The sequence below is a fragment of the Cellulophaga baltica 18 genome (assembly GCF_000468615.2).
Taxonomy (GTDB): Bacteria; Bacteroidota; Bacteroidia; order Flavobacteriales; family Flavobacteriaceae; genus Cellulophaga; species Cellulophaga baltica.
The window spans coordinates 2,537,543-2,595,213 of record NZ_CP009976.1 but is presented as its reverse complement, the minus strand read 5'-3'; the positions used below and the strand labels follow the sequence as shown (position 1 = coordinate 2,595,213).

The 57,671-nt window shown below is 34.1% G+C and carries 54 protein-coding genes (2 of these 54 running past the window's edge); 34 read left to right on the top strand and 20 right to left on the bottom strand.

The window, feature by feature from the left end; translation table 11 throughout:
• Together M666_RS10990 and M666_RS10985 are read right to left on the bottom strand one after the other, a co-directional pair.
• Positions 1–232, bottom strand: partial view of a M48 family metallopeptidase gene (locus M666_RS10990; RefSeq protein WP_024480034.1) — the beginning only. The gene continues 536 nt to the left of window position 1, outside the view; the window shows 232 of its 768 coding nt (coding positions 1–232); its start codon is at positions 230–232; the stop codon falls past the left edge of the window.
• Between the two features lie 60 nt (positions 233–292).
• Entirely contained in the window at positions 293–1,750 is a 1,458-nt protein-coding gene (locus tag M666_RS10985; RefSeq protein ID WP_029445889.1) for an aminoacyl-histidine dipeptidase, read from the bottom strand.
• Between the two features lie 78 nt (positions 1,751–1,828).
• On the opposite strand from M666_RS10985, the gene M666_RS10980 reads away from it, so the two are divergent.
• The 3 genes from M666_RS10980 to M666_RS10970 all read left to right on the top strand — a co-directional run bounded on the left by M666_RS10980 (position 1,829) and on the right by M666_RS10970 (position 7,383).
• A complete protein-coding gene (locus tag M666_RS10980) occupies positions 1,829–2,896 on the top strand; it encodes a DUF3810 domain-containing protein (RefSeq protein ID WP_029445888.1) in 1,068 nt (355 codons plus the stop codon).
• Positions 2,897–3,038: 142 nt separating this feature from the next.
• The gene (locus M666_RS10975; protein ID WP_029445887.1) at positions 3,039–5,987 is read left to right on the top strand and encodes an amidohydrolase family protein; all 2,949 of its coding nucleotides are present in this window, start codon (positions 3,039–3,041) and stop codon (positions 5,985–5,987) included.
• A 100-nt stretch (positions 5,988–6,087) separates the two neighbouring features.
• A complete protein-coding gene (locus tag M666_RS10970) occupies positions 6,088–7,383 on the top strand; it encodes an amidohydrolase family protein (protein WP_024480030.1) in 1,296 nt (431 codons plus the stop codon).
• Between the two features lie 58 nt (positions 7,384–7,441).
• Here M666_RS10970 and M666_RS10965 read toward each other — a convergent pair whose 3' ends face one another.
• The 8 genes from M666_RS10965 to M666_RS20545 form a co-directional block, all read right to left on the bottom strand.
• Positions 7,442–8,632: a molybdopterin molybdotransferase MoeA gene (locus M666_RS10965; RefSeq protein ID WP_025614573.1), complete on the bottom strand. Its 1,191-nt coding sequence runs from the start codon at positions 8,630–8,632 to the stop codon at positions 7,442–7,444.
• The gene (locus M666_RS10960) at positions 8,629–9,405 is read right to left on the bottom strand and encodes a sulfite exporter TauE/SafE family protein (RefSeq protein ID WP_029445886.1); all 777 of its coding nucleotides are present in this window, start codon (positions 9,403–9,405) and stop codon (positions 8,629–8,631) included. The genes M666_RS10965 and M666_RS10960 overlap by 4 nt, the downstream gene beginning before the upstream one ends.
• On the bottom strand, positions 9,392–10,462 hold the full coding sequence (locus M666_RS10955) for a HesA/MoeB/ThiF family protein (RefSeq protein ID WP_029445885.1): 1,071 nt from the start codon (positions 10,460–10,462) through the stop codon (positions 9,392–9,394). Before M666_RS10955 ends, M666_RS10960 begins: the two co-directional genes overlap by 14 nt.
• A complete protein-coding gene (gene mobA / locus M666_RS10950; RefSeq protein ID WP_029445884.1) occupies positions 10,462–11,055 on the bottom strand; it encodes a molybdenum cofactor guanylyltransferase in 594 nt (197 codons plus the stop codon). The genes M666_RS10955 and mobA overlap by 1 nt, the downstream gene beginning before the upstream one ends.
• Positions 11,039–11,512: a cyclic pyranopterin monophosphate synthase MoaC gene (moaC, locus tag M666_RS10945; protein WP_024480025.1), complete on the bottom strand. Its 474-nt coding sequence runs from the start codon at positions 11,510–11,512 to the stop codon at positions 11,039–11,041. The genes mobA and moaC overlap by 17 nt, the downstream gene beginning before the upstream one ends.
• On the bottom strand, positions 11,512–12,495 hold the full coding sequence (gene moaA, locus M666_RS10940) for a GTP 3',8-cyclase MoaA (protein ID WP_081688227.1): 984 nt from the start codon (positions 12,493–12,495) through the stop codon (positions 11,512–11,514). Before moaA ends, moaC begins: the two co-directional genes overlap by 1 nt.
• 76 nt (positions 12,496–12,571) lie before the next feature.
• Complete coding sequence (locus M666_RS10935) at positions 12,572–12,814, bottom strand: MoaD/ThiS family protein (RefSeq protein WP_029445882.1); 243 nt, start codon at positions 12,812–12,814, stop codon at positions 12,572–12,574.
• Positions 12,815–12,887: 73 nt separating this feature from the next.
• Complete coding sequence (locus tag M666_RS20545; protein ID WP_029445881.1) at positions 12,888–13,700, bottom strand: DUF6503 family protein; 813 nt, start codon at positions 13,698–13,700, stop codon at positions 12,888–12,890.
• A 146-nt stretch (positions 13,701–13,846) separates the two neighbouring features.
• Between M666_RS20545 and M666_RS10925 the strand changes: the two genes are divergently transcribed.
• The 19 genes from M666_RS10925 (at position 13,847) to M666_RS10835 (ending at position 35,160) form a co-directional block, all read left to right on the top strand.
• Positions 13,847–14,656, top strand: coding sequence for a TrmH family RNA methyltransferase (locus M666_RS10925; protein WP_029445880.1), 810 nt, complete (start codon positions 13,847–13,849; stop codon positions 14,654–14,656).
• A gap of 28 nt (positions 14,657–14,684) precedes the next feature.
• Positions 14,685–15,917 (top strand): M48 family metallopeptidase, encoded by a 1,233-nt coding sequence (locus tag M666_RS10920; RefSeq protein WP_029445879.1) that lies wholly within the window; start codon positions 14,685–14,687, stop codon positions 15,915–15,917.
• 44 nt (positions 15,918–15,961) lie between these two features.
• Complete coding sequence (locus tag M666_RS10915; protein WP_024480019.1) at positions 15,962–18,166, top strand: RelA/SpoT family protein; 2,205 nt, start codon at positions 15,962–15,964, stop codon at positions 18,164–18,166.
• 43 nt (positions 18,167–18,209) lie between these two features.
• Positions 18,210–18,677, top strand: coding sequence for a Fur family transcriptional regulator (locus M666_RS10910; protein WP_024480018.1), 468 nt, complete (start codon positions 18,210–18,212; stop codon positions 18,675–18,677).
• A gap of 12 nt (positions 18,678–18,689) precedes the next feature.
• Positions 18,690–19,961 carry an adenylosuccinate synthase gene (locus M666_RS10905; RefSeq protein WP_024480017.1) on the top strand — a complete coding sequence of 424 codons (1,272 nt, stop codon included), beginning with the start codon at positions 18,690–18,692 and terminating at the stop codon, positions 19,959–19,961.
• A gap of 127 nt (positions 19,962–20,088) precedes the next feature.
• The gene (locus M666_RS10900) at positions 20,089–20,628 is read left to right on the top strand and encodes a hypothetical protein (RefSeq protein WP_029445878.1); all 540 of its coding nucleotides are present in this window, start codon (positions 20,089–20,091) and stop codon (positions 20,626–20,628) included.
• Positions 20,629–20,768: 140 nt separating this feature from the next.
• Entirely contained in the window at positions 20,769–22,571 is a 1,803-nt protein-coding gene (locus M666_RS10895) for an OstA-like protein (RefSeq protein WP_082007906.1), read from the top strand.
• Positions 22,572–22,575: 4 nt separating this feature from the next.
• Complete coding sequence (locus M666_RS10890) at positions 22,576–23,751, top strand: aspartate aminotransferase family protein (protein WP_029445876.1); 1,176 nt, start codon at positions 22,576–22,578, stop codon at positions 23,749–23,751.
• 100 nt (positions 23,752–23,851) lie between these two features.
• Positions 23,852–25,252 carry a tetratricopeptide repeat protein gene (locus M666_RS10885; protein ID WP_029445875.1) on the top strand — a complete coding sequence of 467 codons (1,401 nt, stop codon included), beginning with the start codon at positions 23,852–23,854 and terminating at the stop codon, positions 25,250–25,252.
• A gap of 26 nt (positions 25,253–25,278) precedes the next feature.
• Positions 25,279–26,196 (top strand): polyprenyl-phosphate transporter, encoded by a 918-nt coding sequence (locus M666_RS10880; protein WP_024480012.1) that lies wholly within the window; start codon positions 25,279–25,281, stop codon positions 26,194–26,196.
• 11 nt (positions 26,197–26,207) lie between these two features.
• A complete protein-coding gene (locus M666_RS10875) occupies positions 26,208–27,218 on the top strand; it encodes a DUF368 domain-containing protein (RefSeq protein WP_029445874.1) in 1,011 nt (336 codons plus the stop codon).
• The gene (locus M666_RS10870; protein WP_029445873.1) at positions 27,199–27,948 is read left to right on the top strand and encodes a shikimate dehydrogenase family protein; all 750 of its coding nucleotides are present in this window, start codon (positions 27,199–27,201) and stop codon (positions 27,946–27,948) included. Before M666_RS10875 ends, M666_RS10870 begins: the two co-directional genes overlap by 20 nt.
• 132 nt (positions 27,949–28,080) lie before the next feature.
• A complete protein-coding gene (locus M666_RS10865) occupies positions 28,081–30,120 on the top strand; it encodes a DUF349 domain-containing protein (RefSeq protein ID WP_025614557.1) in 2,040 nt (679 codons plus the stop codon).
• A gap of 16 nt (positions 30,121–30,136) precedes the next feature.
• Positions 30,137–30,625 (top strand): P-loop nucleotide/nucleoside kinase family protein, encoded by a 489-nt coding sequence (locus M666_RS10860; protein WP_029445872.1) that lies wholly within the window; start codon positions 30,137–30,139, stop codon positions 30,623–30,625.
• Between the two features lie 110 nt (positions 30,626–30,735).
• Positions 30,736–32,061: a carboxypeptidase-like regulatory domain-containing protein gene (locus tag M666_RS10855; RefSeq protein ID WP_029445871.1), complete on the top strand. Its 1,326-nt coding sequence runs from the start codon at positions 30,736–30,738 to the stop codon at positions 32,059–32,061.
• Positions 32,062–32,222: 161 nt separating this feature from the next.
• Positions 32,223–33,434: a sensor histidine kinase gene (locus M666_RS10850; RefSeq protein WP_029445870.1), complete on the top strand. Its 1,212-nt coding sequence runs from the start codon at positions 32,223–32,225 to the stop codon at positions 33,432–33,434.
• Positions 33,435–33,497: 63 nt separating this feature from the next.
• Positions 33,498–34,109, top strand: coding sequence for an FMN-binding negative transcriptional regulator (locus M666_RS10845; protein WP_029445869.1), 612 nt, complete (start codon positions 33,498–33,500; stop codon positions 34,107–34,109).
• A 9-nt stretch (positions 34,110–34,118) separates the two neighbouring features.
• Positions 34,119–34,568, top strand: a complete 450-nt coding sequence (locus tag M666_RS10840; RefSeq protein WP_029445868.1) for a SecDF P1 head subdomain-containing protein — start codon at positions 34,119–34,121, stop codon at positions 34,566–34,568.
• A gap of 172 nt (positions 34,569–34,740) precedes the next feature.
• Positions 34,741–35,160 carry a DUF2141 domain-containing protein gene (locus M666_RS10835; RefSeq protein ID WP_029445867.1) on the top strand — a complete coding sequence of 140 codons (420 nt, stop codon included), beginning with the start codon at positions 34,741–34,743 and terminating at the stop codon, positions 35,158–35,160.
• 58 nt (positions 35,161–35,218) lie between these two features.
• Here the strand turns inward: M666_RS10835 and M666_RS10830 are convergent, their stop codons facing one another.
• Positions 35,219–35,698, bottom strand: coding sequence for a Dps family protein (locus tag M666_RS10830; RefSeq protein WP_024480002.1), 480 nt, complete (start codon positions 35,696–35,698; stop codon positions 35,219–35,221).
• A gap of 103 nt (positions 35,699–35,801) precedes the next feature.
• Here M666_RS10830 and M666_RS10825 point away from each other — a divergent pair, with 103 nt between their 5' ends.
• A complete protein-coding gene (locus M666_RS10825; RefSeq protein WP_024480001.1) occupies positions 35,802–36,743 on the top strand; it encodes a LysR substrate-binding domain-containing protein in 942 nt (313 codons plus the stop codon).
• A 50-nt stretch (positions 36,744–36,793) separates the two neighbouring features.
• On the opposite strand, the gene M666_RS10820 is transcribed toward M666_RS10825, so the two are convergent.
• Complete coding sequence (locus M666_RS10820; protein WP_024480000.1) at positions 36,794–36,988, bottom strand: hypothetical protein; 195 nt, start codon at positions 36,986–36,988, stop codon at positions 36,794–36,796.
• 142 nt (positions 36,989–37,130) lie between these two features.
• Between M666_RS10820 and M666_RS10815 the strand changes: the two genes are divergently transcribed.
• Positions 37,131–38,402 carry a D-alanyl-D-alanine carboxypeptidase/D-alanyl-D-alanine-endopeptidase gene (locus M666_RS10815; protein WP_029445866.1) on the top strand — a complete coding sequence of 424 codons (1,272 nt, stop codon included), beginning with the start codon at positions 37,131–37,133 and terminating at the stop codon, positions 38,400–38,402.
• A gap of 7 nt (positions 38,403–38,409) precedes the next feature.
• On the opposite strand, the gene M666_RS10810 is transcribed toward M666_RS10815, so the two are convergent.
• From M666_RS10810 to M666_RS10790, 5 genes are all read right to left on the bottom strand, one after another.
• Positions 38,410–38,991, bottom strand: a complete 582-nt coding sequence (locus tag M666_RS10810; protein WP_029445865.1) for an NUDIX domain-containing protein — start codon at positions 38,989–38,991, stop codon at positions 38,410–38,412.
• Positions 38,992–39,008: 17 nt separating this feature from the next.
• The gene (locus M666_RS10805) at positions 39,009–39,800 is read right to left on the bottom strand and encodes a TIGR00266 family protein (RefSeq protein WP_029445864.1); all 792 of its coding nucleotides are present in this window, start codon (positions 39,798–39,800) and stop codon (positions 39,009–39,011) included.
• Between the two features lie 63 nt (positions 39,801–39,863).
• A complete protein-coding gene (locus M666_RS10800; protein ID WP_029445863.1) occupies positions 39,864–40,346 on the bottom strand; it encodes a hypothetical protein in 483 nt (160 codons plus the stop codon).
• Between the two features lie 100 nt (positions 40,347–40,446).
• Positions 40,447–41,352, bottom strand: coding sequence for a DUF6268 family outer membrane beta-barrel protein (locus tag M666_RS10795; protein WP_151198045.1), 906 nt, complete (start codon positions 41,350–41,352; stop codon positions 40,447–40,449).
• A 178-nt stretch (positions 41,353–41,530) separates the two neighbouring features.
• A complete protein-coding gene (locus tag M666_RS10790) occupies positions 41,531–41,989 on the bottom strand; it encodes a DUF4442 domain-containing protein (RefSeq protein ID WP_024479995.1) in 459 nt (152 codons plus the stop codon).
• A 134-nt stretch (positions 41,990–42,123) separates the two neighbouring features.
• Here M666_RS10790 and M666_RS10785 point away from each other — a divergent pair, with 134 nt between their 5' ends.
• The 6 genes from M666_RS10785 to M666_RS10760 all read left to right on the top strand — a co-directional run bounded on the left by M666_RS10785 (position 42,124) and on the right by M666_RS10760 (position 47,969).
• Positions 42,124–42,606, top strand: coding sequence for a DUF4870 domain-containing protein (locus M666_RS10785; RefSeq protein ID WP_024479994.1), 483 nt, complete (start codon positions 42,124–42,126; stop codon positions 42,604–42,606).
• A 183-nt stretch (positions 42,607–42,789) separates the two neighbouring features.
• Positions 42,790–43,125: a PadR family transcriptional regulator gene (locus tag M666_RS10780; protein WP_024479993.1), complete on the top strand. Its 336-nt coding sequence runs from the start codon at positions 42,790–42,792 to the stop codon at positions 43,123–43,125.
• A gap of 2 nt (positions 43,126–43,127) precedes the next feature.
• Entirely contained in the window at positions 43,128–44,909 is a 1,782-nt protein-coding gene (locus M666_RS10775; protein ID WP_029445861.1) for a PspC domain-containing protein, read from the top strand.
• A 153-nt stretch (positions 44,910–45,062) separates the two neighbouring features.
• Entirely contained in the window at positions 45,063–45,797 is a 735-nt protein-coding gene (locus tag M666_RS10770; RefSeq protein ID WP_029445860.1) for a head GIN domain-containing protein, read from the top strand.
• A gap of 97 nt (positions 45,798–45,894) precedes the next feature.
• Complete coding sequence (locus M666_RS10765; protein WP_029445859.1) at positions 45,895–46,908, top strand: dipeptide epimerase; 1,014 nt, start codon at positions 45,895–45,897, stop codon at positions 46,906–46,908.
• On the top strand, positions 46,905–47,969 hold the full coding sequence (locus tag M666_RS10760; RefSeq protein WP_029445858.1) for an aminotransferase class I/II-fold pyridoxal phosphate-dependent enzyme: 1,065 nt from the start codon (positions 46,905–46,907) through the stop codon (positions 47,967–47,969). Before M666_RS10765 ends, M666_RS10760 begins: the two co-directional genes overlap by 4 nt.
• A 12-nt stretch (positions 47,970–47,981) precedes the next feature.
• Here M666_RS10760 and M666_RS10755 read toward each other — a convergent pair whose 3' ends face one another.
• Entirely contained in the window at positions 47,982–48,731 is a 750-nt protein-coding gene (locus M666_RS10755) for a DeoR/GlpR family DNA-binding transcription regulator (RefSeq protein ID WP_024479988.1), read from the bottom strand.
• 167 nt (positions 48,732–48,898) lie between these two features.
• On the opposite strand from M666_RS10755, the gene M666_RS10750 reads away from it, so the two are divergent.
• The 3 genes from M666_RS10750 to M666_RS10740 all read left to right on the top strand — a co-directional run bounded on the left by M666_RS10750 (position 48,899) and on the right by M666_RS10740 (position 54,092).
• Positions 48,899–51,952, top strand: a complete 3,054-nt coding sequence (locus M666_RS10750; RefSeq protein WP_029445857.1) for a SusC/RagA family TonB-linked outer membrane protein — start codon at positions 48,899–48,901, stop codon at positions 51,950–51,952.
• A gap of 10 nt (positions 51,953–51,962) precedes the next feature.
• The gene (locus M666_RS10745) at positions 51,963–53,459 is read left to right on the top strand and encodes a SusD/RagB family nutrient-binding outer membrane lipoprotein (RefSeq protein ID WP_029445856.1); all 1,497 of its coding nucleotides are present in this window, start codon (positions 51,963–51,965) and stop codon (positions 53,457–53,459) included.
• A 186-nt stretch (positions 53,460–53,645) separates the two neighbouring features.
• Positions 53,646–54,092, top strand: a complete 447-nt coding sequence (locus M666_RS10740; RefSeq protein WP_029445855.1) for a hypothetical protein — start codon at positions 53,646–53,648, stop codon at positions 54,090–54,092.
• 79 nt (positions 54,093–54,171) lie between these two features.
• Here M666_RS10740 and trxB read toward each other — a convergent pair whose 3' ends face one another.
• Both trxB and M666_RS10730 read right to left on the bottom strand, forming a co-directional pair.
• Complete coding sequence (gene trxB, locus M666_RS10735) at positions 54,172–55,137, bottom strand: thioredoxin-disulfide reductase (RefSeq protein WP_024479985.1); 966 nt, start codon at positions 55,135–55,137, stop codon at positions 54,172–54,174.
• Between the two features lie 127 nt (positions 55,138–55,264).
• Positions 55,265–56,395: a formylglycine-generating enzyme family protein gene (locus tag M666_RS10730; RefSeq protein WP_029445854.1), complete on the bottom strand. Its 1,131-nt coding sequence runs from the start codon at positions 56,393–56,395 to the stop codon at positions 55,265–55,267.
• 155 nt (positions 56,396–56,550) lie between these two features.
• On the opposite strand from M666_RS10730, the gene M666_RS10725 reads away from it, so the two are divergent.
• Positions 56,551–57,671: the beginning of a PEP/pyruvate-binding domain-containing protein gene (locus M666_RS10725; RefSeq protein ID WP_029445853.1), read on the top strand. 1,783 nt of this gene lie beyond the right edge of the window; the window shows 1,121 of its 2,904 coding nt (coding positions 1–1,121); it begins with the start codon at positions 56,551–56,553; its stop codon lies off the right edge, out of view.

The window sequence follows — 57,671 nt, the reverse complement described above, 5'->3', positions numbered from 1 at the left end:
AATTAGCCAAACGATCCGCATAAGGATCACCCGCTTCTCCAACAGGATTGTTTTCATCCATCCATACTACAGATTCCAATGACAATTTAGCCATATCTTCATCTGTTAAAGATGCTGCAGCGACCATTTTCTTCCCTGCATCAACATTTCCTTTTTTTAACATTTTGCCAAATTGCGCCTGCAAACTAATCGTTCCTAAGGCAAAAACGGCCATTAAAATACTTGTTTTCATTATTTATGGTTTAATTATTTAAGTTTCAAATTTAATTTTAAAAGTACACATATGGTTTATTTACTCCGGAATATTTTTAAGAATATCTAACGTAAACTTCCAAAACTTCTGTACAGATGAGATACTAACACGTTCATCAGGAGAATGCGCTCCTTTAATAGTTGGACCATAACTAATCATATCTAGGTCTGGGTAATTCTGTCCTAAAATACCACATTCTAAGCCAGCATGACAAGCAACCACTTTTGGTTCTTCTTTAAACACCTTCTTATACTGTGCTTTTAACACCTCTAAAATTGCTGAATTAGGGTTGGGGTTCCATCCTGGATAATCACCACTCAAGGTAACTTTACAGTCCGCTAGTTCAAAAGCAGACTGCAATGCGTTTGCTAAATCTAATTTAGAGGAATTAACAGAAGAACGCGTTAAACAACCAATATGTATTTTTCCACTTTCTACTAGTACACGAGCCACATTATTAGACGTTTCTACCAAATCATCAATAGCGGCACTCATAGTATATACTCCATTATGGGCGGTATACAAAGCTTTTAAAAGCTTAGATTGCGTTTTAAAATTCATAACCGATTTCGGTTTTTTAGCTTCCGATAAACTAATTACCATATCAGGCTCCGTTACGCATAGTTCTTCTTTAATTGTGTTTGACCATCGTTCAAAATCTTTCTCAAAATCTTTAATACGTGTTTTCTTCACACTTACAACAGCCACACTCTCTCTTGGAATAGCATTACGTAAACTACCTCCATTAATACTAGAGATTCTAAGTTTATACTTGTCTGCTCCTAAGAATAAGATGCGATTCATGATTTTATTAGCGTTTCCTAGACCTTTATGGATATCCATTCCGCTATGACCTCCTGTTAACCCTTTAACGTTCAGTTCAAAAGATACTGTAGCCATTGGCGTAGAACGTTCTTTATACTTGCGTTTAGCCGTTATATCAATACCTCCCGCACAACCAATGTCTATTTCATCATCTTCCTCGGTATCTAAATTAAGTAAAATAGCTCCTTTTAGAACTCCGCCTTTTAGCCCCATAGCACCCGTCATACCTGTTTCTTCGTCAATAGTAAAAAGAGCCTCTAACGCAGGGTGATCTATAGTAGTACTTTCTAATAGCGCCATAATAGTAGCTACTCCCATACCATTATCGGCGCCTAAGGTGGTACCTTTAGCTTTCACCCAATCATCGGCTATAACCATTTCTATACCTTGGGTATCAAAATCAAAAACAGTATCGTTATTTTTTTGATGCACCATATCTAAATGAGACTGAAGCGTCACCATTTTACGTTTTTCAAAACCTTTGGTTGCTGGCTTTCTGATAATAACGTTCCCTACTTCATCTTTAAAAGTTTCAAAACCTAGACTCTTTCCGAAATCTAACATAAACGCAATAACCCGGTCTTCTTTTTTAGAAGGTCTTGGTACGGCATTTAAATCTGCAAATTTATTCCAAACAGCTTTTGGCTCTAATTGTCTTATCTCTTTACTCATATTTATTTTATCTTCTTCAAAAATACGGATACTTAAAGAATACCTTATTTTTGAATGTATAAATTTTTAACAACCTGAATGAATAATAGACTTAAAAACGTAATTGCCTTATCCTTACCTCTGCAAATTTTCTTAGTGCAATGGCTTAGCAACTACCCTGAGTATATTGAAACTTACTTTAGCACAGGAATCTACCCCTATACTTCTACGTTTTTCAGATTGATTTTAGGATGGGTTCCGTTCTCCGTTGGCGATATCATATATGCCTTTTTAATTATTTATGCCATTAGATACCTTGTTGTTAAAAGAAAATACATTTGGTCTCATAAATTAGTATTTTTAAGAAATATAGCTATGGTACTCGCTGTAGCCTATTTTACATTTAATCTCTCTTGGGGTTTAAACTACCACAGAGAACCTATTTCAAAAAAACTAGCCCTTACCGAAAAATGCACCAAAGAAGAATTGGTGTCTTTTGTTGATGCTTTGATTCTAAAAACAAATCAAACTCAAATGCGTATTATGGGCGACTCTTCTAAAATGGTTATCAATACCTATACTAATAAGGAGTTGTTTACCAAAACTATTCAGGGCTATACCCAACTAGAAAAAACACATCCTTTCTTATCCTATACCCAACACAGCATCAAAGAATCTTTATTTAGCTATCCATTAAGCTATATGGGCTATGGTGGCTATTTAAATCCGTTTACCAATGAAGCACAAGTAAACGGACTCATTCCATCCTTCCGATTTCCAGTCGTAAGTGGTCATGAGATTGGCCATCAATTAGGATATTCGGCAGAAAACGAAACAAATCTAATAGGCTACATTGTCACCTTAAACAACGAAGATATTCAATTCAAATATTCGGCATACGCTTACGCCCTTAGTTATTGCTTAAGTAATATTAAAGAAAATGATCCTGAGCTTTTCACCACCTTAATTGCTAAAGTTAATGGTGGCGTAATACAAAATTATGAAGCCATGAATGCCTTTTGGTTGGGGTATGAAAACATCACCGAACCTGTTTTCAAAGCCATTTTTAATTCTTTTCTTAAAGCAAACAAACAAAATGATGGAATTAAAAGTTACAGCAAAGTGGTCTATTTAATGGTAAGTTATCATCAAAAATACCCCCTTTAAAATACCTATCTCAAAAATTAGTTCGCATTTTTTAGCAAGTACTTATAACGTTCCCAATAATCTGTTAAAAATAATCCAAACACCTGTGTAGGTTATCAATTTAACTTATTTTTAAGAAGACTAATTAACTAAAACTACATATATGAAAATGCGATTACTCGTGCTCACCTTCCTATGGTGCAGCAGTTATTTATTTGCGCAAGATTATTTTCCGAAAAATGATGGCGTAAAATCTAAAAACAACAACTACACAGCTTTTACCAATGCTAAAATTTATGTGACCCCATCGCAAATTATTGAGAATGGGACCCTTTTAATTCAGAATGGCAAGGTAGTACAAGCCGGAAAAACGGTATCCATCCCAAAAAACGCAGTGACTATTGATGTAAGTGGTAAATCTATCTACCCCTCTTTTATTGATGTATATTCAGATTTTGGTATCGAAAAACCTAAAAGACCAAGCAGACGTGGACGTACGGCAGAATACGAACCTTCAAGAGAAGGCTTTTATTGGAATGATCATATTATGCCAGAAACTAACAGCATCTCTGCTTTTAAGTACGATAGCAAAAAAGCAAAAGGCCTATTAGAGGCTGGTTTTGGCGTTGTCAACTCACACCTTCAAGATGGTATTGCTAGAGGTACTGGAGTATTAATTGCCCTTAACACGGAAGGTACCGATGCTAACCGCGTACTAGATGATAGATCTGCTCAGTATTTTTCTTTTGAGCGTAGTGTGATAAAAAATCAATCATACCCAACTTCCTTAATGGGAACTACGGCTTTATTACGCCAAATGTATAGTGATATGAATTGGTATGCTCAAGGAAAATCTGATACCAAAGATCGTTCTTTAGAGGCCTTGATTGCTAATAAAAATCTAGTACAAATTTTTGAAGCGAAAGACAGGGGTAATGATTTACTAGCCGATCAAATTGGCGATGCAAATGGCATACAATATGCTATAGTTGCCGGTGGTGATGAATACGAAAACATGGCCGAAATAAAAGCTACAGGTGCAAAATATATTCTGCCTTTAAATTTTCCAGACGCTTATGATGTTTCTAATCCTTACCAAGCTGGTTATGTTTCTTTAGAAGACATGCGTAATTGGAACCAAGCTCCTTTGAATCCTAAAATGATGGCGGATAACGGGATTTCTTTTTCTTTTACAATGCACGATTCAAAATCTGCCGCAAAGTTCAAAGAAAATTTAATGAAAGCTATCAACTACGGCCTTTCAAAAACAAAAGCCTTAGAAGCCCTAACTACCGTACCCGCGGCCATCTTAGGTAAAAGCTCAAAAATAGGAACCTTACAAGCGGGTAGCTATGCTAATTTTTTAATTACTTCTGGCGATGTGTTTGAAAAAAGCACCACCTTATATGAAAACTGGGTACAAGGAAATAAGACCATTGTTAATGACATCAATGTTAAAGATATTAGAGGTGATTATTCTTTATATACGAATGGAGCTACATTTAAAATTTCTATAAGTGGAGAAATTAGCAAACCTAAAGTTGAGATTAAGCAAGACACCTTAAAACTTACCTCTAAAATTAATTATGCTAATGACTGGTTAGATCTATCCTTTTCTACCGATGAAGGTGATAAAGTATATCGTATGAATGGTTTGGTAACAGAATCAGATGAATTATCAGGTAGATTAATTTTACCAAACGGAAAAGAATCTTTTTTTAAGGCTGATAAATTAAAAGGCTTTGAGGAAAAAGAGAAAGATGAAAAAGACAAAAAGGCTCCTAAAATAATGCCAGTCACTTATCCTAATATTGGATATGGTTACACATCAATTCCTCAGCAAGAAACTACCTTATTTAAAAATGCGACGGTGTGGACAGGTGAAGAAGCTGGTGTTCTGAAAAATACGGATGTCTTAGTGAAAAATGGAAAGATCACTAAAATAGGGACCAACCTAAATGCTGGTAGCGCTAAAGTTGTAGATGCAACAGGAAAGCATTTAACGGCAGGGATTATAGATGAGCATACCCATATTGCACTTTTAGATGTAAATGAAGCAGGACAAAATTCTTCTGCAGAAGTGACAATGGAAGATGTTGTAAATATAGAAGACATGAACATTTACCGCAATTTGGCTGGTGGGGTAACCTCTGGTCAGTTGTTACATGGTTCTGCAAACCCTATTGGAGGAAGATCTGCTATTATTAAATTAAAATGGGGAGAATCTGCTAAAAATATGATTTATGACAACAGTCCTAAATTTATAAAATTTGCTTTGGGTGAAAATGTAAAACAATCTAATTGGGGTAGTTTTAGTCGTTTTCCACAAACAAGAATGGGTGTTGAACAAGTGTACATGAATTATTTCCAAAGAGGTAAGGAATATGATGCTTTAAAGAAAAGCGGCAAACCCTATCGCTATGATCAAGAGATGGAAGTAATTGCAGAGATTTTAAACGGAGAACGTTTTATTAGCTGCCACTCGTATGTACAAAGTGAGATAAATATGCTGATGAAAGTTGCTGATAAATTCAACTTTAAAATAAACACCTTCACCCATATTTTAGAAGGTTATAAAGTAGCAGACAAAATGAAAGAACATGGCGTTGGCGCTTCTACTTTTAGTGATTGGTGGGCGTACAAATATGAAGTAAATGATGCTATACCTTACAATGCGGCTATTATGCATAGTCAAGGAATTACAGTGGCTATTAATAGTGATGACCGGGAAATGTCTCGTAGATTAAACCAAGAAGCTGGTAAAATTGTAAAATATGGTGGTGTTTCTGAAGAGGAAGCTTGGAAGATGGTCACCATCAACCCAGCAAAACTTTTACACCTAGATGATAGAACCGGAAGTATTAAAGTAGGTAAAGATGCGGATTTGGTCTTATGGTCTGATCACCCTTTATCTATGTATGCTAAATCTGAAAAGACAATGGTAGATGGTGCTGTATATTTTGATTTAGAGAAAGATAAATTACAGAGAGAAGCTATTGCTAGAGAACGCAATGAGTTAATAAATATGATGCTTCAAGAAAAAGAAAGTGGCAAACCAACACGGAAGCCTATGAAAAAAGACAAAGAAGAATTTCATTGTGATAGTTTATAATAGGTTTATATTTTGATGTGTACTTGTTACTCAGTAAAAGGGGAACAAGACAACATCTAAACGTACTACCTATAAAAGCATAAATTTTAAAAATACAGAAATGAAAAAAATAATATATATACTCGCATTAGTATGTGCCACTTCGCTCACATATGCACAACAGACGCCTGCTCCTGCGCAGACGGAAGCGATTACCATTGAAGGTGCTACTGCACATTTAGGAAATGGAAAAGTAATAGAAAACTCCCTTTTAATGTTTGAAGGTGGTAAAATCACCTTTGTTGGTGATGCCAAAATGAGAATTGCCAGAAAAGGAACCATCATTAATGCTACAGGAAAACATGTGTACCCAGGGATCATTGCTCCTGCTAAATCTTTAGGTTTGGTAGAAGTAGATGCCGTACGCGCAAGTGATGACCAAGATGAATTGGGTGATATGATTCCACATATCCGTAGTTTAATAGCGTACAATGCAGAATCTAAAGTGGTAGAAAGTATGCGCCCGAACGGTGTACTTATTGGACAAATAGCACCACAAGGAGGTCGTATTTCCGGAACCTCATCTATTGTACAATTTGATGCCTGGAACTGGGAAGACGCTGCTGTGAAAGTAGATGATGGCATTCATATGAATTGGCCAAATTCTTTTAAACAAGGTCGCTGGTGGATGGGCGAAGAACGCGGATATAAGCCAAATGATAAGTATGCAGAAGAATTAGATGAAATCACTAGCTTCTTTAAAAACTCTATGGCTTATGGTAAGGCAGCCGCTCCAGAAATGAACTTAGCCTTTAAGGCTATGGCTGGTTTATTTGATGGCAGCCAGAAGTTATACATCTATACCGATGGTGAGAAAGAAATTATTGATGCCGTTACTCTAGCAAAAGCGAACGGTGTTAAAGAAATAGTTATTGTAGGTGGATACCAAGCATATAAAATTACAGATTTCTTAAAAGAAAATAATATTGCTGTTCTTATCAACTTCACGCATAACAATCCTAATTTTGAAGATGATGATTATGATTTACCCTATAAGAATCCTAAATTACTATTTGATGCTGGTATTTTAGTAGGCATTCAAAATGCTTCAGCCGCCAATTTTCAAACCAGAAACCTCCCTTTTTATGCTGGGCAAACTGTAGGTCAAGGTTTAGATAAAGAAGCTGCACTACAACTAATTACCGGAAACAATGCTAAAATATTGGGTATTGATGCGGATTATGGAACTTTAGAAGTAGGTAAAAGTGCAACACTCTTCATTTCTGAAGGAGATGCTCTTGATACCAGAAGCAACCAATTAAGCCATGCTTATATTGATGGTCGTAATCTATCATTAGAGACGCACCAAACAGAGCTTTGGAAAAGATACATGGGAAAATACGAAGGCCAGAAATAATCTTCGCTATCCCATAATTTACAAAAGCGTCTAGATAGTTCTAGACGCTTTTTCTATTTCATTTGGAAGGTATGAAATGAACTTGTGCCCCTTTTTCATAGTTAGCCTCTCCTGGAGGTAAACAAACAAAACCATCTATTTCTGCTAAGGAAGTTAAATCTCCTGATCCATTATTTGCAACAGTTTTAGCCAATAACGTTGCACCATCCCATTCTAAAACTGCAGGAATATATAGGGTAAGTATCGGATGTTTCTCTACATCGTTCTTCAAAACAACAAAACGATCTCTAACACCCAATCCCATAGAGTTTTTTAACCATGGAGCGAAATACACACAGTAATTAGAAAACGTAGAAACAGGGTTACCTGGAAAAGAAAAGACCATAGCGTTATATTCTTCATGAACACCAAACCAAAAAGGTTTCCCTGGGCGTTGTAGTACTTTATGAAAAACTTTCTCTACCCCCAATTCATCCATTACTTCAGGAATAAAATCAAATTTCCCCTTAGAGACACCACCACTTAAAAGTAAGACATCATATTCTGTGAGTGCTTTTAAAACAGCCGCCTGTATTACTTCTTTGTTATCGTTTAAATGCAAATGTGTAGCCGTAATATTTTCTTTCTGCAAAGCTGCCTTTAAAGACAACACATTAGAAGTACGGATTTGATGTGGTTTGGGAATTTCTGAAACAGGAACCAACTCATCTCCCGTAGAAATAACACAAACTGTAGGTGTTTTTTGTACGACTACAGATGCTTTACCTACTGAGGCCAAAATACCAATCTCAGCAGGAGAAATTCTTATCCCTTTTTCTAGTAAAACAGTCCCTTCTTTTTTATCACTTCCTTGAAGATGTATGTTTTGACCTTTTACCGGCTCCGTATGCACTGTAGCATAACCATCCTTAATCTCTATATCTTCATACATGACTATCGTATCTGCATACGCTGGAACCACAGCCCCTGTCATAATTTCTAAACAAGACTTTGGGTTTTCTAATTTCTGTTGCGCTAAACCGGCACCAATAATGCCCTCAATTTTAAATACTTGCTCATTAGTTTCAAAGGCACTATGCTGTAGTGCTATACCATCTTTCGTAGACCTATTAAAAGGTGGGAAATCTCTATCGGCATAAATTGTTTCTGCTAACACACAATTTACACTTTCCATAAGCGGTACAGATACCGTCCCAAAATCTTTTGTGTATAACATTACGCGTCTAAATGCCTCTTCATATGTAATCATAGTACGTTCAATCCATTTTTAAGTAAAACTCGTATTCCAACAACAAAAACTAATAATGCTGTTAAGCGCTTTATATTGTTGGGAGTTAATTTTTTTAAACTTAATCGTATTCCTAATTGCCCTCCAAGAAAAACTGCGATTATTAAGAGAATCGTTTCTTTCCAAGGTAAGGCTATCGTTCCGCTATTTAATACTCCAAGCAATCCTGAAATAGAATTTACTAAAATAAAAAAACTAGCCAGTGCTGCTATTTTTAATGCTGTATTCCATTTGAAATGATTTAATACGGGCGCCAAAAATATACCACCACCAATACCCACCAATCCTGAAAGAAAACCAATAGCTCCTCCCATAATATAATTGAAATAGGTAGGATACTTTTTTACATCTTGAGCCGCTCTCTTTTTCATAAAAGTTTGGCCCGCCAAAGCTAAAGCAGAAAGCACTAAGGATATCCCTAAGATTATAAAAAAAACGTGCTCATTCAACTTAAATGATGCTCCAATAAATGCTAGTGGAATACTCGTAATTACAAAAGGAATAAAATCTTTGATTTTTGCATGACCATGCTTAAAGTACAAATAACTACTACCACTTACCACTACCAAATTACAAATGAGTGCAATAGATCTTATCGCGAAAAAACTAGGCAAAAATAAGGTCAATAGCGCTAAGTAGCTAGATCCGCCACCAAAACCAACTGAAGAATACAACGTGGCAACAATAAAAAACCCTAAACAAAGCAGTAAAAGTTCTGTATTATCTAAGAGCATATCTATTTAATTTATTCATACCGCCGTCTACATTTATAAGTATAGCATTTGGCTTAAAGGCGCCAATTAATTGTATAGCTTTCTGACTCCTAATCCCTGATTGGCAGATAACATAAATATCTTTTGAATAATTAATAGCTTCTAGCTTACGTTCTAAAGTTGATAAAGGAATATGAATGGCTTCTTCTAAATGAAATTGTTGGTATTCCGCATCAGTACGGACATCTATTAATTGAAGGTCTTCTTTTTTTAAAAGTTCAGTTAATTCTTGGATAGTAATTGCACTCCCGCCTATTTCACAACTAAACTCATAAGAATCTTTCAATCGTGTAATAGCGTCGTTTCCTACTACTTTCTTGAAATTTATTTTCTGATAGTTCTGAGACAACCCATCAAATAGTAAAAATTTACCTGAGAGCGCTTCACCAATTCCGGTGATAACTTTTACAACCTCTAAAGCTTGTAAGTTTCCTATAATTCCAGGTACTACTCCTAGAACCCCGTTTTCATTACAATTAGGAATCTCTGCCGGATTTGGCATTGTTGGAAAAATACATCTGTATGTTGGTCCGTCTTCAAAATTAAATACACTTACCTGTCCTTCAAAGCTATGTAAAGCACCATATACAAATGGTTTTTTAAGAATAACGCATGCATCATTTACTAAATAACGGGTAGGAAAATTATCTGACGCATCTAAAACAACATCATAAGCAGCAATTATAGCCAACGCATTTTCTGTTGTAAGAAAAGTATGATGTGGTATTAAATTGGTTGCTGAGTTTTGGGCTTGTAATTTTTTGATGAGGGTACTTACTTTCGATTCCCCTACTTCATTTTCATAATAACTCACTTGCCGATGTAAATTAGACAAGCTTACCACATCACTATCTACAATCCCTAAAGTACCCACACCCATAGCATTTAGATATGTTAATGCGGGAACACCTAAACCACCAGCTCCAATTACTAAAACCTTAGCTTCCGAAAGCTTCTTTTGTGCTTCTAAACCAAATTCTTTTAATTGTGTTTGTCGGGTATAGCGTTCTAAATTCATCACTTTGCTACAATTTTTAATGCTTCCTCATATTCTGAGACTGAATTGGCGTTAAGGAGTACCTTTTCATCCGAAGGAAAAACAAGCGCAACATCATTGCGAATCAAAAACTTTCGGGGACAACTTCCTTGTCCAGAATTCATATAGTCTACCGCAGCCTTTAAACCTTCTGCTTCCCACAATGCACACAAAGGTTCTGGAAGTGGGTTTTCTTTTAAGGCAAAAGAAGTGGCTAATTTTGTGACATCCCTAGCTTGTATGAGTTCTTTTAATGCCTTTACGTCTATTAAGGGTAAATCACAAGCTAAGACCAACCAAGCTACTTTGGGGTATTTTCTGTGTGCTGATAAGATGCCGTTAAACGGACCTTTAAATTCATTCTCGTCTGTAATTATTTGAAAATTTTCTGGAATCGCAGCTGCCTGGTCTTCTCGTATGCTTAAGAAGGTTGCATCACAAACCTCTTCCAACAGCTTATAAATATAATCACGTTGTGGAATTCCGTGATAAGCAATTAACCCTTTATCTGTTCCCATTCGGGTACTTTTACCACCAGAAAGAACCAATCCGTAAAGCTTATCTATTGAAGTCATTCTTCCCTCCCGTTTTTTTAGCAAGTTGCACATCAGTAATGGTGATATCTTGAGATAATGCTTTGCACATATCATAAATAGTTAAGGCACTTACAGAAACTCCTGTTAGTGCTTCCATCTCTACTCCTGTGCGCTCATTACATTTTACCGTGCACGATATATGTAAACTTGTACCTATTGGCTGAATATCAATAGCTATTTTAGATAAGGCTATTTGATGGCAAAGCGGTATTAGATCAGAAGTTCTTTTTACGGCTTGTATCCCGGCAATAACTGCGGTTTGAATAATACTCCCCTTTTTACCTAAAAAATCTTGAGCAGAAAGTGTGTGGAATACTTCCTGCGGAAAAACGACTTTTCCGGTCGCTATCGCTATTCGTGCTGTAATTTCTTTTTGAGAAACATCAACCATAGTTGCGTTTCCTGAATCATCTATATGTGATAATTTGTTTTCCATTATCCTCCTATTGAAGTCATAGAGTTTGAAAAAACTCCTTTATATTGTTCTTGTGCTTCAAAACCAGTTTTGGCTCTACTGCCCACTGCCTTTAAAATAGCCTCTTTTACATTTTCTTCTGAATTTTCTGCCCGAAGCGCCGTAATTAAATTAGCACTTGCTTTAGCATACAAACACGTAATGACATCTCCCGTTGCCGAAATTCTTAAACGATTACAAGACCCACAAAAGGTTCTTGTAAAAGAAGGGATAACCCCAAAGGTTCCCGCAAAACCAGGAATCTTATAATTCATAGATGTAGAAGTTTTTGGTGATTCCAAGAGGTAATAATCTGGATACGCTTCTGCGATATGAGCCAAAATCTTTTTGTAATCCCAAGTGATGGCGCTAAACTCTTTTGAACCTCCGTTAAACGGCATTTCTTCTAAGTAACGAACACAAACATTGTAATGTTTTGCTAGATCTAACATCGGAATAATATCATCAATATTTTGCCCTTCTAAGGCAATACAATTAATCCGTACATTAAACCCTTCAGTGATTAAACGGATGATATTTTCATAGACAATGTCATATTGTTTGCGTCGGGTAATTTTTTCAAAAACATCTTTAGTAATAGCGTCCATGCTTACATTGATATTTTTAATTCCCAAGGTTTTTAATTCTGAAATATACGGTGCTATTACGGTGGCATTTGTTGTTATAGAAATATCCTCCAAAGCATCCATTTTAGAAAGTTCTCGAAGCAAAACCATTAAATCTTTACGAACAAAAGGTTCCCCTCCAGTAATTCTAATTTTGGTGATGCCTTGAGACACTAGAATTCTGCTCAGTGTAATTAATTCCTCTATAGTAAAAAGTTTATCGTTCTCCGCAAAATTTATTCCTTCAGACGGCATACAGTAATTACAGCGTAAATTGCAACGGTCCGTAACCGCTAAACGCAGGTAATTAATAGTTCTATTGTGATTGTCTACCAACATAGGCCAAGGGTGCTAAAAAACACCAACTAATTTAAACGTTAAAAAATAAAATAACCTTACTAACACCGCTAAAAAACTAGCCCCCACTTACTGGTGGTATTATGGCAATTTCATCGGTTGAATGTAACAAAGCATTCTCTTCTGCGTACTCGCTATTTATAGCAATAGCAAGAGAAGATAGGGTACCAAATTCTGGAAACAAAACAACCAAAACATCCTTTAACTCTTTTACGGTTGAGGGGTGTTTTGGTTGTGCAGGAACTTCAAACTCAGAAGCTCCAATAATGTCTTTTGCTATCCCGAATAATAAAACTTTCATTCTAATACTTTTGAAGCAGAAAGTTACGGATAATCACTCGCAATAAAAATCCTAAGCTGTTATATTTTTGAGATTACTTACGGGTAACGTAGGTAGCAGATTCTGGCTTAGCATAATAGCCATTTTCCATTCCTTTTTCAGAAAGGGTCGCATTTTCAAAAACTACCGTTTTAGCAACATCCATAATCTTATTTCCTTCGGCTTTATGCCAAGAGATAGATTTTGGTAATTTTAGTTCTGAAACCTCGGTCCAATCATTATAATTAATCCAACTAATTTTATCAGATTTCTCTCCTGTCCTATAGGTAACGGTATACCCTAACCAAGCCATTTGATTTGTTGTTGGGTCATAATGCAAATAGTAATTATCTTTTGGAGAGGTTCCTACGCCTTGATCAAAGCTTACTTTTATCCCAGGATAAGAAACACCGTCTACTTCCAATGCTTCTGTTTCAGAATAATTAACTCCTTTATCTGCTAATACAAATGGCATCGCATAGAAATAAAAATATAAGTTTTTATAAAAAACAGCGTCACCTTTAAAATTATTTTCAGGATCTAAGACCCACGTTTTATCACCTTCATTACCCCTTTCTACTTCCTCTGAAACTACCTTTTCATTTCTAGTATGTAAATCAATGGTATAGTGTTCAAATCCTTTATCATTTGGTTTAACAAAAGTTAAGGTCTTTTGAGCTCTCCATGTAGCAATACCGCCATGTGCATCTAGAACTTTCATAAAATCCTCTGGATACTCCTCCTTACTTTCTGTTGAAGAAACTTCTTCTACAGTTTCTTTTACGGGTTCAGAAATTTGCTCTTTCTTTTTTGTGTCTTTACACGAAAAAAGGAGCGTTACAACTAACGAAATAAGTACTAAGCGCATATTATGTATTTTATGGGTTGAACTGCTGAGTCGGTAAAAACATATGTTCATTACAAGTGTTGCCGAAAATAATAGCTTTAATTTATCGCAAATTAACTTAATACATTTTAAGGTCGATATATTAAGATTAGTTTATTTTTGCAGTAATGAATTCAACCAAACATATTAGCAGTCTTCAAAATGCGCTCATTAAAAATGTTTTAGTCTTAAAAGACAAATCAAGAGAGCGTAAAAAAACAGGGAGCTTTTTATTAGAAGGCATACGCGAATTTGAATTAGCACTTAAAGGTAATTATAGCATTGAAACTATATTTTATGCCGAAGATTTATTTTCGGAAACTAAAATTGAAGCTTTAATAGCATCTTTGAGACCACAATCAGAGCTCATTAGTGTTTCTAAAGAAGTATATCAAAAAATTGCCTACCGCGAAACCACAGAAGGAATTATTGCCATCGCTAAAGCTAAAGTTCATCAATTAAGTGAATTAAAATTTAAAAATAAAAATCCCTTAATTCTAATTGCAGAGGCACCAGAAAAACCTGGTAATATTGGCGCTCTATTAAGGACTGCAGACGCTGCAAACCTTGATGCTGTAATTATTGCAAATCCAAAAACCGACTTATACAATCCTAATATTATACGGTCAAGTGTAGGCTGTGTTTTTACAAATGCTATTGCCATGGGCAACACCACGGAAATTATTGCGTTTTTAAAACAGAATAACATTAATATTTTCTGTGCTGCATTAACTGCATCAAAAGTATATACCCATGTTAGTTACAAAACTTCTGCTGCCATCGTGGTTGGTACGGAAGCAACAGGGCTTTCTAATGAATGGCTAGAAAATGCTACGCAGAACATCATTATTCCTATGGAAGGAGAAATAGACTCTATGAATGTTTCTGTTTCTGCGGCTATCGTAATTTTTGAAGCCAAAAGGCAACGAAGTTTGTAAAAACCAACGCTAACAACCAACATACAAAATGACATCCGACGTATTATTTTACCTCATCATTGCCATTGTAAGTCTTCAATTTATACTTGAAACCTCATTAGATTTTTTAAATGCTAAGCGTTACAAAGATCCTATTCCTGAAGAATTACATGATGTTTTTGATACCGAAGAATACCAAAAATCTCAAGACTACAAAGAAACTAATTATAAATTTGGACTTATAACTTCTAGTTTTTCGTTAGTACTGACCTTATCGTTTTTAATTTTTGGCGGTTTTAAGTATTTAGACACCATAGCAAGATCTTTCTCTGACAATACAATTGTTATTGCTTTAATCTTTTTTGGAATTATAATGATAGGGAGTGATCTTATCACCACGCCATTTAGTTATTATTCCACGTTTGTTATTGAGGAGAAGTTTGGATTTAATAAATCTACCCTTAAATTATTTATTCTTGACAAATTAAAAGGATGGGGAATGACCATAGTTATAGGTGGAATAGTTATCTCTCTGTTTATTTTATTTTACAACTGGGCAGGTACAAATTTCTGGATCTATGCTTGGGGGTTTATGGCTTTATTTGCGCTAGTCATGAATCTTTTTTACAGTAAATTAATTGTTCCTTTATTTAACAAACAAACGCCTTTAGAAGAAGGCTCCCTAAAAACTAAGATTGAAACCTATGCGCAGAAAGTAGGCTTTGAACTCAAAAATATCTTTGTGATTGATGGCTCCAAAAGATCTACAAAAGCGAATGCTTACTTCTCTGGTTTTGGCAGGGAAAAAAGAGTGACTTTATATGACACCTTAATTAACGATTTAAATGAAGACGAGATTGTGGCTGTTTTAGCCCATGAAGTAGGCCATTACAAACGCAAACATATTATCTTTAACTTAATTAGCAGTATCTTATTAACAGGATTTACGCTATTTGTACTATCCTTTTTTGTGAACACACCCGAAGTTTCTTTAGCTATTGGCGTGAGTGTTCCTAGTTTTCATGCTGCATTAATTGGTTTCGGAATTTTATACAGTCCTATTTCAGAAATTACTGGTTTGGTGATGAATATTCTATCTAGGAAATTTGAATACCAAGCAGATGATTTTGCGAAAAATACATTTTCGGCTACTCCATTAATCACCTCTTTAAAAAAATTATCAAAAAATAGTTTAAGTAATCTCACCCCCCACCCTGCTTATGTTTTTATGCATTATTCACATCCACCATTAATAGCCCGAATTAAAAACCTAAAGGCATAATTTTTGTAGGATAGTTAAACGGATTGTATTAAATTTAAGAGATGATGACAGAAGCTGATATAGAAAAAGAAAATAAACAGATTGCGAAGCAGTACAAAGAATTGCTCCGCATCAGTTATCAAACGCTTACCGATGAAGATAAAAAACTTATCAGGACGGCATTTGACACTGCTGTTGACGCCCATAAAGATCAGCGTAGAAAATCTGGCGAAGCTTATATCTTTCATCCTATTGCTGTGGCTAAAATTGTAGCTTCTGAAATTGGTTTAGACGCTGTTTCAATTGCTTCTGCGCTACTACATGATGTGGTAGAAGATACAGAATACACTTTGGATGATATTGAACGTATGTTTGGAGAAAGTGTTGCTCGTATTGTAGACGGACTTACTAAAATTGCTCACCTGAAAAAAGATATGAACATATCTCAGCAGGCAGAAAATTTTAGAAAGATGTTATTAACGCTTAATGATGACATCCGTGTAATCATTATTAAAATTGCAGACCGGTACCACAATATGCTTACGATGGATTCGATGCCAGAGTATAAGCAAGTAAAAATAGCTTCAGAAACACTCTATATTTATGCCCCACTAGCACATAGAATTGGGCTGTATAATATTAAAACAGAGCTCGAAGACTTAAGTTTAAAATATACGGAGCCTGAAGTTTACAATGATATTCTTGGAAAAATTGAAGAAACCAAAGAAGAGCAAAAACAATATATTGAAGATTTCTCTGGCGTTATTAGTGATTCTTTAGATAAAGAAGGCCTTAACTACACCATTAAAGGAAGAATGAAGTCTATCTATTCTATCCGCAAGAAGATGGTAGCGCAAAGCGTGACCTTCGATGAAATCTATGATAAATTTGCGATTCGGATTATCTATAAATCAGACAAACCCAATGAAAAGTTTTTAGCATGGAAAATTTATTCTATTGTTACAGATCACTTTACACCAAACCCTGTACGCTTAAGAGATTGGATTTCATCTCCTAAATCTACGGGATATGAAGCCTTGCATATCACGGTAATGGGACCTATGGGTAAATGGGTAGAAGTACAAATTAGAAGTGAACGCATGCATGAAATTGCAGAAAAAGGGTATGCTGCACACTATAAATACAAGCATGGCAATCAAAAAGAAATAGGCATTGAAGATTGGCTTAATAAACTACAAGAAGCATTAGAAAATGCAAATACGAATGCTGTAGATTTTGTAGAAGAATTTAAGTTAAATTTATATTCAAAAGAAATTTTTGTATTTACCCCTAAGGGAGAGTTAAAATCACTCCCTAAAAACTCAACACCTCTAGATTTTGCATTTAATATTCATACAGAGGTAGGTATGCACACCCGTGGTGCAAAGGTTAATGGCAAATTGGTACCTTTAAACACCACATTAAACAGTGGTGATCAAGTAGAAATAATTACTTCAGAAAATGCACATCCAAATCAAAGTTGGCTAGATTACGCTACAACAGCACGTGCTAGAGCTAAAATAAAATCTACGCTACGCGAGGAAAAAAAGAGTGTAGCCTTAGAGGGTAAAGAAATTTTACGAAGAAAATTAAAATCGCAAAAAATTAATTTCTCTGAAGACACCATAAATAAAATGGTCTTATACTTTAAGCTTAAAACAAGCTTAGATTTATTTTACAGAGTAGGTATTGGCGCCATAGACAATCAGAAGATAAAAGAATATAGCGCCTCTGATAGTAATGCATTTATTAACTTTTTTAAGAATAGAATTCGTAGGCCACAGACTTTAGAAGATGTAGATAAAGACGAGATTACATCTAAATATGATTTACTTGTTTTTGGCAAAGAAGAAGAGAAATTGCCGTACAAAATGTCTCCTTGCTGTAATCCTATTCCAGGAGATGATGTGTTTGGATTTCTAAGTATTAATGAAGGTATTAAGGTACATGCAAAAACATGTCCTAATGCCATATCACTTCAGTCTAACTATGCATACCGAATCATAAGTGCAAAATGGATAGATTCTAGTCAACAAGAATTTACCGCAGAAATTAACCTTACAGGTATTGATAATTTAGGCTTAGTGAGCAGCATTACAGAGGTTATTTCTGGGAATATGCACGTGAACATGCGCAACATAAATTTCAGCACAGATGGCGGCACGTTTAAAGGAAAAATAACGGTAGTGGTTAAGAATAATGAAATATTAAAAAAACTTATCAACAATTTAAAGGGCATTAACGGTATAGACAAAGTAACTAGAATTTAAATTTTAGCTGTACATTTGCAACCTGAATGATGCAAAAGTTCTTATGAGCAATAACAAGAACCAAGACATCGTAAAAAATGTCTTTACAAAATTTTTAGAAGAAAACGGGCACCGGAAGACACCTGAACGATACGCTATACTCCAAGAAATTTACGATAGCGAAGAACATTTTGATATTGAGAGTTTGTACATCAATATGAAAAATAAAAACTATCGGGTAAGTCGTGCTACACTATACAACACCATAGAACTTTTATTGGACTGTAAACTGGTACGTAAGCACCAGTTTGGAAAGAATCAAGCACAATATGAGAAATCATATTTTGATCGCCAACATGATCATGTAATTCTTACAGATACCGGCGAAGTTATGGAGTTTTGCGATCCTCGTATTCAATCTATCAAAAAGACTATAGAAGAAGTATTTGATATCTCAATAACAAATCATTCGCTTTATTTCTATGGTACAAAAAACAAAGCAGAAAACAACGACGATAATAAAAACAACTAACCAAATACACTAATGGCTGTAGATTTACTACTTGGGCTTCAATGGGGAGACGAAGGAAAAGGAAAAATTGTTGATGTACTTACTCAAGATTACGACATAATAGCGCGTTTTCAAGGGGGTCCAAACGCAGGACACACTTTAGAATTTGATGGTATCAAACATGTTTTGCATACGATACCTTCAGGAATATTTCATAAAGGTGCAATGAATATAGTTGGAAATGGAGTGGTAATAGACCCTGTCATTTTTCAAAAAGAATTAGATAACTTAAAGCAATTTAATCTTGATATTAAATCGATCTTATTAATATCAAGAAAAGCACATTTAATTTTACCTACACACCGTTTGCTTGATGCAGCTTCTGAAACAGCTAAAGGAAAAGCAAAAATTGGTTCTACACTAAAAGGTATTGGTCCAACATATATGGATAAAACCGGTAGAAACGGAATGCGTGTTGGTGATTTAGAATTTTCTGATTGGAAAGAAAAATATAGAATTCTTGCTGATAAGCATGAAGCTATGATTGGTTTTTACAATGTAGACATACAATATGATTTACCTGAATTAGAAGCAGAATTTTTTAAGGCTGTAGAAGCTTTAAAAGAACTTACTTTTATTGATAGTGAAGAATATTTATTTAAAGCACAAAAAGAAGGTAAAAAAATATTAGCAGAAGGGGCACAAGGATCGCTGTTGGATATTGATTTTGGAACCTATCCGTTTGTAACTTCTTCTAACACAACAGCAGCCGGCGCGTGTACTGGTTTAGGAGTTGCTCCTAATCAAATTGGCGATGTTAAAGGTATTTTTAAAGCATACACTACCCGTGTAGGTAGCGGACCATTCCCTACGGAATTGTTTGATGCCGATGGAGAAACTATGGGTAGAGTTGGTAATGAGTTTGGTGCTACCACTGGTAGAGCAAGACGTTGCGGATGGCTAGATTTAGTGGCTTTAAAATATGCTGTTCAAATTAATGGCGTTACAGAATTAATGATGATGAAAGGCGATGTGCTTAGTGGTTTTAAAAAACTAAAAGTATGTACTTCTTATAATTACAAAGGAGAGACTATCACTCATTTACCGTATAATATTGAAGCAGAAAACTTAACTCCTATCTACAAAGAGATGGAGGGTTGGAATGAAGATTTGACAAAAATGACTTCTGAAGATCAATTCCCTAAAGCTTTAAATGAATACATTTTATTTTTAGAGAAGGAATTAGAAGTGCCTATAAAAATAGTTTCAGTTGGTCCAGATAGGACACAAACAATACACAGATAAATTTAAAAGCCACTTTCGAGTGGCTTTTTTTATACCTAGTCCTCTACAAACGTATATAGTTCTAATTAAAATCTCTATATTAGATTAAATAGAACTAGAGATAGCCTATCACTAAAAATTCAATAAAATGAAGCTTTCAATTAAATTCATATGCATCATACTTTTCTTATCGTATGGTCACTGTAAGGGGCAAGAAAAGACAAATGTTGAAAATGAAGTTATAGTATCTTTTATTAATGATATCCTAAATAGTGACTCGTTAGATCTTCCACAGTTCTATGCCTATACTGACGTTCATAAATCCTCGAAAGGAAATCCCAAATTTGAGTTCTTAATAAAATTTGTTGTAGATCAATTAAGAACAAGTAGTTCCACAAAAGAGATAACCAAGAGCCAAGTAGTATCGTATAAAGAGGCTCTTCTTTTATTTAAAGGAACGAGTTCAGAAGAACGATTAAACAATATTCACTACTCAAATACTGATTTTATCTATTTCTGGGTATTCTCAGATGACATACAAAAAGGGGAGTTTTTAATGTTTATTATCAAAAATGACAAAATAATCTCTTTTTTCCCATATTCACACATAACCGATAGACAAAAAATTGTTCCGTTTTTATTGAATAAAAAACATAAAGAAGAAGATTTTATATCAATAAAAGCTTAATTATTGAATATTCAATTAGCCTTTCATACTAAAACAACCTCTAGATAGTTTTATTTATTTCGCAGCCATTAGACTATAATAGTGGGGGAAATACTAAATTTATGCTAATCGGCTTTTGCCTGTATTAAAAATCCCTATTTTTGAGCAAAATTTTAAACCTAGTGCAAAAACTCTTTGTTTTATTTTTAGTCCTATTTAGTTCAGCCTTAAGTTTTGCACAGCAAGACACACTTGCTGAAAACAAGCAAATAAATATTGTTTACGGTGGTACCTTTACTAAGGATGAAGCTAAATATCCTGGCGCTTCCATATTTAGTATGGATGACAGACAGGTGCAATTTGAGCACCAAGGAGCCGATTTATGGTGCGATTATGCTATATTTCATCAGAAGGAAAACCGATTGAAAGCAGTAGGTAATATACGCCTTCAACAAGGAGATTCTGTTCAAATGACCAGTGGCAAAGTAGATTATGATGGAAATACAAAGCTTGCCAAAGCATGGCAAAATGTAATTTTGGAACAAAACCCTGGAATGCGATTAGAAACGGATACCCTACGTTTTGATCGTGAGAAGCAAGAAGCATACTATAAAGATTTTGGTACGGTCATAGATTCTACCAATACCCTTACCAGCCAGATTGGTCGCTATTACATGGAAACAAAAAAATATCAGTTTCTAGATAGCGTACATATAGACAACCCTGAATACAAAGTAGATTCTAAACAGCTTGATTATTATACCTCTTCTAAGAACGCCTATATGTACGGACCTTCTACCGTAACAGGTAAAACCTACAAAATTTATTGCGAGCGTGGCTTTTATGATACCAAGGTAGAGAGCGGTTACGGAATTAAGAACACACGAATAGATTACAATAACAGAATAATTGTTGGAGATAGCGTTTATTTCAACAAAGCCAGGGAATATGCTTCTGCGACTAATAACATTACCATTACAGACACGATAAATAATGGCATTATTCGCGCACATTATGCCGAGGTATTTAAAGCTAAAGATTCTGTTTTTGCAACAAAAAGAGCAGTAGCCATTAGTTTGGTAGAAAAAGATTCGCTTTACATACATGGAGACACTTTAATGATCACCGGGAAACCGGAAAAGAGAATCATGCGCGCTTTTAAAAATGCTAACTTTTACAAAACTGATTTAAGCGGAAAAGCAGATTCTATTCATGTAGAAGAAATTACAGGCTTAACACAACTTATTGGAAAAAAAATCCCGAAGGATACCAAAGAAATAAATTGGCCAAAATATTACCCCGTGATATGGAATGGCGAAAATCAAATGACCGGAGATAGTATTCATTTGATATCAGACCTTGAAACCGAAAAATTAGATTCTCTAAAAGTGATAAAAAATGCTTTTATAGTTTCTTTTGACACCATAGGAAAAACAGGATACAACCAAGCAAAAGGAATAGATCTTTACGGGAAATTTCTTGAGAACACTTTAGATGAAGTAGACTTAATAGGAAATACCGAAGTTGTTTACTGGATGTATAATGACGACCAAGAACTAATTGGAATCAATAAAACCATCTGTAGTAAAATCAACATCACTTTTGTAAATAATGATGTTGAAGACCTTACCTTCTATGTAGATCCTGATGGTGATATTTTTCCTGAGAAAGATTTAGAAGAAGAGCTAAGAATTTTAAAAGGAATGGTTTGGCGCGGCGATGAACGTATTTTAACTAAAGATGATATCTTTGATGAAGATGATAACAACATCAAGCTCGTGGTTATTCAAGGAATAGAAAACCCTATTGACATTGATGCAGAGGAAGAGCAACGCAGTAAAAATGCATCAGATCCTGTAAATAATTTACCCACGAATGTTGCTAGCCCATCGCCTAGCAGCAAAGCTGTGGTCACCAAAAGTACGTCTAGCAAAATTAAAGCTGCTGATAAAAAGTCTAATTAAAGGTATGAAAGAAGACTTTTACAAACATCAAACTCAAACAACGCCACACCCTCTAGCCTTAGAAGTTTCTCATGCTAAAGGAAGTTACATCTATGATACGGACGGCAACGCACATTTAGATTTTGTAGCTGGAGTATCGGCTTGTAGTTTGGGACACTGTCATCCAAGAGTATCACAGGCTATAAAAGATCAGGTAGACCTTTATGCACATGTAATGGTTTACGGGGAATACATTCAAAAACCTGCTGTAGCATATACCACCCTCCTAGCCTCATTACTTCCTGAAAGTCTTGAAACCACCTATTTAGTTAATTCAGGTACCGAGGCTATTGAAGGAGCTTTAAAATTAGCGCGAAGAGCAACAGGCAGAACAGAGATTTTTGCAGCTACACATGCCTATCATGGCAATACCATGGGAAGTTTAAGTGTAATGGGCTATGAAGAAAGAAAAAGTGCATTCAGACCTTTATTACCAGATGTTCGGTTTTTACAGTTTAATGATGAATCCGCTATTGCAGCCATCACCGAAAAAACCGCTGGTGTTATTTTAGAAACGATTCAAGGAGGAGCGGGATTTATTGTTCCTGAAAATAATTTCTTAACAAAAATTAGAAAACGCTGCTCGGAAGTAGGCGCACTACTCATATTAGACGAAATACAACCTGGTTTTGGTAGAACTGGAAAATTGTTTGCTTTTGAACATTATAATTGCATTCCAGATATCTTAGTGATAGGAAAAGGGATGGCAGGCGGTTTACCTGTAGGTGCATTTGTAGCATCACGCAGCTTGATGCAAACACTACAGGACGCTCCAAAATTAGGCCACATTACTACTTTTGGAGGTAATCCAGTTATTGCAGCAGCATGTTTAGCGACTTTACGTGAGATTACTGAAACAAATTTAATTGCAGATACTTTAGAAAAAGAAAGGCTTTTTAGAACCTTATTACAGCACAAATTAATTAAAGAAATTAGAGGAAAGGGATTAATGCTCGCCCTAATTGTTGAAGATTTAGACGTCGCAAACCATTTAATACTGACTGCTGCCAAAGAAAAATTAATTCTTTTTTGGCTATTGTTTGAGCCTAAAGCAGTACGTATTTCTCCACCGCTAACCATTTCCAATCAGGAGATTACAGCAGGTTGCCAACAAATTATATCCATTTTAAATCAGTATTAAACTTATTTTGTTAACTATTTTGTTAATAATACGGAAGGTTTATCTCCGTAAAAATAAGCTGTATGTACTATATTTAAATTATTAGAAAAAAGAAAGGCCTATGGCATTAGATGCAGAAGAAAGACCAAGCCAACCTATTACCAAGTTTGAATCCATGTTAAAGACAGATGATGTCTATTTTTTTGACTCGGAAGATTTTGAGGATATTATTCATCATTATCTAAACAATGGAAAAATTGCGTTGGCAAAGAAGGCTATAAAGATTGGCTTACAGCAACATCCAGGTGCAATTGAGCTAAAACTTCTGCAAATAGAAGTTTTTGTTTTTGAAAACAAACTTGAAGAAGCTGAAAATATGCTGGATGATTTACAGCAACTAGATCATCGAAATGAAGAAATATACATTCAACGTGCTAATATTTTTTCTAAAAAAGATGATCATTTAGGAGCTATAAATTTACTTCAGAAAGCGCTAGACTTAACCGATGATGGTTTTGACATTTATTCCTTATTAGGAATGGAGTATCTTTTCATGGACGATTTTGAAATGGCCAAAAAGAGCTTCATGAAATGCGTTGAGTTTGATGATGAAGATTATTCTTCCTTATACAACGTAATTTACTGCTTTGAGTTTTTAGAAGATTTTGATGGCGCCATTGTGTATCTTAATGATTATCTAGAGGAAAATCCCTATTCCGAAGTTGCATGGCATCAATTGGGGAAACAGTACTTCTCAAAAAAAATGTACAAGGAAGCTTTAAGTGCCTTTGATTTTGCTATTATTTCAGATGATAGATTTATAGGTGCTTATTTTGAAAAAGGAAAAGTATTAGAAAAACTGGGCCTATACAATGAAGCTATTGATAATTACGAAACTACCATTACTATAGAAGACCCTACTTCTCATGCCTATTTACGTATTGGCAAATGCCATGAAAAATTAGGAAATGAAGAAATGGCGAAATATTATTTCTACCATACGGTTCATGAAGATCCACTTCTTGACAAAGGCTGGTTAGCCATTACCGATTTTTATTACCGTCTAAAAAACTATGATCGAGCGGCTTATTACATCAGTAAAGCCATAAATATTGATAGTGAAAATCCGGTATACTGGAAAAAAAGCGGTAAAATAAATGCTGCACTTCAACGCTATGACGAGGCAGACTTTGCCTTTAAACAAGCGGTAGACTTTGGTAATTACGAATTAGATACTTGGCTATTATGGGCTTTCGTTAACGAGAAAAATGAAAATTACGAATCTGCTATTGCCATACTCACACAAGGAAAAGAATTTCATCCTGAGGAAGCAGATATTTTATTTGCACTTTCCGGCAATCATAGTTTGTTGGGAGATATTAAAATGGCACGAGATTACGTTACGGAAGCATTAATTTTAAATTCCAAAGGCTTAGAAATTTTTCAAATTAATTACCCAAAATTCTGTGCTACAGATTGGATGCAAAACATATTAGAACAATATAAAAACGCTTCCAAATAAAAAAACTATTTTTGTTTTTTTAGCTTATGGAAAATCGCAATTTATTACACTATTTTTTTATCACCTTAAAAGGAATGGCAATGGGTGCTGCAGATGTAGTACCAGGTGTTTCTGGTGGTACCATCGCATTTATTTCTGGAATTTACGAAGAGCTTATAGATTCTATTAACAACATAAATCTATCACTTTTTAAAACCTTAAAAACAGAGGGTATAAAAAGCTTTTGGAAGCAACTTAACGGAAATTTCTTAGTAGCTCTATTTTTAGGAATTGGGATTAGCGTACTTTCTCTTGCGAAAGGAATTAGTTGGTTACTTTTAAACCAACCTGTACTGTTATGGTCTTTCTTTTTTGGCCTTGTAGTTGCTAGTATCTTATTTGTAGGTAAATCTGTTGAAAAATGGAATTTAGCTACTATCGTTATGCTTGTCATTGGTACGGGTATGGCTTATTATATTACTACCCTACCCCCTGCTGAAAACACAGATAGCTTGCCTTTTTTATTTTTATCTGGAGCCTTAGCCATATGTGCCATGATACTACCAGGCATCTCAGGTGCTTTTATCCTCGTACTTTTAGGGTCTTATAAAGTTATTTTAGATGCTGTTCATGAGTATGATTTAAAAATTGTCGCTACCGTTGGTTTAGGTGCAATATTTGGACTATTAAGCTTTGCCAGACTTTTAAAATGGATGTTTAAGCATTATAAGGATATAACCTTAGCCGTACTTACTGGATTTATTTTAGGATCCCTAAATAAAATATGGCCTTGGAAAAAAATACTAGAGACCAAAGTTTTCGGCGACAAAATTATCACGGTATCTGAAGAAAGTGTTTCTCCCTTTTCTTATGAGGGTGATCACCAATTGATGTTTGCTATTATTTTAGCCTTGGTTGGTTTTTCTTTAATATTACTCTTAGAAAAATTAGCCTCTAAAAAGTAAACCGTGTAGTTATGCAAGCACCTAGAACATTTTCAGATAAGTTTTGGCTTGTCATAAAAGGCTTGTGCATGGGTGCCGCAAATAAAGTTCCTGGAGTTTCTGGAGGTATTGTAGCCTTTGTAGGCGGATTTTATGAAGAGTTTATTTATTCACTCCAAAAAGTAAACCTAAAGGCTTTTAAGCTTCTTTTCAACAGTAGATTTAAAAGCTTTTATAGATATATTAATGGTCAGTTCTTAGCCTTATTAATTTTTGGGATGCTGGTGAGTTACTTCAGCATCTCTAAACTTTTAGATTACTTTTTGGAGCGTAAAGAACTTTATGTTTGGTCGGCCTTCTTCGGTATGATCATTGGCTCAATCTATTATATTTCCAAAGATTTTAACCATTGGAATAGGAAGACTATTCCAGCAGGAATATTCGGTTTAATATTAGGAATTGCCATTAGCTTTCTTAATCCAGCAACGCAAAATGATAATCTAGTTTTTATATTCTTCTGCGGAATCATAAGTGTTTCAGGTATGACACTTCCTGGATTATCAGGATCATTCATCTTAATTTTATTAGGAAACTATGTCTTACTATTGGTCGATTCTGTAAATTCTCTTTTCGATACGTTTTCAGAATTTCTACAGGGCGATTTTAGTTTTTATCAAAATGAAAAAAGAGTAAAAACCTTAAAAATACTAGCCGTGTTTACCGCAGGTTCTACAGTAGGTTTAGTAACACTATCACACTTACTCACCTACTTGCTTAAACATTTTAAACACATTACAACTGCCGTCATCATAGGTTTTATTACAGGATCATTAGGTGTAGTTTGGCCTTGGAAAAAAACAATCCTAAAAACAACAGTAGACGGAAGCCTACAGTTAGATTCCAATGGCAATGAAATTATAGTTAATTACAAAAGATATTTACCAGAGATCACGAGTTCAGAAACATGGTGGGCATTTTTATTTGTAGCAGTAGGTATCTTTATATTTTTAGGTTTAGATTGGTATGGAAAACAAAGAAAATAAAATTCGTTTTGGCTTAATAGGAAAAGATATCGATTACTCTTTTTCAAGGGCCTATTTTACTCAGAAATTCAAAGACTTAGAGCTACCTAATTACTCCTACGAAAACTTTGATTTTCAAGACATAAATGAACTTAGCGAAGTTTTAAAAGAGAATACGAATATTAATGGCTTCAACATCACCATACCCTATAAAGAGGAAGTGTTCCCTTTCTTAGCTCTTATTGATGAAAAAGCAAAAGCTATTGGGGCAGTAAACACTATTAAATTTACCAAAGACGGGCTAAAAGGTTACAATACTGACTATTACGGATTTCAAAAGTCTATAGAACCTTTTATACAACCACATCATAAAAAAGCATTAATCCTAGGAACAGGTGGCGCTTCTAAAGCCATTGCATTTGTGTTTAAAGAGTTGGGAATTGAGTATACTTTTGTTTCTAGAAGAAAAAAAGAAGGGCAATTTACCTACGAGGAACTGAACCAACAACTAATGGAAGACTATACTGTTCTTGTAAATTGTACGCCCGTTGGAACATTTCCAGCTATTCACGAAAAGCCCGCTTTACCCTATGAATTTATTACTGCGAAGCATTTGCTTTTTGATTTAATTTATAACCCCGAAAAGACAGCTTTTTTAGTAGCTGGAGAAGCACAAGGGGCACAGATTAAGAATGGCGATAAAATGCTGGAACTACAAGCAGAGAAAGCTTGGGAAATATGGAATAGCTAGCCGCGTGGCTTTTAAAGTTATAATCCATAAATAATTAGATTTTCTACACAACTTTTTTACATTTTTTTTGGTATTCAAGTGGTTGTTACTATCTTACCAATGAATTAGGCAAAAAAGCCAAATACGTACATAATGTTGGACGAGAAAGACGAGAAACTATCAAATGATAGTAGTAAGGAAAATTCAGTAGAAACAAATGAAGTGGTGAATACTCCTTCAGAAAACCAAGCTACTGATGATGTAGAAGCAACTTCTAAAAGCACCGCTGAAGAAAGCAAAGAGCTCAATGAGGAGAACATTGTTAGTGAAGATGTTCTTGAGGAAATTGATGATTCTAATGCAGAAGATGCAGAAGACACTGATAATCACCAAAGGCATGTTATTCCTCTTTTGGATTACCACGCAATGTCTATGGAGAATTTAGTGGGAGAATTACAACGACTTGTTAAGAATGAGAAAGTACAAGCCATCAGAAAACATATAGATGGTATTAAGTATGAGTTTGATTTAAAATTTCAAGAATTTTTAGAGCATAAAAAAGAAGAATTTGTCAGCAATGGCGGAAACGAAATAGACTTTAAATACAACTCTGTCACTAAAAGACAATTCAACGAGGTTTATTCAGAATATCGCGAAAAGAAAAATCAATACCATAAGAGTCTTGAAAATAGTTTAAAAGATAATCTTGAAAAAAGACTTCAAATTATTGAAGATTTAAAGGGATTGGTTAATGTAGAAGAAGACATAAACACTACCTACAAAAATTTTAAAGATTTACAGGAAAGCTGGCGTACTGCCGGACCTATTCCAAGAAATAATTATAATGATGTATGGCGAACATACCACCATCATATTGAAATATTTTATGATTTCTTACATCTAAATCGTGAATTAAGAGATTTAGATTTCAAACGAAATCTGGAAGAAAAACAAAAACTTGTAGAAAGAGCAGAAGCATTAGAAACAGTAGCTGACTTAAATACGGCATTTCAAGAATTACAGACCCTACATAAAATCTGGAAAGAAGATATTGGCCCAGTAGACAAAGAACACCGTGAGGCTATCTGGGAACGTTTTAGCAATGCTACAAAAGCACTACATAGCAGACGACAAGGACATTTTGCCGAACTTGAAAAAACCTATGAAGTAAATCTCGTAAAAAAACATGAGATTATAGAAGGCATTAAGGCTATCACCACGAATGTTTCTAAAAACCATAAAGGTTTACAACAGCAAATTAAAGAAATAGAGGCGCTTAGAGAAAGCTTCTTCAGTGCTGGGAAAGTTCCACAAAAAGTAAATGAAAAAACTTGGGCTTCTTTTAAAGATAGTGTTCGTGATTTTAATAGACAAAAGAATGCTTTCTATAAAGATCAAAAGAAAGAGCAACAAGATAATTTAGATAAGAAGAGAGCCTTATTAGAGCTAGCACTATCTTTAAAAGATAGTGAAGACACAGAAATGGCTACTTCTGAAATGAAGCGCATACAAAACGAGTGGAAAAAAATTGGCCATGTTCCTCGCAAGTTTTCTGATAAAATCTGGAAGCAATTTAAAGATGCATGTAACCATTATTTTGATCGTTTAAATGCAAGTAAAAATGAAGCACAAAAAGACGAGTTAGAGAATTTTGAGCTTAAAGCAGCTTGTCTAGAACGTTTGCAAGGTTTTCATTTATCAGGTAATAGAAATGAAGATTTAGACGCTATTAAAGGTTTTATAGCAGAATGGAAAGCAATTGGTCGCGTGCCTTTCAATAAGAAAAGCATCAATGCTAAATTCAATAAAATATTAGATGCCTTATTCAAAAAGCTAGACATAGAACGTCAAGAAGCTGAAATGATGAAGTATGGTAATAAAATTCAGCAAATCACCAATGGTGAAAATACAGAACATGCTTTACAAAGAGAACGTACTTTTATCCGCCGTAAAATTGATGAAAGCAAAAGTGAAGTTCGCCAGCTAGAAAACAATTTACAATTCTTTTCAAATGCTTCTGAAGATAGTCCTGTTGTAAAAGACGTAATTAAAAAGATTAACGCACATAAAGAAGATTTAGCTACTTGGAAAGCAAAATTAAAGAAGCTTAATATTCTTAAAAACAATTTAAACAAAGAAGAAGTTGAAGAAGAAAATGATAGCGTAGACGCTGAAAATGACACTGAAGCTTAACTAATACCCTAAGCCAATGATATACTTAATTGTAGGTAATACTGGCGCTGGTAAAACAACCTATTCCCACCAACTTAAAGAAAAAGTTGGTGGGTTTTTGTTTTCTATAGACGTCTGGAATTCTATTCTTTTTCTTCCAGATAAAAAAGATGAGGATGGTTTAGCTTGGTTTCTGGAACGAATTGATCGCGCAGAGGACCTGATGCAAGAACAGCTGCTACAATTACAAAGAATTGGAGTAGATGCTATTCTAGACTTAGGATTTTCAAAACATGAGCATCGGCAAAAGTTTAGAGATTTTGCTCAAGCAAATAGCATTGAAGTTGAACTTCACTTTCTAGATATCCCTAAAAAAGAACGACAAAAACGGGTTATGCAACGAAATATCAAAAAAGGAGCTACTTTTTCTTTCGAAGTTACGAATGAAAATTTTCAGTTTATGGAAGATTGGTTTGAAACACCCACTTCCAAAGAATTACAAAATGCCATAATACGTACCCTATAAAGTAAGCTGTTCTATTCCAAAAACTGAATATTGCTTTTTTATAGTAGTTATCTTACTAAAAATTAGTACCTTATAAGGAAGACTCAACGATTCACCTTAAAACTAATACTATGAAAAGCAAACCTAATTATTCCCATTTTAAATCATGGAAAGCATTATTGGTGGCCTTACTAATCTTCGGAGCTACACCACAAAGCAATGCTGCTAATATTTTACAAGAAGAGCAACAAGAAGAATTTAATCAGTACAAAGGTAAAATTATAGATGCTAATAGTAAAAAAGAACTTGTATTTGCAACAATTACCATACAAAATTCTAATATAAGTACAGTCACAAACACAGAGGGAGATTTTGCTTTAAAAGTTCCTAAAGCTTTGGCAGACGCCACAGTTTCCATAAGCTTTTTAGGATATAAGACAAAAGAGTTAAGCCTAAAAGAACTTAAAGAAAGTAATAAGATTGCCTTAGAAACAGCAGTTACCGCTTTATCTGAGGTTAATATCGTTGTCCCTAAGAATGCAGAACTTCTTGTTCGAGAAACATTAAATAAAAAAGGTGCAGATTATTTTGAATTCCCAACCCTGATGACTGCTTTTTACCGCGAGACTATAAAAAAGAGAAAGAAAAATGTTTCTTTGTCAGAGGCGGTAGTCAATATTCATAAAGCGCCATATACTACCAAACAAAATGATGCGGTAGAATTATATAAAGCTAGAAAAAGTACTGATTACAGTAAATTAGATACCTTAACTTTAAAATTACAAGGAGGCCCATTCAACACCCTGTTTATCGACTTAATGAAATATCCGGAATATGTCTTTACACAAGAAACTATTCCGCTTTACAACTATACCTTTGAACGTTCCGCTAGAATTAATGATCAATTAATCTATGTTATAAATTTTTCTCAGAAAGAAAACTTAACAGACCAACTCTATAAAGGACAGCTGTTTATAGATGCCGAACATAAAATTTTAACCAGCGCTATCTATGAATTAAATATTACGGATAGAGAAAACGCCGCACGTATGTTTGTAAAACGCAAACCTGCTAAAGCCAATGTATACCCTACTGCTGTAGCTTATCGTGTAGACTATAGAGAGAAAGATAATAAGTGGTATTATGGCTACAGTAATGTCATGTTGGAGTTCAAAATTAATTGGGATGATCGATGGTTTAATTCTGTGTATAGCATGACCTGTGAAATGGCCGTAACCGATTGGGAAAAAAATGTAGGTAAAAACTTAAGAGGGAAAGAAAAATTACGCAGGAATATTATTCTTAGTGATGAAGCCCTAGGTTTTTCTGATCCTGACTTCTGGGGAGAATACAATATTATTGAACCCGAAAAATCTATCGAATCTGCGATTAAGAAAATTCAGCGACAAATTAAAAAAGATAAAATAGGCGGTACAGCCGCAATCCCGAAGCCTTAAAACAAATTTTCACAATACCTAAAAAAGGCCGATTCTTCGGTCTTTTTTATTTTTATAAACCTATATAATAAAATATGTTAAATTAAGGCTTCAATACAATTATACTATTAGTTTTTCGTTCTTCTATTTGTAATATATTTCTCACTTCATAAATCAACAGCATGCTTGCTCCAAAAGCGCACAAAGAAGAAGAAAAAAGATTAGCTGAGCTTCAATCTTATAATATTTTAGACTCTTTACCCGAAGAAGACTACGATAATTTATCCAAGATAGCCTCCGAAATATGTGGCACTCCTATTTCAATGATTACCCTTGTAGATGAAAATCGGCAATGGTTTAAGTCTTCCTATGGCGTAGATATAAAAGAAACTCCTAGAGAGATATCTTTTTGTGGTCATACCATAAATCACTCTGGCGATGTATTTATAGTTCCTGACACTAGAAAAGACGAGCGCTTTTTTGACAACCCTCTGGTTACAGGAGAATCTAATGTGGTTTTTTATGCTGGGGTTCCTTTAATGACGGCAAACAACTTACCTATTGGCTCTTTATGCGTTATAGATCACGAACCAAAGAGCTTAAACAAAAGTCAGATAGAATCGCTTCAAGCGCTATCCAATCAAGTTATGAAGTTAATAGAGCTTCGTAGAAATGAACTCTTACTACAGCAGGCCTTAGTCAATCAAAAAGAGAAAAACACAGAACTAGAACGCTTTGCCTATATTGCGGCCCATGATTTGAAGTCTCCATTAAATAATATTACCACCTTAACAGATATTTTCATCGATCAATATGGAATCAATATAGATTCACAAGGATCAGATATTTTAAATATGATTGTGAGTTCTTCTAACCGATTAAAAGGGCTTATTGAAGGCTTATTAGACTATAGTAAGAGTGACAACCTATTAAAAGAAAAAACTAAAGAGGTTAGCATAGAAAATGTAAAGAATAGCATCAATAGCATATTTAGCAGCAACCCTCATATTCATTTAACAGTTATATCAGAATTAAAAAAGGTTACTATTAATGAAACCGCATTAGATCAAATACTCATCAATTTGGTAACCAATGCCATAAAATACAATGACAAAGGAGAGGTTCAAATTACAATTGGAATTGACGCTTCTAAAACACACTACCTGTTTTATGTTGCTGATAATGGCCCAGGTATTCCTGAAGATAAGTATGACAGTATTTTTGATATTTTCACCATCAATAGTCCCCAAGATAAATTTGGAGTAAGGGGTAACGGAATAGGTTTAGCCACCGTAAAAAAAATAATTGAAAAATTAGGGGGTGAGATTACGGTGAAATCTACTCTAGGAGAAGGTTCTAAATTTAGCTTTACAATAAAAAAACACTCTTTATAATTACATATATTCTACTCGTTTTAAATGATTAATAGTTACTTTTAAACTTAAAAGCTAACTATAATGTTTACTCCAAAATATTACGAGCAAAAGGATTTAAAAGAAATCAAACAATTTTTAATTGAAAATAGTTTTGGCATCCTTGTAAACCAAGTAGACAATAAACCTTGGGCTACACATATTCCTTTAGAATTAGATACTGACCATGATGGCTCCGATATTTTAGTAGGCCATATTGCAAGAGCAAATCCACAGGGAAAACATTTTACAGAAAATGGTACCGTACTTTGTATTTTTAATGGACCACACTCCTACATATCATCATCTTGGTACAAAAAAGAAGAGGTTCCTACCTGGAATTATATTGCGGTTCATGTATATGGGAAGTTAAGTATACTTAGTGAGGACGAAGTTATGGCATCTATGCACAAACTGGTAAATAAGTACGAAAAAGCATCTAAGAATCCTATAACCTTAAAAGACATGTCTAGCAAAACACTGAGGCAAGTTAAAGGGGTTATTGGTTTTAAAATTAAAATAGATGATATCCAAGCTACTTATAAGTTATCCCAAAATAGAACGGAAGATCATGAAACTATAATTTCAGAACTAGAAACTATTGATGATGCCAATGCCTGTGCTATAGCGCAAGCAATGAAAAAGAATACCCTATAAATTTAAAATATGTTCCTTAAAATTTTTCCATTAATTATAGGTATGTTTCTAGCAACAGCTTCATATTCTCAAGCTAAGCCTATGAGTAGAGATACAATTTCTGGTTTGTATTTGACTAAAAATTATGATGGATTTACTGGTGATAATTATGAAACTCTTATCCTGCAAGATACACCTTCCATTTATTTATCTGATATAAAAGAAGTTTCTCAAAGTTTTAATTATTTAGGAAAGCCTTCTGTCCATTTGGTTTTAAACACTTTAGGAAGTGCAAAACTAAAAGAAATAACTACAGAATTCACAGGTGAACCCCTGGTCATTTATTTTGGAAAAAAAATAGTTTTAGCTCCTACAATGATGAGCCCGATTACAGGTGGGCAATTAGAAATTTCTAGTAATCTTACCTTACAAGAAACAGATGGAATGGTCCATTGGTTAAAATCGAGAATTGGTAATTGATTCTACGCAGCTCTTTAAAACATAGTTTTTTAATTTTTTGCACAAATACTACAATTCGGAAATCAATTTCTACAGTTGAGTTTTTAAAATTTACCCACCTCCTTCTTATTTTTCAACTTTGAACTATTAATAACTACTACCGCATACCAACGGTATTAAAAACCAGATTCAAATGAAAAATTTACTTGTTACCGCTATTCTAATTCTATGTTCTATTTTCGCCAAAGCTCAAGAAACACAAAGCTACACCCTAGCGGTGTCTATTGATAATATCTCTAGCAACAATGGTAAAGTGTTACTTTCATTACATACTGCAGATACGTTTATGAAAGGGCCCGGCATACAAAATATAGCTAGTGAAATAGTAGACGGGAAAATAAATATAAGCTTTGAAAATGTAGTCCCTGGAAGTTATGCTATTATGGCGGTGCATGATGAAAACGATAATAAGCGCATGGATTTCGAAACTAATGGAATGCCAAAAGAAAACTACGGTATGTCTGGAAATGATATGTCTTATGGCCCACCACGTTTTGATGATGCAAAATTTTCGCTAACAAATGAAGATTTAGCATTTACCATTCGGTTTTAAACCTAAAAAAGCCTCTTAGCATAATGCTAGGAGGCTTTTTTTATTACTAATATCAAATTTATACTTCTTCTGTTAACCAAGCTTTCATCATCCAAACAGTTTTTTCTTGTTCTGCAATAAAATCGCTCATCATAGAATTTGTACCCTCATCATCGGCATCTCCTGATGTGTTTAATATTTTACGCTCAATTACAAGTAGTTTGCTCAAAGAATCAACAATTAAATGTATTGCCGCTTCATCTTTGTGAATATTTTTACCTACTTCAATCGTAGAATTTGCAATATAATCTTCAAAGGTGTGTAATGGTAGTCCACCTAAGGTTAATATCCTTTCCGCAATCATATCTACTTTCTCATTGGCATCAGTATATAACTCCTCAAACTTTATATGCAAGTCAAAAAAGCGTTTTCCTTTAATATTCCAGTGAATACCTCTTAAATTTTGATAATATCTTTGAAAGTTGGCTAATAAGGTATTTAAATCATCACTTAATTGGGCTGATTTTGCGGCGTCTAATCCTATGCTATTTAGTTTCATAATATATGCTTTTGATTTCATAACAAATTTACGAAACATATACCCCCTAAGACCATAAGATTCATTGATAGTTTTTATATTTTTATAGCCTAAAACAATACAAATGACGATAACGCAATTGCAATATGTTTTGGCTGTTGCCGAATACCAAAATTTTACTCTTGCTGCTGAAAAAAGTTTCGTAACTCAGCCAACTCTAAGCATGCAAGTTCAAAAATTAGAGGATGAACTGGATGTGTTAATTTTTGATCGTGGTAAGAAACCAATTGCTGTTACTGAAGTAGGAAAAAAAATTGTAGCACAAGCAAAAAATATTGTCAACGAAGCCAATAGAATAAAAGATATTGTTGATCAAGAAAAAGGATTTATAGGAGGTGAATTTACATTGGGAATTATCCCTACGGTAATGCCTACATTACTACCTATGTTCTTAAATACCTTTATCAAAAAATATCCTAAAGTAAATCTTATCATTAAAGAGCAGAATACTGAGGATATGATCCGAAATATTCAAGACGGCCATTTAGATGCCGGTATTGCTGTTACGCCTTTAGAAATAGAATATATCAAAGAACGCCCCCTGTATTATGAGCCTTTTGTTGGTTATGTGCCTAAAAACCATAAATTAAGTGGAATAGACAAGCTTAAGACTGAAGATTTAGATATAAATGATGTGCTACTCTTACGAGACGGACATTGTTTTAGAGATGGGGTTATTAACCTTTGTAAAGCATCTAAAGATGCCCAGGGTGAAGCTTTTCAATTACAAAGTGGAAGTTTTGAAACCTTAGTGAATTTGGTAAATGAAGGAATGGGAATGACATTACTTCCTTTTTTAAATACGCTAACGCTAGATGAGCGTAAAAAAGAAAACTTAAAGTATTTTGAAAGTCCATCTCCTGCCAGAGAAGTTAGTTTAATCTATCATAAAAGCGAATTAAAAATACAAATAACAGAAGCGCTTAGAGAAGTAATTTCTAGTATTGTAAGAGGTGCTATTGCTTTTCAAGACGTAAAAATTATTAGTCCGCTTAATAAAAAGTAACACTAAAAATTAGCGCAATAAAAAAGCCACTTATTAAAGTGGCTTTTGTTTTATGTTAAGTATATTAAGCTTTGTTTTAGTTCTGGTTTATCATATATAAATTTTTCTAACCAGAGTTTTAGTTCTTCTACTTCTTCAGGCATGAGTGTTGAAAAAGCTTTCTTTACTTCTTTACAAAATAACTTTGTATCAAAACTAACTTTATTAAGTACCATTTTAGTGTACTCAAGCATTGATTTAGTCATATTAAAATATGTATTAGTTGATTTTACTAAGTTAAACATAAAAAGGTAATATCTATTGCTCTATATTAGTTAAAAAATAGATAAATTGTTGTTAATATAGACAAAAAGCATAAATTGTTCCCCTAAGAACTAGCCTTTAAGAATGCGAAAAATATTATTTTCATTATTGATTATCAACTTATTACACAGTTGCAGCGTTTCGAAAATTAAAAAAATACGTAAAGAAACACAACAAGCATTTATGAAGCCTTTTTACGATAATCAGTTTTTAGGCGTGTTCATTTATGACCCTATAAATAATGATACCCTTGTAAAATATAATAGTGAAAAATATTTTACTCCTGCGAGTACTACAAAAATAGCCACCTTATATACTGCCTTAAATGTGTTGCCTAAAAATATACCTACCCTTAAATATCATACTACTGGAGATACTATTTATATAGAAGGCACAGGAGATCCTAGTTTATTACATTCGTATTTTAAAGACAGTACGGCTCTTCATTTTTTAAAAGGATACAATCACATCAAATTGAATCTAAATAATTTTAAAACGACGGCTTATGGGCCCGGATGGGCTTGGGAGGATTATGATGCCTATTATCAGCCAGAACGTTCCTCTTTTCCTATGTATGGCAACGTTTTATCTGTTTATAAAAACGATTCCATAACAATTATTCCATCATTCTTCAAAAATAATATTTTAGCGATGGTTGCACCAAAGGCTCGTGATCAACACCGCAATATTTTTTATAATGATCTCAATAAAAAAGACACTACAGTAACTCCATTTATAGTAGATGATACATTAATTAAAAGTTTGCTTGATTCTGCTTTAAACAAGAATGTAGAACTACTAACCAAATTTCCTGAAGTAAAGAAACAAACAGTCTATAGTATCCCCACAGATTCTATATTAAAAAGAATGATGGCGGTTAGTGATAATTTCCTAGCGGAACAATTACTTATTTTATCTAGCGCTACACTATCTGATACCTTAAGTTTTAAAAAAGCACAGCGCTATATTTTAGAACATCATCTTGCCGATTTAAAGCAGCCACCTAGATGGGTAGATGGCTCAGGACTATCTAGGTATAATTTATTTACCCCTGAATCTTTAGTTCATATTTTAAAAAAAATATACATGGAACAATCACAGGAACGAATCTTTGATTTATTTCCTGCAGGAGGAGTTTCCGGTACGTTGACGAATTGGTATGGAGGAATAAACGAACCATATCTATATGCTAAATCTGGTTCTTTAGGTAATGTGTATTGTTTAAGTGGCTATTTACGAACCAAATCGGGTAAGACTCTGATTTTTAGCATCATGAACAATCACTACAAACAACCTACTGAGGAAATAAAAAAACGAATGCAATTGGTCTTCGAGAATTTAAGAGACCACTATTAGAGACTCTTTAAGAAAGCTGCTGTATTTTTACATGTTGTAATAACATAATTGATTTACCATCAATTATACCTCCAGAAGCAATCATATCATAAGCTTCGGATAGCGGAATTTCTAACACCTCAATATTTTCAGTTTCATCCTCTGCACCACCACCTGCATTAATTTTCATGGTATCATCCACATAACCTATAAAAAAGTGGACTTTTTGCTTAACGGTGCCCGGCACCATAAAACTCTCAAAAACTTTACTGACTTCAGGAATTTCATAGCCAGTCTCTTCAAGAACCTCTTTCTTGATACAAACCTCAGGAGTATCTCCTTCTAAAAGTCCGGCACAAACCTCAACCAGCATTCCTGTAGCCACACCATTTTGATAAGCAGGCATCCGAAACTGTTTGGTTAAAATAACAGATCCTCTTTCTTTATGCATTAAAAGAATAGCTGCAGCATCACCACAATCATAAACTTCTCGCTCTTGTTTTTCCCAAGCACCATCTTCTCTATGATAATCAAAGAAATATTTATCTAACCTATACCAGTTATCTGATAACAGTTTTTTCGTTATATTTTTTACCGTTCCGTTTTTCAAACTTTTTATGTCTACAATTAATTATCACCATCTAATAAATTTCCAATACCTCCAAGAATACTTCCTTCTCCTTTGGTATTGCCCCCGCTTGGTATTGCAGCAAGAACACGACCAGCCAGTCTGCTAAAAGGCAACGATTGTACATATACGGTTCCTGGACCACGCAGTGTAGCATAAAATAATCCTTCCCCACCAAATACAGTATTCTTAATACCGCCTACAAATTCAATATCATAATCCACATATTGTGTAAAACCCACAACACATCCAGTATCTACCCTGAGCACTTCTCCTGACTTTAATTCTTTTTTTGCTAAAGTACCTCCTGCATGAACAAATGCCAAACCATCACCTTCTAATTTTTGCATGATAAATCCTTCCCCACCAAACAAACCTCTGCCTAAACGTTTTGAGAATTCAATACCAATAGAAACACCTTTTGCGGCACAAAGAAAAGCATCTTTCTGGCATATAAATTTACCCTGGGTTTCTGATAAATCTATTGGAAGTATTTTTCCGGGATAAGGAGATGCAAAACTAACCTTACGTTTTACTTGACCTATATTTAAAAAAGCCGTCATAAATAAGCTTTCACCTGTAAGCATACGCTTTCCTGCAGAAAATATTTTACCTAAAACACCTTTATCCTGATTAGAACCGTCTCCAAAAATGGTATCCATTTTAATATCTGAGTCCATCATCATAAAACTCCCTGCCTCTGCGACAACAGCTTCTTGAGGATCTAGCTCTATTTCTACAAACTGCATTTCTTCCCCTAATATCTGAAAATCTATTTCATGTGCATTCATGTCCTATCTATTTTTTGATTGATGATTATTAGTACGGTCTTGGATACAAATGTTACAATTTCACTATTTATTTTTGATGACATTCGCTAACTCTTCCGGTTTTTGAGTGCCCACCATCAGCTTTTTTCCATTTTTTAAATGAATAGCTAATCCGTGATTTCCTTTTATATTATAGACCGTTCCATACTTTAAACTCAACCTAATTCCATACCCTACAAAGCCATAGGTAACAATGTCTGTAGTGTTTATTTCTGACCAATTCCATTTTTTTGTAAAAAAAGGAAAAAATGAAATTTGAATATAATCTTGTGATAGGGTAGTTTTTAATTTTAAAATTAGAAACAGAAGAATAACCAGACATACTAATATAAGAGGAATTAAGTTTTCCGTATTAAAAATAATCGTACCTACAGTAAATATTTCATCACTTGAGTAAGAAAAACTTATCAAATCAAATAATAAATACCCAATTATCAGCAATAACAGCAACCACAACCACCATTGTGTAAATTTTTGTTCTTCGTAAAATAAATAATTTTCTTTCATATATTATTAAGATAACTAATACATTCGTTAAAAGTAAAAAACAGAAATTACAGAATTGTAATTTCTGTTTTTTACTTTTAAGCCTCTTTATTTTTTTACATTAATTATAATAAGGACTTTTTACCTTAGACTTCACTTTTAATTTATAGGTTACACCAAAATTATAATAGGCACCATTCTCCATTGAAAAATTATAAATTTCATTGGTGTCATAATCCTGAACTTCCATATTATTAAAAGCGGAATACCCTGCTTTAGCATTGAATTCAAAATCTTTAAGAAAACTAATGGTATATCCTACCCCCCCTAACATATAGGTGCTCTTTAAATTTCCCCTATAATCTGTTTTATAAATCTCCACATCATCATTCATATTGCCTGCAAAACCACCTAAGGTGGTGAACGCTTCTATCCGGTGATTTTTATGAAAAGACCACTTTAATCTTGCATCAGGAAATCCAATTTTATAAGCCCACTTCTCATCCAATCGTTTTGTGTAGGCTATAACGGGGATTGGAAAATCTAACCCATTTTGAACATCATATGAAACTCCAAAACTCCACATAGATTGATTCTCTGTATTCAATTTATCAAATAGTAAGGATCCATTGATAAATATATCTCGACTATCAAAAGCGTTGATATCAAAATTGGAAGATATTTGTGGCGCTAATTTCAAAGAAAAACCCCATCCGTTTTCTAAAACTCGATCATATAGAAGCCCTAAACTAACGGTTTGAAAATTATCTATTTGGTGGGTCTCAAATGGCACATCTTTATCAACATAACCAATATTTAAATTTTGATACTCCCCAAACAAACTAATAGTCTCCTTTCCAAATACTGTTTTTAGAGGAATATCAAAACCTACTTTATTTTTTTTAATAGTACCTACTTCTGAATTTGGTAAAAATTCTGAAGTAATATACACACTTCCTGTTTCCTGTGAGAACCCTACACCAACGGTACTAAGAATTAAGATCACTACCAATTTTCGCATTTTCATTTTCATTTTCATTTAAAAAGTTAGGAATTAGATCTTAGCAGCTACATAATAGCTACTGCTCTAATTTCAAACGAAATTGATGAAAATGTAAAAAAACAGCAAAGCAAATAGATATGTAAGGGGTTTGGCTATACCAACCCACCATATTCATCTATAGAATACGGAAAAGAAGGTAATTTTATTTCTTCCTTAACTTAATGGTCCATTCAAAATTAAAGGTAGATACCACTACTCCATCGGTATTAACTCCTACAGATTTCATCCAAATAGTTTGGCCTTCTCCTGTCGCTACCGTTTTATCAATACCTTCTTTAATTAAATGACCGTCTTCACAAGTAAATGTAATTTTACCTGTAGCCTTTTTAGTGAAACTAGCGTTATTATTTGCTACTAACATAGATATTTTCTGTCCGCTTTCTTTAATTTGATCAATCATCATAGCTCCAGTAGATAATTCTGCGGCCATACCTTGAACTGCCCAGAACATAGAATTAAAAGGATTTTGATTTATCCATCTATGGGTTACTGTTACTACAGCTTTCTTTGTATCTATATGACGCAAACGCACACCACACCACCAAGCAGAAGGCAATTTAAAAAATGTAAACGAATTAAACTTACTTGCGGAAACTCCCATAACTACTCTAAATTTTGTATAAAAGTATTGAAAAATAACGAGCTTACAAATGTTAATAAAAAGTTAATTTACAGTACTATGTGTTGCATAGTACCTTTTTTTAGACATATATTTGCATAAGAAATTACTAAGCCATGACAGATACTATATCAAAACACGAAAAAAACCTCTCTGCAATTTTGCATGCATCGACGTTCTCTAAGTTTTTTATTCCTTTCGGAAACTTCATAGTTCCTTTGGTTCTTTGGACCGCAAATAAGAATGAATATAAGTATGTAGATTATAATGGAAAACAAGCTTTAAATTTTCAATTAAGCTTATTGCTTTATTCTATACTTATTGGCATTATAAGCATTCCATTATTTTTAGGGTTAGTTCCAAACCTATTTGATTTCGGAAATTTCTCATTTGGAAATTTAAATCATTTCAATACTATGAATTTTCATTTTGACAGCAATGACTTCAGGTTTGGTTCTTGGCTAATTCCTTTTGGAGTAAGCGGTTTATTACACGGAGCTCTATTTGCACTAAATATTGTTTATACCATTTTAGCCGTCATAAAAACAAATGAAGGTCAAGAATTTTCATATCCATTAACTATTAATTTTATAAAGTAAAAAAAGGTCTTAATCACACCTTTTCAGTACAGGAGTTTATTCATTAATCACAATCAAAAAAATCAATCTGGATGTTTATTCATCAATCAAAAAACGAACCGTTAATCTATGCAAGAAGTTAGTTCTAAGAAAACAGAAAGAATTTCGAGGCTAAAAAAGCTGCATACAAAGCAAGACGAAATTATGAATGTAGAAAATACAAAGGCGCAAATGCGTAAAGGTGTACTGGAATATTGCATCCTCTCTATTTTAAATGGAGAAGACAAATATGCATCAGAAATCCTTGAAACATTAAAGAATGCCAAAATGCTTGTGGTAGAGGGTACCATCTATCCTTTATTAACACGATTAAAAAATGCAGGCTTATTAAATTATCGTTGGGAAGAGTCTACCTCTGGACCACCAAGAAAATACTACACATTGACTGAAACAGGGAAGCTATTTCTCAAAGAATTAGATACTACTTGGGATGAATTACGAAGTGCTACTAACCTAGTGACCAACAACAAAAACAACTAACGATGAACAAAACTGTAAATATAAATCTCGCTAATATACTTTTTCATATTGATGAAAATGCGTACAATAAAATGCGACGTTATCTAGAATCTGTAAAAAGATCATTTGCAAATACCTCAGGTAGTGATGAAATTTTAGCAGATATTGAAGCAAGAATCGCAGAATTATTTCATGAGAAACTAGCCAATGAACGTCAGGTAATTACCACCAAAGAAGTAGACGAAGTGATCGCTATCATGGGGCAACCAGAAGATTATATGGTTGATGAAGATATTTTTGATGATGAACCTGTAACCACTTCAAAAGAGCCCAAAAGAGTTAAAAAATTATACCGAGATATTGATGCTAAATATGTAGCAGGTGTTTCCGCTGGTTTAGGCCATTATATTGGAGTAGATCCTATTTGGGTGCGTATTCTTTGGATTGTCTTAACCGTTGGTTCGGGAGGTAGTTTTGCGTTAATCTATGGCTTATTATGGATTTTGATTCCTGAAGCCAAAACAACCGCACAGAAACTAGACATGCGTGGTGAAGATGTGAACATCAGTAACATTGAACGTAAAGTAAAAGAGGGTTTTGATGAAGTTGCAGACCGTGTAAAAAATGTTGATTACGAAAAAGTAGGTAATAAAGTTAAAAGTAGTGGGAAAACTTTTTTTGACACCCTTGGCGAAATCATCATGTTCTTCTTTAAAATTATAGGAAAATTTGTTGGAATCATATTGATTATTACAGGCGGTGCCGGATTAATAGCTATGCTAATTGGTCTCTTTACAGTGGGTGTTTTTGATACTGTTCACTTAGGGCCCTTAAACTTATATGAATTGGTAGATGCTACAAATACTCCTTTTTGGATTGTAGCCATAGTGGCTTTTCTCTTAGTAGCTATACCCCTATTCTTTTTATTATATCTAGGATTAAAAATTCTAATTACCAATTTAAAATCTATAGGGTCTGTCGCTAAATTTTCACTCTTAGGCCTATGGTTAATATCATTTATTGCTATTATCATACTTGGTGCTAAACAAGCTTCTTCTAGAGCTTTCTGGGATAGCGCAATTACAGATACAGAGTATTACATTAACAGCCCTAATGACACTTTAAATATTGCTTTTACCTCTAATGATCTACATTGGAATAGACGTACTTTAAATATTGGTGATATGATTGTGAGTTACGATGACAACGGACAAGAAATATTATCCTCTCAAGATGTAGAGTTTAATTTTAAAACTTCAAAAGATTCTCTTATTCACATAGAAGTTCAGAAAAACTCTAATGGAAAATCGTTCTTAAATGCCCGAGAGACTGCTGAAAAAATTGATTATGAATTTAGATTAGAAGGTAACACGCTAGAATTAGATGAATTCTTGACAACTCGAAGAGAAAACAAATTTAAAAATCAAGAGGTTCGTGTATTTATTTACTTGCCAAAAGGTATGAAATTAAAGTTTTTGAATACTGTAGATAATTGCTGGCGCGTAAACACTAAAAATGACAGCAAAATTAACGACTGTGATGTCTATGATTTTAAATGGATGATGGGAAACAATGGAACCTTACAATGCCTAGACTGCCCTGTAAAAGAATTAGAATTCTCTGAGGATGAAAATCGGGTAAAAATAAATGGTAACGGTATAGATATCAACATCAACGAAAATGGAGAAAAAGGCAAAATTAAAATAAATGAAGATGGCATTGATATTGATGTTCAAGACAATGGCGAATCATTTATTTTAAAAATAGACGAAAACGGCATTCGTGTTGATGCCGATGAAAACTAGTATTTAATATAAAGCTCTACACTAAACCACTAGTGAACTGCAATTAAAATGTAATCATAACAATTCATCAATCAAAAACAACAGTTGGGTTAGTATAATTATACAACAACCTAAAAAAGCATCAAATTTACACCAATCATAAAAACAACAATCATGACAACTTTAGTAAGAATTGCAATCACACTAGCACTAAGCGTTTTTTTAAGTTCCTGCGGAATGGATATAAAAATAGGCGAATTTGGATCTGGCGTTAAAGGAAACGGAATAGTAACCCAAGACATCAGGCCCGTAAATGAAGATTTCACAGAAATTTCGGCCTCAGAAGGTTTAGAAGTCATTGTAACCCAAGCAGCAGTATTCGAAATTAAAGTTGAGGCAGATGAGAATATTATTGATTTAATAGGAACAGATGTTAATAACAATGTCCTTAAGATTCATGCTATCGAAAACATAGGTAATGCTACAAAGAAAGTATACGTTTCTTTACCTAATATATCAGAGTTGAAAAGCTCTAGCGGTGCAAACGTAACAGCAACAAACACCATTAAATCAGACAAACTAACAATAGATTCTAGTAGTGGTTCTCTAGTTAATGTAAATATTGTAACAGATGAACTAACTGTTGATGCTAGCAGTGGCGCTAATCTTAAAATTCTAGGAGAAGCTACTAATGCTACTATTGATGCTAGTAGTGGCTCAAATGTAAGAGGTAAAGAATTGACCTCAAAAACTTGTAACGCAGAAGCAAGTAGCGGTGCTAATGTTGCAATTTATGTATCAGAAACATTACATGCAGATGCTAGTAGCGGAGGGAATATATCTTATTCCGGTAAAGCAAAAGTAAATTCTAATAAAAGTGTTTCGGGTAGTGTTACCTTCAACGATTAAAAACTAACTTAAATAGATGAAAAGCCATTGAAATTTCAATGGCTTTTCGTTTTTTTATATTTTCTCTTTGCCTATTTTCGTAGGAAAGATTTATACGATGGAGCTTCAATTAAAAAAATACATTTTACCCTTAAAACACACCTTTAGTATTTCTAGAGAATCTCATGATTTTCAAAATACATTAATTGTAAGCCTTAGTTTAAATGGATATACTGGTTATGGAGAAGCAACTTCAAACCCATACTATAAAATTTCTGTAGAGAGTATGATGGCAGAAATAAATGCCGTCCGATCGGCTATAGAAGAATTTACATTTACAACGCCCGAAATATTTCATGCTTTTATAACAAAAAAGGGACTTTCTAATTTTGCGATATGCGCTTTAGATTTAGCTGCTCATGATTTATACGGTAAACTAAAAGGAAAACCGCTTTATGAAATATGGAATACAAGCTTAGATCATTACCCAACAACCAACTATACAATTGGTATTGCTAGTATTGAAAAAATGGTGGCTAAGATGCAAGAAACACCATGGCCGATCTACAAAATAAAGCTAGGAACAGATGATGATGTTAATATCGTAAAAGAGTTGCGCAAACATACCGATGCAATTTTTAGGATTGATGCGAATTGTGCTTGGACCGCAGAAGAAACAATTTTTAATGCCCCATTATTAAAAGATTTAGGTGTAGAATTTTTAGAGCAACCCTTAAAAGCTGATGATTGGGATGGGATGGAAAAAGTAATGCACCACAGTGTTTTACCTATTATTGCCGATGAAAGTTGTATTGTAGAAAGTGATGTAGCAAAATGTGGGTTGCATTTTAGTGGTATAAATATTAAATTAACAAAGTGTGGCGGACTCACCCCTGCTTTACGGATGATTAAAGAAGGTAAAGACTTAGGCTTAAAAGTCATGGTGGGTTGTATGACGGAGTCTTCTGTAGGTATCTCGGCAATCGCCCAAATATTACCGCAATTAGATTATGTTGATATGGATGGTGCTCTTCTATTAAAAGAAGACATCGCAGATGGTATCATCATTCACAAAGATGCTAGTCTAAGCTATCCTAAGCTTGGAGGTAGTGGCATAACACTAAGATCATGACAAAATATATTAATTCTTTTCCAAGCAAAAACATACAAGTAAAAGGCACTAATTATCTTTATTTTGGTGGCACTGCGTATTTAGGCTTACAAACGGATTTAGAATTTCAAAATATATACATTGATAATCTTAGAAAATATGGCACAAATTATGGCGCGTCAAGAAAATCTAATATTCGGATTTCTATTTTTGATCAAACCGAAAGTTATTTAGCAAAATTAGTAGGTAGCGAAGCTTGCGTAACCTTATCTTCTGGATACTTAGCGGGTCAATTCATAAGTCAATTTCTAAACAGAAAAGAGTTTCGCTTTTTCTATTCACCCAATACTCATTCTGCTCTTTACCTCTGTAACAATCAAGAAAATAAGCTTAAATCATATATTACATTTGCAGCGCTAAATATTGCATTGCGTGATCATTTAGAAAAAAATAAAGACAGTACGCCTGTTGTATTTCTTGATTCTATCGATTTTTCTGGCGCTAATTTTCCTGACTTTAATGGGTTAAAAGCACTACCATTAAACGATGTAATTTTGGTGGTAGATGATTCTCACGGAATAGGTATTCTTGGAAAAAATGGAGGTGGTGTATTTTCTTCTTTGAAAAAATTACATCCAAAAGAACTTATAGTATGTTGCTCCTTAGGAAAAGGTTTTGGCGTGCAAGGAGGTGCTATATTTGCAGACACTAAAAGAATTAATGAGTTTATTGAAACTGATTTTTTTGGTGGCTCTAGTCCCGCTGCTCCTGCCAACTTAGCTACTATCTATTTTGGAGAAGAATTATTGAATAAAAAGCGTTCTTTATTAGAACAAAATATTGAATTTTTCAGAACACAAATCAATCTTATCACTAAATTTAAATCTATGATTGGTCATCCAGCTTTTACTTTTGCAGATGAGAATTTAACCCAACACTTGGAAGAGCACCAAATCTTGGTTACCAGCTTTCGTTATCCAAATGAGAATGCCAGTTTAATGAGTAGAATTGTACTTAGTGCCGCACATACTAAAGAAGAGATTAACACCCTTTGTGGTGTTATTAATTCATACTTAAAATAATATTTAGGATTTTTAAAAAATTTGCACCCCTGCCTTTAAATAATCAGTTACATCTACATTGTTATTTTCTAAGTCTGTTATGATTACGTTTATCTCATTAATAGGACAAACTGAATAATTATGTCTTACATTTAATTTGTTTGATGTGATTAATGAAACTACTTTATCAGAAGAATGTGTCATCTGTTGCTTAATTTGGGCAATTTCATAATCTTCATCTGTAATTCCTTGATTTAGGGTAATACCACTGGCTCCAACAAAGCAAATATCCGCATGTATATTTGCCAAAACCTTATACACATCTATGCCTAAAGTTACCATTGATTTTTTTTGAATTCGTCCTCCTATTAATATAATTTCAATATTAGGGTGCTCTGTAAGTTGCATGGCTATTTGAATACTATAGGTATAAATTGTAGCCTTTAAATGTTTAGGAATAACCCTAGCGAACATTAGATTAGTTGTTCCTCCACTCATAATAATTACCATACCATCTTCTAAAAGAGGAACGGCCTTAAGAGCTATACTCTTCTTTTTATCCTTATTAAATACGGCGTCTTCATTATAATGATAAAGTCTTTGTATGGTTGAAACAGCTCCACCATGCACTTTCGTCAACATACCCTTTGTATCCAATTCGTTTAGATCTCTTCTAATAGTATCCTCAGATACATCTAGGTCTTCTGAAAGTCCTAAAGAAGTAACCTTTCTGTGAAGCATTACTTTATGTACTATTTGCTTTTGTCTTTCTTTTTTTTTCATTTAATAAAATTAAAATTGATAATATAATACATAACAATCCGCATATTGTAAGTATTTTAACATAATAATGCAGTTTTATGCATTTAAAAAAACAAATTTTGCAGTTTTATTGCGTGTTTTAGTAATTAGTTTAAATTTGAATTAACTAACTCAAAAATATACTAATTATGAGAAACAAACACTTTTCAATGCTTCTATTGTTTCTGTTCTTACTCCAAATATCTATAGGACAAGAACTTACAATTAAAGGAGTTGTAAATTCAAGCACAGAACAAATGCCCCTACCGGGCGCAAGTATCATTCTAAAAGGAACTACAATAGGTACTACCTCAGATTTCGATGGAAAATTTCAAATCAATGCATCCTTAAATGCTACTTTAGTTATTTCCTATATTGGTTATGGTACTAAAGAAATTCAAATTAAATCTAATGCTCCTTTATCAATTTCGTTAGAGGAAGGGGAGCTATTAGATGAAGTTGTCATCACTGCTTTAGGAATTAAAAGAGAGAAAAAAGCTTTAGGTTATGCCGTGCAAGCAGTAAAAGCAGACGAATTATTAGAAGGTAATCAAACCAATATGGTAAATGGCCTCCAAGGTAAAGTATCTGGTGTGACCGTTGTAAATTCTGGTGGAGCTCCAGGATCATCAGCGGTAATCTTAATACGCGGCGGTACTTCTATCACTGGTAATAATCAACCACTATTTGTGGTAGATGGTATTCCTATAGATAACTCTACCAGCTCTAGTTTAGAAGTTGCGAGTATCAACAGAGCTTCTGATATTAACCCTGAAGATATTGAGACGGTCTCGGTTTTAAAAGGTCCTGCTGCCGCTGCATTATATGGTATACAAGCTGCAGGAGGTGCCGTAATTATAACCACTAAAAAAGGTAAAGCAGGCGTTAGCACTGTGACCTATACTGGGTCTATCACTTCTAATCAAGTAATAGGTACGCCTGATATTCAAACAACTTATGGACAAGGTGCTCAAATCAGTACTGCAGATGGTATAACTTACGACCCAGAATCGCCATTTTCATTTGGTGAAACTCTAAATAGTGCTTCTCCCGTCTATAAAAATATTGAAGATTTTTATAAAAATGCGATTACTAAAAATCATAATGTAAGTTACTCTAGTGGTTCTGAAAAAAGTAATGTCTATTTTTCAATAGGAGATCTTTCTCAAGATGGAATTATAAAGAACACTAGTTATGACAAAACTTCTTTCAAAATAAATACGAACACTGAGATTAAGAAAAATTTTACTGTTGGAGTTTCTGCAAATTATGTTACAACAGATGTAGCCAGTAACAAACAAGGTAATGTTTCTGGAAGTAGTTTTACAAGCTTATTAGCATATCCTGCTAATGTTAATACTCAAGACTACCTAAATAGTGATGGCTCTCAAAAAACATATTTTACCGACCAACAGTTTGACAACCCTTACTGGAGTATTGACAATAGCCCTAACACAGATAAAGTAAAGAGACTATTTGGTGTTATTTCCTTAAATTATAATTTCTTAAATGACTTTAATATAACTTATAGACTGGGTACAGATACGTATAGTGATTACAACAAAAAAATTACTGGTGACGGTTCGTTAATTGAAAATAGAGAGGATGGTTATATAAGTCAATATGAAAAAGACTTCACCAGCTTAACTTCTAATTTCTTTTTAAATTACACAAAAAACATCACAGATGATTTTTCAATTGATGCTATGATTGGTAATTCTGTTGAAGAAACAGATACTAGAACCACATATACTAGTGGTATTAATTTTCAAGCTCCAGGAATTTACAGTATTGGGAACATTGTAAAAGAAGATCAAACTATTTCTGAAATTATATCAAGAAAGCGCATAGTGGGTTTCTTTGGAGAATTAAAATTTGGATATAAGAATGCTTTATTTTTAAATGCTACTGGCCGTAATGACTGGTCTTCAACATTGCCAGAAAACAAAAGATCATTTTTCTACCCTTCAGTAGGAATGTCTGCGGTCGTGACAGATTTATTTAAAGCTTATGGTTCAGACATTACTTCATCAAAAGGTTTAAAGTACTTAAAGTTAAGAGCAACTTGGGCGCAAGTAGGAAAAGATGCTCCTATTGGTGCCTTAGAAAGTTCACTAGGCAAAGACATAAATGGATTAGCAAGTTCTGCGTATACATGGAATGGTGTGAATGTTGGAAATCCTGACTTAGAACCAGAGTTCACTAATAGTTTTGAGATTGGTACAGATATGCGCTTTTTCGAGAATAGAGTTGGCCTAGATTTCACGTACTACACGAGTACTTCTGACAATCAAATTTTAAGAGATATTAGAGTACCACCAACTACAGGTACTTTTTACGCTACACTTAATGGAGGCTCTATTACCAATAAAGGTGTAGAGGCTATGCTTCGTTTACAACTGATGCCAAAAACATCGGCAGTACAATGGAATTTAGATTTTAATTTCGGTAAAAACGATAGTAAGGTTAATGATCTTCCCGGATTTTTAAATGAAGTATATTTATCTGATTCTTGGACGTATCGAAATTCTGCTGCCGGAGCTGCCATACTAGATGGTTCTTTATTTGGATTAAGAGGGAAAAGACCTTTAAAAAATGATGAAGGTGAAGTTATTATAAATGCAAATGGCTTACCTACCCTTACTGATGAAACTTACGACGACGTAAATAGAATACCGGAATGGACCTTAGGCATTTCTAATACCTTAAACTATAAAAACTTAGGATTATCCTTCCTTTTCGATATTGTACAAGGTGTTGACGTATATAATGCTACAGAATCTGCATTAGTATATTACGGTGTAAGTAAAAACACCTTAGATAGAAATGAAACTATAGTATTACCTGGTGTTGATGTAGATGGAAATACAAACACGGTAGCCGTTACAAAAGACCAAAACTACTATCAAAATTATTATTCTTTGAATTCTGAGAATTTTATTGAAGATGGATCATTTGCTCGTTTAAGATATGTAACCTTATCGTATAAATTTCCAAAAGAAATTTTAAATAAATTATCTATATCTGGATTAGAACTATATGCTACTGGACGCAATTTGTTGACGATTACAGATTATAGTGGTGTAGATCCTGAAGTAAACACATTTGGCGCAGGAATATCAGGAGCAGGGTCAGTATCTATTGACAATTTAGGAACCCCTAATGTCAAAGGATTTGATTTAGGTTTAAAATTTAGATTCTAAAAAAAATATTATGAAAAAATTAAAATATATAATTTTCGCATTTACATTAGTTTTAGCTTCATGTAGTGATGACTATTTTGATGTAAACAGTTCAGAAACAGCACCTACAACAACGTCATTAGCACCACAGTTACGAATTAAAGGTGCCATAGAAAACACAACAGGCACAGCGCAATATCGTGGCACTAGAGAGGTTCTAGGAATTATGCAATATGGCTCCCAAAACGTAGCCAATTACTATTCCGAAACTTGGAGTTCTTTTATGACTACGGGCAGCTATTTCCTATGGCAAAACTCCTATGTTTATGCCTTGCCTAATACAGCAGATTTAATTGTATTAGGAGAAACATATGATGCTCCAAACTATAGCGCCGTAGGTAAAATATTGCGCGCCTATATTTTTGGAATGACTACAGATCAATATGGTGCTATTGTTATGGGAGATACTTACGACGGAATATCTTCAATGAACATAACTCCTGGTTTTGTATCTCAAGAAGAAGCGTATACTGCTATTTTCACCTTACTAGATGAAGCAATAGCAGAGCTTGGACAAGAAAGCAGCATTGGGCTTAATGAAGAAGAAGGCGATGTATTATATGGCGGCGATCAAGATAAATGGATTCGATTCGCCTATTCTATAAAAGCTAGATATTTAAATCATTTAAGCAAAAAATCATCCGGAGACTTAGCATATGATGCTGATGCTATTATTGCTGCTTGCCAATCAGGAATAAATTCTAATGAACTTAATGCACAGCAAAATTTTGGAGGAGGAACACCAGAAAATGATAATCAACCATTTAGCGCAAATGGGTACGGATCATCTCGAATGGATTATTTTTCAGATTTTTTTGTAAATCTATTAAAAAACCCTCTTAATCTCTCTAGCGAAATTGAAGACCCTAGATTGCCTATCATTGTTCCCGAAGCTATAAATGGCGGCTACAAAGGGGTTATTATTGGCAATGGGTTAAATGATGAATCCGGAGATGATTTTTCTCTAGGAAATGGAGGTTTTTATACAAGTGCTACATCACCGACCTATATGATAACATATAGTGAGGTTAAATTCATAGAAGCTGAAGCAAGATTTAGAAAGAACGATTTGGTAGGCGCATATGCAGCTTTTAAAGAAGGAGTGCTTGCCGATTTACAAAAATTAAATGTACCGCAAGATCAGATAACAAGTTATATGGACTTAATTGACACAGAAATAAGCGCTGATAATATAGCACTGTCCCATATTATGATCCAGAAGTATATTGCGAATATGCTTAATCCAGAGACATGGGTAGATATGAGAAGAATGGATTATAGTGACACTATATACCATGGTTTAAAGAGACCTGTAAATGTTAATTTATCCATTTTTCCTAATGATGATGATTGGATACAAGCCATGATGTATGAATATAATGAGGAAGATAGAAACTATGTGAACATGCCAAATAATGACCCCTTAATAAGACTAACAACTCCTTTATGGTGGAATACCGAAGAATAATATAACTAACCTTCTCACCAAATTAAACCCCCAAAGGTCAATGCGCAAGTATTGGCCTTTTTGCTATGTTACATCTAATCAAAAATGATGGACACTTTTTTTTAAAATGTTTTTAGTAATTTTCTTACATTTTAATAAAAAAATATTGTAACTTATTGGTATCTAACAATTTAAAAATACAAGATCATGAAAAAATTAATCGGATTGATTTTCTTGATGTTATTTTTAGTTTCTTCAACTAATGTTACACCTCTTAAATCTTTGAAAAACCCTTCCTTAGAAGGTACATGGGAGCTCGTTAACCGTTTTAACTACGACGGTATGAATGTAACTGACACTCTTTCCAATATTAATGGATATCGTCAGGTAAAAATTTATAGTAAAGGTAAAGTGATGTGGACACGTTATTCTCCAGATGATCCATCAGAATGGTTTGGTTATGGTTCTTATTCAAATTCAGAAAATAACTTGGAGGAACAATTAGAATTTGGCTCCGAAATGATGATGAAAATTCAAGATACTGTTCAAGTATTTAAATTTGAGTTACAATTGGACAAAGATTCCTTTAAACAAATTACAGTAGATGACGAAGGCAGCAAAATTTCTTCAGAAAACTATAAACGAATAGATTAATACTATTTTTCAAACTTAACCTTAAAAGACGTTGGGAGTATTAAAAAAAAGAGCCGCTAAAAAGCGGCTCTTTTTTAATTTAAGCCATTGAGGCCGGTGTTTCTATCGCTGCCAGGTAACGCTCGGCATCTAAAGCTGACATGCAGCCTGTACCCGCCGCAGTAATCGCTTGTCTGTATTCTTTATCTTGAGAATCTCCACAAGCAAATACTCCTGGAAGATTTGTCTTAGTAGATTTTCCTTTTGTAATTAAGTAACCAGTTTCATCCATATCTAACTGACCTTTAAAAATATCCGTATTTGGCTTATGCCCAATAGCGATGAATAGGCCTGTAATATCTATTTCTGATTTTTCACCAGTCACATTGTTTACCATACGTAAACCTTCTACTACTTGTCCTCCTAATACTTCATCTACTTCTGTGTTATATAGGACTTTAATATTTTTTATATTATGAACTCTGTGTTGCATTGCTTTCGAGGCTCTCATCTCGTCTTTACGAACTAACATGGTAACACTTTTGCAAATATTTGCTAAGTAAGATGCTTCTTCCGCTGCAGTATCTCCTGCTCCTACAATAGCTACATCTTGGTTCTTATAGAAAAAACCATCGCAAACAGCACAGGCAGAAACGCCTCCACCTCTTAATTTTTGTTCACTAGGAATATTTAAATATTTAGCGGTTGCTCCTGTTGAAATAATTACTGTTTCTGCTTCAATTTGAATAGAATCATCTACTGTAGCTTTGTGAATACCGCCCACTTCTGTGCTGAATTCTACTGCCGTAATCATTCCTATTCTAACTTCCGTACCAAAACGTTCTGCTTGAGATTGCAATTGCATCATCATTGTCGGTCCGTCAATTCCTTCTGGATATCCCGGAAAGTTATCAACTTCTGTTGTTGTCGTTAATTGTCCGCCTGGCTCCATTCCCGTATAAACAACAGGCTTCAAATCTGCCCTTGCTGCATAAATAGCTGCAGTATACCCTGCAGGTCCCGAACCAATAATTAAAGTTTTAATTCTTTCAATTTTATCTGACATAATCTAGTACTTCATATTTGTTACTTCAAAAGTAGGTTTTTTGTCAAAAAACTTACATTAAAAGTTATCAAAAGTTGTTATAGTTTAATAGTAGATTTCTCTTTGACGCATTTTTCTAAGAAAAATCTTAATTTTTAGTGAGCATCTTTGGAGTAGCCACAGTTCTAAAACCAACATGTTCTGCCCCGGAATCTGGACTTGAACCCATTCGTGAAGAAATTCTATAACTCGCACAATACGAAGCACTGCATAAAAAAGAACCTCCTTTTATTACTTTTTCTATAGCATACGGGTTATTGGGATTATAGGTTTTAGCGGGCCCTTGAGGATTTCTTGCCAGTGCCACATTATTGGCTACGTCTTTGAAATAATTAGAACTGTACCAATCTGAAGTCCATTCCCACACATTACCTGCCATATCATATAACCCAAAATCATTGGCAGGATAGGACATTACTGCTGCTCTGCGTTCAAAACCATCTAATTTAGAATTGGTAACAGGAAACTCCCCTTCCCAAGTGTTTGCCATAGTGGCTAATTTGCTAAGGTCATCACCCCAGAAATATATGGTTTTCTCTTGATATCCACGGGAAGCACGCTCCCACTCCGCTTCTGTTGGCAACCTTCTTCCGGCCCATGTACAATAAGCCATAGCATCCTCATAAGAAATTTGAACTACAGGCTCTTTATCTTTACCCTGTATGGTACTTTTTGGTCCGTTTGGATGTTTCCAATCTGCTCCAATCTTCCATTCCCACCATTGAGAAAAATCGTATAAATTAGGAACAGAACTTTTTGTTTTTTTGAAAATTAAAGCTCCTGGCTGTAAAATAGAATCATGAGGTTTTGGAGTACCTTCAGGTAGTTGTGTTTTCATTTCCTCCCAATCAATTGCTCGTTCAGCCACGGTAATATAGCCTGTCTCTTTTACAAATTTTGCAAATTGGGCATTGGTAACTTCGGTAATATCCATAAAAAAACCATCTACTTGCACTTCATGCATAGGTTTCTCATGATCCATAGCCATTTTATCTTGAGGTACTGCTCCCTGATTAAAGGTTCCTCCTGGGATCCAAACCATGCCTTTTGGCACTTCAATATCTGCAGGTTGCTCCACTAAAATTTCTTTTAACACTTCTTTTTCGGGAGTTACAAGCACTACCTTATCCTCTTCTTTAACCAATTCTTCTTTCTTTTGTTCTTTACACTGGGTATTCAACAAGAGTAGCGCAAAAAGGGAGGGTATTAAGAACTTCATTAGAAAGGGTTTATCGGTTAAGTGTCAAAAATACAATTATAGTCTAATCGAATAAAACATTTAACTTTAAATTAATCCATAAAAAATCAGTAAATTATTAAACAAATGCATTTACAAAAAGTATACTTTTACTATGATTTAAATTTGATCACCCCATGAAAACCAAATCACTTTCTACTTTTATTCTGGTTTTATTCACCGCTACATTATTTTCTCAAAAACTTAGCAATGAAAAGATTACAGAACAAATAAATGCCTATAAAAATGATATAAGAGGACCTTACAAAGATATTCGTTGGTTTTGCACCGATGGTAGTATTCGACAACCAAAAGACCCTTGTCCTGAAAATATTGGACCTGGTGTACAACATGCTCGTTATAAAGATGCTGTAGTTGCTTTAGGAGAACAGAACCATATTTATTTTGGTCAGATTTTAGCATATACCGATATTCAAGAATTTTGGGATACGGAGCATAACCATTCTCGATTAAAACAATATCAATTAGATAAGTATCTAAGAACAATTGATGACGGTTGGATTTTGCAAAAAGGGCAATACTATAGAGGTTCTATTCAATCTGAAGATGAACAAGCGTGGGGCATTCAATTTTATAAATGGTTATTAGCAGATCAAGAGCGTGTGGCTCAAAATTATTTTTTAATCCGACAATCGTTAAAAGATATTCCGCATGAGGGTGATGATAACACCTCTCAATTAATGCGTAGCCAGTCTAAAGTAATTTCTGATGGATATGACTCTTTTATGGATCTTAGGGTGAAAATTCATAGTCAGCCAGAATTTGTAGACATTCAAAAAGTAAAAGAGTTTAAACAGAAACATACGGCAAAATTAACAACGAGTCTTAGCAAACAAATTGATGCGTTGATTGGTACCATGCAAACCTTTTATAAACCTATAGATCCAGCTACATTTTTAGCGAATGCTCCTCTTGTAAAAAAAACAGCCATAGGTAAGAAAATTGAAGCGTATGCAATTACTTCCGCAACAGATACTCCAAAAAGTATTATCATTAATTCTTCTGACTTACTTTTGGAGTTGAGAGCTGCCATTTTAGAAGAAACAAATCCTGAAATTAAACTACAATTGCTGGATATCTCTTTAAAAGTAGAAGATATCCTATTCAAATATGCTCCTAAATGGGAACCGGAATCTGTAAATGTTTTATTAGAAAAAATCTGTTATTTAGGAATGGCGACTGCAGGTGCTGGCTATGCTGAAACTTGGGAATGGGAACAGTTGATGGGGGCGTTAAG

Coding starts and splice junctions, on each gene's coding strand:
- M666_RS10730 (WP_029445854.1), bottom strand. CDS start 56,395: ATGAAGTTCTTAATACCCTCCCTTTTTGCGCTACTCTTGTTGAATACC.
- M666_RS10920 (WP_029445879.1), top strand. CDS start 14,685: ATGACATCCGACGTATTATTTTACCTCATCATTGCCATTGTAAGTCTT.
- M666_RS10795 (WP_151198045.1), bottom strand. CDS start 41,352: ATGAAAATGCGAAAATTGGTAGTGATCTTAATTCTTAGTACCGTTGGT.
- M666_RS10760 (WP_029445858.1), top strand. CDS start 46,905: ATGACAAAATATATTAATTCTTTTCCAAGCAAAAACATACAAGTAAAA.
- M666_RS10785 (WP_024479994.1), top strand. CDS start 42,124: ATGACAGATACTATATCAAAACACGAAAAAAACCTCTCTGCAATTTTG.
- M666_RS10980 (WP_029445888.1), top strand. CDS start 1,829: ATGAATAATAGACTTAAAAACGTAATTGCCTTATCCTTACCTCTGCAA.
- M666_RS10825 (WP_024480001.1), top strand. CDS start 35,802: ATGACGATAACGCAATTGCAATATGTTTTGGCTGTTGCCGAATACCAA.
- M666_RS10850 (WP_029445870.1), top strand. CDS start 32,223: ATGCTTGCTCCAAAAGCGCACAAAGAAGAAGAAAAAAGATTAGCTGAG.
- M666_RS10890 (WP_029445876.1), top strand. CDS start 22,576: ATGAAAGAAGACTTTTACAAACATCAAACTCAAACAACGCCACACCCT.
- M666_RS10805 (WP_029445864.1), bottom strand. CDS start 39,800: ATGAATGCACATGAAATAGATTTTCAGATATTAGGGGAAGAAATGCAG.
- M666_RS10885 (WP_029445875.1), top strand. CDS start 23,852: ATGGCATTAGATGCAGAAGAAAGACCAAGCCAACCTATTACCAAGTTT.
- M666_RS10745 (WP_029445856.1), top strand. CDS start 51,963: ATGAAAAAATTAAAATATATAATTTTCGCATTTACATTAGTTTTAGCT.
- M666_RS10900 (WP_029445878.1), top strand. CDS start 20,089: ATGAAGCTTTCAATTAAATTCATATGCATCATACTTTTCTTATCGTAT.
- M666_RS10880 (WP_024480012.1), top strand. CDS start 25,279: ATGGAAAATCGCAATTTATTACACTATTTTTTTATCACCTTAAAAGGA.
- mobA (WP_029445884.1), bottom strand. CDS start 11,055: ATGACTTCAATAGATAAGCTTTACGGATTGGTTCTTTCTGGTGGTAAA.
- M666_RS10935 (WP_029445882.1), bottom strand. CDS start 12,814: ATGAAAGTTTTATTATTCGGGATAGCAAAAGACATTATTGGAGCTTCT.
- M666_RS20545 (WP_029445881.1), bottom strand. CDS start 13,700: ATGCGCTTAGTACTTATTTCGTTAGTTGTAACGCTCCTTTTTTCGTGT.
- M666_RS10970 (WP_024480030.1), top strand. CDS start 6,088: ATGAAAAAAATAATATATATACTCGCATTAGTATGTGCCACTTCGCTC.
- M666_RS10755 (WP_024479988.1), bottom strand. CDS start 48,731: ATGAAAAAAAAAGAAAGACAAAAGCAAATAGTACATAAAGTAATGCTT.
- M666_RS10845 (WP_029445869.1), top strand. CDS start 33,498: ATGTTTACTCCAAAATATTACGAGCAAAAGGATTTAAAAGAAATCAAA.
- M666_RS10765 (WP_029445859.1), top strand. CDS start 45,895: ATGGAGCTTCAATTAAAAAAATACATTTTACCCTTAAAACACACCTTT.
- M666_RS10855 (WP_029445871.1), top strand. CDS start 30,736: ATGAAAAGCAAACCTAATTATTCCCATTTTAAATCATGGAAAGCATTA.
- M666_RS10965 (WP_025614573.1), bottom strand. CDS start 8,632: ATGATTACATATGAAGAGGCATTTAGACGCGTAATGTTATACACAAAA.
- M666_RS10960 (WP_029445886.1), bottom strand. CDS start 9,405: ATGCTCTTAGATAATACAGAACTTTTACTGCTTTGTTTAGGGTTTTTT.
- M666_RS10975 (WP_029445887.1), top strand. CDS start 3,039: ATGAAAATGCGATTACTCGTGCTCACCTTCCTATGGTGCAGCAGTTAT.
- M666_RS10905 (WP_024480017.1), top strand. CDS start 18,690: ATGGCTGTAGATTTACTACTTGGGCTTCAATGGGGAGACGAAGGAAAA.
- M666_RS10775 (WP_029445861.1), top strand. CDS start 43,128: ATGAACAAAACTGTAAATATAAATCTCGCTAATATACTTTTTCATATT.
- M666_RS10780 (WP_024479993.1), top strand. CDS start 42,790: ATGAATGTAGAAAATACAAAGGCGCAAATGCGTAAAGGTGTACTGGAA.
- moaA (WP_081688227.1), bottom strand. CDS start 12,495: ATGTTGGTAGACAATCACAATAGAACTATTAATTACCTGCGTTTAGCG.
- M666_RS10910 (WP_024480018.1), top strand. CDS start 18,210: ATGAGCAATAACAAGAACCAAGACATCGTAAAAAATGTCTTTACAAAA.
- M666_RS10870 (WP_029445873.1), top strand. CDS start 27,199: ATGGAAAACAAAGAAAATAAAATTCGTTTTGGCTTAATAGGAAAAGAT.
- M666_RS10750 (WP_029445857.1), top strand. CDS start 48,899: ATGAGAAACAAACACTTTTCAATGCTTCTATTGTTTCTGTTCTTACTC.
- M666_RS10875 (WP_029445874.1), top strand. CDS start 26,208: ATGCAAGCACCTAGAACATTTTCAGATAAGTTTTGGCTTGTCATAAAA.
- M666_RS10840 (WP_029445868.1), top strand. CDS start 34,119: ATGTTCCTTAAAATTTTTCCATTAATTATAGGTATGTTTCTAGCAACA.
- M666_RS10860 (WP_029445872.1), top strand. CDS start 30,137: ATGATATACTTAATTGTAGGTAATACTGGCGCTGGTAAAACAACCTAT.
- M666_RS10955 (WP_029445885.1), bottom strand. CDS start 10,462: ATGAATTTAGAACGCTATACCCGACAAACACAATTAAAAGAATTTGGT.
- M666_RS10835 (WP_029445867.1), top strand. CDS start 34,741: ATGAAAAATTTACTTGTTACCGCTATTCTAATTCTATGTTCTATTTTC.
- M666_RS10815 (WP_029445866.1), top strand. CDS start 37,131: ATGCGAAAAATATTATTTTCATTATTGATTATCAACTTATTACACAGT.
- trxB (WP_024479985.1), bottom strand. CDS start 55,137: ATGTCAGATAAAATTGAAAGAATTAAAACTTTAATTATTGGTTCGGGA.
- M666_RS10985 (WP_029445889.1), bottom strand. CDS start 1,750: ATGAGTAAAGAGATAAGACAATTAGAGCCAAAAGCTGTTTGGAATAAA.
- M666_RS10800 (WP_029445863.1), bottom strand. CDS start 40,346: ATGAAAGAAAATTATTTATTTTACGAAGAACAAAAATTTACACAATGG.
- M666_RS10740 (WP_029445855.1), top strand. CDS start 53,646: ATGAAAAAATTAATCGGATTGATTTTCTTGATGTTATTTTTAGTTTCT.
- moaC (WP_024480025.1), bottom strand. CDS start 11,512: ATGGAAAACAAATTATCACATATAGATGATTCAGGAAACGCAACTATG.
- M666_RS10865 (WP_025614557.1), top strand. CDS start 28,081: ATGTTGGACGAGAAAGACGAGAAACTATCAAATGATAGTAGTAAGGAA.
- M666_RS10770 (WP_029445860.1), top strand. CDS start 45,063: ATGACAACTTTAGTAAGAATTGCAATCACACTAGCACTAAGCGTTTTT.
- M666_RS10820 (WP_024480000.1), bottom strand. CDS start 36,988: ATGACTAAATCAATGCTTGAGTACACTAAAATGGTACTTAATAAAGTT.
- M666_RS10790 (WP_024479995.1), bottom strand. CDS start 41,989: ATGGGAGTTTCCGCAAGTAAGTTTAATTCGTTTACATTTTTTAAATTG.
- M666_RS10925 (WP_029445880.1), top strand. CDS start 13,847: ATGAATTCAACCAAACATATTAGCAGTCTTCAAAATGCGCTCATTAAA.
- M666_RS10830 (WP_024480002.1), bottom strand. CDS start 35,698: ATGAAACTAAATAGCATAGGATTAGACGCCGCAAAATCAGCCCAATTA.
- M666_RS10915 (WP_024480019.1), top strand. CDS start 15,962: ATGACAGAAGCTGATATAGAAAAAGAAAATAAACAGATTGCGAAGCAG.